The organism is Rhizobium sp. P2_G2 (assembly GCF_056403555.1).
This window is the reverse complement of the sequence record NZ_JBFUFF010000046.1, coordinates 1-48738: the sequence shown is the minus strand read 5'-3', so window position 1 is coordinate 48738 and position 48738 is coordinate 1. Positions and strand designations below refer to the sequence as shown.

Sequence of the window (48738 nt, the reverse complement as noted above, 5' to 3'; positions counted from 1 at the left end):
TCTGGCGCATGCCGGCAAGAGCGGCCGGCGGGTCGTTTCCGCCTTCATTGCCACGGCCTTTGCACAAGACACGCCGGAAGCTGCCAGCACCCAATGGCGCAGTGTTGCCGACCAGATCAGGCCGAAAGTCCCAAAGCTCGCAAACCTCATGGACAGCGCTGAGGAAGACGTGCTCGCCTACATGACCTTTCCCCGGCAGCACTGGACAAAGTTGCATTCGACAAATCCCATCGAGCGCCTCAACGGCGAGATCAAGCGCCGCACAGACGTCGTCGGCATCTTTCCCAACGATGAAGCCATCGTCAGGCTCGTGGGGGCATTGCTGCTCGAACAGAACGACGAGTGGGCCGTTCAGCGATCCCGTTACATGACCCTTGAGACCATCGCACAAATGAGCGATGATCCGTTAATCAGCCTGCCCGCTGCGGCTCGCTGACCCATTCCCGGCTCAGCCGGAAAGCACGGCGATCACAAAGCCGAGCTACACCACTCCCAGAGACGCGATCTGCCGAGTGAATTTCGTATGCTTGGAACGGCGTAAACGATACCTTCTTTCAACAACAAAGCAGCGCCTGACATTTTCCTCTCTTAAGTCGCTAGATGCCAATGCTGTACGTCGGCAAGAAATTCTTTCCATTCGTTTGTAGAGGTAAAAGCACGTCGTGGCACGATGAGCGCACTGCCGTTTTTTACTTGGATCGTGATAGTGTTGCCTGACTCACGAACCGAGTGCACTTCCGACCATAATCGCGCTCCCGAGATTTTCCCTATATGTGTCGCGTAACCATCGGGACCGATTTTAAGGATACGCTCCTGACTTTTGAACCTAAGTTGTGGCCAAGCTGCGGAAAGAATAACGAAAATGGGCAACATCAGCGACAGAGTAAGAACGTTTTTGAACGTTGTATCAAGCGAGAACAGCTCTACTACGAAAAACAATATTAGTGCCGTCGTAATCACATGAATAAACCAGAGTTGTTTCCGCCAAAGCCTCCAATACCATCGCCACACCTCAAGCCGTGAAGAATGGTAACGAAGAGAATAGAGTGACGTTGATTCGATTTTGTTCAAATCCGCTTTGCTTGGCAATCCGCATCCTCGCTTAGGCCGTCAAAGATACCTTTAACGCAAATACATCCGGTATGAAGCTATCTAAAAAACACCACAATTGTCCAACGCCATGCAAGCATGAAACATGTGACCACAATCTTTTCCATTGCCATCTTTGGCTTGCTATCGGCCACCGCCGCTCATGCAGCCGAACCAAAACCAGAATGTTCCGGGCGGCTCTATCCGGCAAAGCCAGAGCTGGCTCGGTTTGTCTGAACAGTTCGGAGCATTTTCCTAAGTGGATTTCCGCCTCGATTATGCCGCTGCCGCGATTGGCATCAGCGTGTTGAAGTAAGCCTGATCCGGTGTTTGCCGGTCAAGCGATGAATGTGGGCGTCGGGTATTGTACAACACGACGACAGAACACCCACGGGACCGAGGTTCGCGAACTTTTGTATCCGTGGCATCCTTGGTCTGGGTGGCTCGTTTACGTCCATGAGGCGCTGTCCAAAGGGTCGGATATTTTCCGCTGCAGCATTTCGGGTTCTTCTTCTGATCGTCTTCTTGAAGTCCCGGCCTGGATGTTCGACCGATCTATGAGTGGCTACTGGCGCAGCCTGCCGGTCCCACACGTCGACCTTGCCAGCCTGCATGCTTTATCAAGATTGCTGGAAGACGCTGATACCTCATCGCAATCTGCAGGGATGGGCGCAGCATCGGTTTCTCACGAAACGAGTCGGAGAGATGTCCATGCCCCGCCAATCCATGACATATCAGTTCGATCTGTTCTCGATCCCGCAACGGGGGAAGACAGCAGGGACGCCGCAATGGCAGGAGTTGCCGGAGGAGACCCGCCAAGCGCTGACGGCGCTCATCGTGCGGCTGTTCGTCGATCACGCAAACTGCGCGCGCGCCTCCCAGCAGAAGGAGGCCGGTCATGATGCATGAGAAGATCGGGCCGCACCATCTTGAGCGGAAGGCTATCCTCTATGTTCGGCAGTCTTCAGCTCATCAGGTCCTGCACAATCGCGAAAGCAGCGTCCTGCAATATGCCATGCGCGATCGGCTGGTAGCGCTTGGATGGTCGCATATTGAGACCGTAGATGAGGACCTCGGTCGCTCGGCTGCCGGCGGCGTTACCCGAGCCGGCTTTGACCGGATGGTGGCAGAAGTCTGTCTTGGCAAGGTTGGCGCCGTGGCCGCGCGCGAGGTCTCGCGTTTCGCCCGCAATAGTCGTGATTGGCAGCAACTCATCGAGATGTGCCGCGTTGTCGATACCGTGCTGATCGACCAGGAAGCCGTCTATGCGCCGCGTCAGAGCAATGACCGTCTGCTTTTGGGTCTAAAGGGCAGCCTCAATGAGTATGAGCTTGATCTCTTGCGTCAGCGTTCCCTTTCCGCTCGCTATGAGAAGGCTCGCCGCGGTGAGCTCGTCGTCGCTGTTCCGGTCGGCTTTGTAAAAGCCGGGGACAGGATCGAGAAGGACCCCGACCGACGTATCCAGGAGGCGGTTGTACTCGTCTTCAAAAAAGTTGCCGAACTCGGTAGTGCCCGGCAGGCCTTGCTATGGTTCCTTGAGCAAGGCCTGGACCTGCCGGTCAAGTACGCCAACGGCGACGTTATCTGGCGCAGGCCAAATTATGCGACCATCCACCGGATGATTGCGAACCCGATCTACGGTGGCACCTACGCTTATGGTAAGAGTCGCTCCGTGCCCAGATACGATGGCCAGTCTGGAATTCGACGCAAAACGCGTGATGAATGGCTGGCTCTGATCCCGGATGCACATGAAGGTTACATCAGTTGGGAACGGGCGGAGGAGATCCGCAAGATGATCAGCGATAATGTGCCGGCCAGCCGCCATCACGGAGCGCCGAAGCACGGCGACGCTCTGCTTGCCGGCCTTTTCCGTTGTAAGAGGTGCGGTCGGAAGCTGACAGTCCGGTACACCGGAAACAAGCATAACATTCCGCGCTATTCCTGTTGGCGTGGTCTGCTCGACAATGGCGAGCCCCGCTGCATTGCATTTGGTGGGCTGCGGGTCGATGACGCGATTGAAGAGGCGCTGCTCGGCGTGGTCGAACCGGGAGCCATTGCCGCCGCCGTCGAAGCGGAACGCAATGTGGCCAGCCAACGCGACCAGGTTCACGACGCACTGCTGCGGGATCTGGAGGCAGCGCGCTATACCGCCGACCGGGCATTCCGGCAATACGACGCGGCTGATCCGGAGAACAGGTTGGTGACGTCGGAGCTGGAAGAACGCTGGAACAAGGCCCTCTCTCGTGTTGGCGAGATCGAGGACAGGATTGCCAAACACCAGGCATCAACGCCGCAGCCAATTCCCATTTCCGCATCCCAGATAGCGGCACTTGCCGGGAACCTTCGCGCCGTCTGGACAGCGCCGTCAACCGATGCGAGGCTGAAGAAGCGCATCGTTCGCACGCTCATTCATGAAGTGGTCGCCGATCTCGATGATGGAACGTCTGAGATCGTTCTGATCATTCATTGGGTTGGTGGTGTCCACACAGAACTGCGCCTGCCAAAGCGGCGGCGGGGGCAACGAAACGCGACCGCGGACGACATCGTGGAAGCTGTGAGGCAATTCGTTCTTATTGCCAATGACGACGTGATTGCTGGCGTCCTCAATCGCAATGGGCTGGCGACCGGCAATGGCAATCGATGGACACGGGAACGGGTCACCGCGCTAAGATCATATCGCAAGATTCCGGTCTTCCGTCCCCAACCCGACGGGCTCGAGCCGTGGCTTAATTTGGGAGGAGCGGCGAAGTTGCTCGGGATCACGCCAAAGACGCTGCGTATGGCGGCTGAGGCCGGAGAGATTGAGGCCACTCACCCGCTGCCCGATGGCCCATGGATCTTCAGCCGTTCAAAACTCGCAACACCGCAAGCACATCAAATCCTCCAGCGCGCCCGGCAGAATCCGAGACACCCCGCAGGATCGTGTCCAGATCAAGAAAGCCTATTCCCTTCAATAACATAGAAAGATGGGCGTGATGAAACAGGATTGTAGAAGGTCAAGTATCGGCCAATGCCCGCCCTGGCCTCCGGCACGCTTTCGTAGGCATGCAGATAAACCTCTTCGTATTTGATCGACCGCCAGAGCCGCTCGACAAAGACGTTGTCCCGCCATGCGCCCCTGCCATCCATCGAGATTTCGATCTCGGCCTTCTTCAGCACCGCCGTGAAGTCGATGGATGTGAACTGGCTACCCTGATCGGTGTTGAAGATATCAGGCTTGCCGTATCGCGCCAGCGCCTCCTCGACGGCCGCGATGCAGAAAGCCGTCTCCAGCGTGATCGACAGCCGCCACGCGAGAACCCTGCGGCTGAACCAGTCGATGACGGCACAGAGATAGACGAAGCCGCGTGCCATCGGAATGTAGGTGATGTCCATCGCCCAGACCTGGTTGGGCCGGGTGACGGCTATCTTGCGCAGCAGATAGGGGTATATCTTGTGTCCTAGCGCAGGTTTCGAGGTGTTGGGCCGGCGGTAGATCGCCTCGATGCCCATCTTCTTCATCAGCGTGGCGACGTGCAAGCGCCCGGTTTGCAGCCCTTCTGCCTTCAAAAGCCCTTGCAACATCCGACTTCCGGCAAACGGGTAATCGAGGTGCAGTTCGTCAATCCGCCGCATCAGGGCCAGATCGCCGTCCGACACAGGACGCGGCGAATAATAGACGCTGCCTCGGCTGAAGCCGAGAAGCTTCGCCTGACGCACGACGGATAGCTTGTGCGAGCGGTCGATCATTTCTTTCCGCCCAGCAATCCCGCCTTGCCGAGCGCACCGGACAAAAAATCGTTCTCCAGTGTCAGTTCCCCGATCTTGGCGTGCAATGTTTTGACATCGACTGTGGGGGCCGCCGGCTCCGCTTTCYCATCACCGAAAACGCCCGTCGCTCCCTCAAGGAGCTGGTCTTTCCATTGCTTGATCTGATTAGCGTGCACATCGAACTGCTGGGATAATTCCACCAGCGTCTGTTCGCCCCTGATGGCGGCAAGCGCCACCTTCGCCTTGAAAGCCGGACTGTGATTCCGGCGCGGTCGTCTCGACATGCTCTCTCCTGTTTCCGGCATTTAAGCCAAAGTCAGGCAGAAATTCCACTTATACCCGCTGCGCAGTTTTCCCGAGCCACCTCTCAATTCGAATGTACGGAATACTCGCATCGAGAAATATATCTGTTGACGCAAGAAGTGCCACTTCTTTTGGACCGCATCCGGTGTGTTTTGCGATGATCATCATTGCCTTAAGTTCATCGTTAACCTGACTGTCGGCCAATGTAGCATCGATCGTTTTTATATCGGCTTCAAGAAACGATAACCGCTTTTCAACTTCTTCGTTTTTCAATGCTTTGATCGCAAAAGGGTTTTCAAGTTCTGGATAGAGGTTTTCTCTAACGGGTTCGAAAGTCTTCCTTAGATGCATTACCTTCTTATTTGCGGTCGCGGCTGTTATTTTTCCGGAAATAACGTCGCTGATTAGCTTGTCTCTAAAGCCGAGAACAACCTTTTTCTTAAGTTTTAATATGTCAACATCGCCAGCGAATTCCTTAAATTCCTTGATCGCAAGTTTTATCGGCGCTAGAAACTTCTTCTTTTCGCGGTTGGTCTTCTTGCGCAATCGATCCCGTTCAATACGTTGATACTCTTCAAAAACCTCATCAATTGTGAACGTTGAATTGACAGTTTGCGCCAATGCCGCAAGCGCGGCATCGCGTTTAGGAACTCTCGAAAAGATATCCAAATTTTGAGCGGTGATCTGGATCAGTTCCGCGATCGCCATATGTTCAACCTTATCCGGAATCTGGAGAAATCCAAGATTTTGCGCGACTTCCCGAACCTTTAAGATTAACAGAATCGCCAATCGATTCCGCAAGTATTTGATTCTATTAGTGTAATTTGAAAATAGTGGCGGACAGAGAGGGATTCGAACCCTCGGTACGCTTTCACGTACACACGCGTTCCAGGCGTGCGCCTTCAACCACTCGGCCACCTGTCCAGGAGATTCTGGCTGTTTCAAAAAGTCGAGGACTAACCCCGTCTTGTCGTTCGGCCTGCATCCGGGCGCGGATATATACCGAGGACCGCGCCGGGATCAACCCTCCGTGACAGATTTTTGATGGTGTTTTTGCGCTGGTCGCAACGATGCCATTGAATTGATGCCGCCAGATGCTACCTTTGCCTCTACAAGGGCCGATGGCGCGGCGGCATTCCGTTCGTCGTTTCCGTCGGTCGCAAGATAGCCCCGTAGGCCAAGCCTGCGAGAAGGCCGTCGCCGGGAGGAATGGAATGCGTTTCGTGCTGCGTTTCCTGAGCCTGCTCAGCCTCGCCGCCGCGGTCATCGCCGGCGTGGTCGATTCGATCCAGTCGGTGGCCGGAGAGACGGCGGCGTTCACGCCGTTCGGCGCGGCATTGTTCAGCATCAACCCTCAGATTCTGGCGACGGCCGAGACCTATTTCCGGGCGCATGTCTCGGCCTATGTCTGGGATACCGTGGTCGAATGGCTGTTGCTGCAGCCGGCTTTTGCCGTGTTTCTCTCCCTGTCGCTGATCCTTTATCTCATCGCCTATAAGCGCGAGCCGGCGGGCAGCCTAGCGCCACGGCTGCGCTGAGAAGCCGGCAAAGCCGCTGAATTTGCGTGAGAATTGGCGACAACCGGTTTTTTTTACCAATTGAAAAATATTTGGTGAATTTTTCCCGTAGCCGTGCAAGGATGCCGCCATCCTGTCTCAAGAGGAATGAGGCGGGTGTCGAGTTGCGAGCCGCATTCGAGGGGTCTCTGCCAACCCGCAAAACTGTCTGACAAAAACAGGGCTATAAAAAATGAAAAAAGTTTTTCTGACACTCATGGCGACCGCGTCCATGACCGCTTCCGCATGGGCTGCCGATGTCAAGCCGGCAATCATCTTCGACCTCGGCGGCAAGTTCGACAAGTCGTTCAACGAAGCGGCCTTCAACGGCGCCGAGAAGTTCAAGAAAGAAACCGGTATCAAATATCGCGATTTCGAAATCGCCAATGAGGCGCAGCGCGAGCAGGCGCTCCGCAAGTTCGCCAAGGACGGCAACAACCCGATCGTCGTGGTCGGCTTCTCCTGGGCAGCGGCGCTGGAAAAGATCGCGCCCAAGTACAAGAAGACCAATTTCGCTATCATCGACATGGTCGTGACCGGCCAGCCGAACGTCAAGTCAATCGTCTTCAAGGAACAGGAAGGCTCCTATCTCGCCGGCGTCATGGCCGCGATCGCTGCCAAGTCGCATAAAGTCGGCTTCGTCGGCGGCATGGATATCCCGCTGATCCACAAATTCGCCTGCGGCTATGTCGGTGGCGTCAAGTCGATCGACAAGAATGCGGAAGTCCTGCAGGCCTATACGGGTTCCGATCCGAGCGCCTGGAACGACCCGGTCAAGGGTGGCGAAATCACCAAGTCGCAGATCGCCCAGGGCGCTGATGTCGTCTATCATGCGGCCGGCGGCACCGGCGTCGGCGTGCTTCAGGCGGCTGCTGAAGCCGGCAAGCTCGGCATCGGCGTCGATTCCGACCAGAACTACCTGCAGCCCGGCAAGGTCCTGACCTCGATGATGAAGCGTGTCGACGTCGCCGTCTACAATGTCTTCGAAGATTCGAAGGCCGGCAAGTTCAAGGCCGACATCCAAAATCTCGGTCTCAAGGAACTTGGCGTCGATGTCGCCATGGATGAGTATAACAAGCCGCTCGTGACCCCCGATATGGCCAAGGCCGTGGAAAAGGCCCGCGCCGACATCATCTCGGGCGCCGTCACGGTGCACGACTATATGTCGGACGAGAAGTGCCCCTATTAAGATCATAGGATGAGAACGCCCGCTTCCCCGGAAGCGGGCGTTTCCTGTCCGGGGATGGGGCGGAAGATTTGAACCTGAGATCGCGGAATCAGTAATGCGGCGGCCGGGCGACCGGTGGCGCCTCGAGCGTTGCATCCTCGAGCGCGCGGAACTGCTCAACCAGCCGGTCGAGCTTCACCTGCATCTGGTCGATGGTCTTCCATTGCGTGGCGATCTCGGACGACATTTCCTCGATCGTCAGGCTCTGATGGGCAATGGTCTCTTCGAGACGCGTGATGCGGTCGCGAAGCGCTGTCTCATCGGCGGCCATCAGGCATCTCCCTTCCCTGGCAAAACGAAAAAGGCGCTGGACAAGAGGTCCGGAACCTTCAACATTGATTCTTCATGCGTCGCGCCTTTCGACATCGGGTCCGGGCCGGCCGCCTACGATATGGGCCGTCATGAGCGAACTTGCAATTGAACTCAAGGGCATCGACAAGAGTTTCGGTCCCGTTCACGCCAACAGGAATATCGACCTCAGGGTCCGCAAGGGCACGATCCACGGCATTATCGGCGAAAACGGCGCCGGCAAATCGACGTTGATGTCGATCCTCTATGGCTTCTATCAGGCCGATCGCGGCGAGATCGAGGTTGACGGCAGGAAGGTCGACATCCACACGCCAAGCGCCGCGATCCGGGCCGGCATCGGCATGGTGCACCAGCACTTCATGCTGGTCGAGAATTTCACGGTGCTTGAGAATGTCATGCTCGGCGCCGAGGACAGCGCGGTGCTCAACAAGGGCATCGCCAAGGCGCGGCGAGAATTGAAGCGGCTTGAAGACGAATATGAGATGGAGGTCAATCCGGACGCCGTCATCCAGGAATTGCCTGTTGGCATCCAGCAGCGCGTCGAAATCCTCAAAGCGCTGTTCCGCGGCGCCGATATCCTGATCCTCGACGAGCCGACCGGCGTGCTCACCCCGGCGGAAGCCGACCATCTGTTCCGCATCCTCCGGCAGCTCAAGGAACAGGGCAAGACGGTGATCCTCATCACCCACAAGCTGCGCGAGATCATGGCGATCACCGACGAGGTCTCCGTCATGCGCCGCGGCGAGATGGTAGCGACGCGCACGACCAGCGAGACCTCGCCCGGCGAGCTTGCCGAACTGATGGTCGGCCGGCGCGTGCTGCTCCGGGTCGAGAAAGGCGAGGCCAATCCGGCCGGCGTGCAGCTCTCCGTCCGCAACCTGACGATCAAGGATTCTCGCGGCGTCACCATGGTCGACGACGTTTCCTTCGATGTCCGGGCCGGCGAGATCGTCGGCATTGCCGGCGTCGCCGGCAACGGCCAGTCGGAACTGCTCGAGACCATTGCCGGGATGCGCCGCGCCGAGAGGGGTGCGGTCCAGCTCAAGGGCCAGGCCGTCGACGTCACCGGCCATCGTGATCCGGCGGGCTTGCGCAAACGTGGGCTCGCACATGTGCCGGAGGACCGCCACCATGTCGGCCTGGTGCTGAAATTCGAGGAGAGCGAAAACCACATCCTCGGCTATCACAATGACGAGCGCTATGGCCGCGGCGCGTTCCTCAACGTCAATGCGGTGCGCGCCGATGCCCAGCAGAAGATGGAGCAATATGATATCCGGCCGCCCAATCCGCGGCTGAAGACGGCCAATTTCTCCGGCGGCAACCAGCAGAAGATCGTGCTCGCGCGCGAGATGGAACGAGACCCGGACGTTCTCATCATCGGCCAGCCGACGCGCGGCGTCGATGTCGGCGCCATCGAATTCATTCATAGGCGCATCATCCAGATGCGCGATGCCGGCAAGGCGATCCTGCTCGTCTCGGTCGAGCTCGACGAGATCCGCTCGCTGTCGGACCGGGTCCTGGTCATGTTTGCCGGCAAGATCGTCGGCGAGCGCTCGCCGGATACGCCGGAAGGGGAAATCGGCCTGCTGATGGCCGGTGTCGAAGGAAAGATGGAGGCAGCCGAATGAGTGCGCCCTTTGCCAAGCTGCCGAACTGGGCGGAATATGGGCTTATCCCGCTCGTCAATCTCGTGGTCGCTTTTGCCATAGCCGGGCTCGTCGTCCTGTTTGCCGGCGAAAATCCGCTCGAGGCGGCCTATCTCATGGTGTCCGGCGCCTTCGGCTCCGGCGAGGGCATCGGCTACACCTTGTTCTATGCCACCAATTTCATTTTCGCCGGCCTCGCCATGTCGCTCGCGGCCTATGGGGCGCTGTTCAATATCGGCGTCGAAGGCCAGGCCTATCTCGGCGGTGTCGGCGTCGCGGTGGTCTGTCTGATGTTCGACCATACGCTGCCCTGGTACATGGTGTTTCCGATGGCGATCGTCGGCAGCATCATCACCGGCGCGCTCTGGGCGCTGATCCCGGCCTGGCTGCAGGCCTATCGCGGCTCGCACATCGTCATCACCACGATCATGTTCAACTATATCGCCAACAACCTGATGCTCTGGCTGCTGATCAATGTGTTCAAGCCGGCGGGCGACATGGCGGCAGAGTCGCGCACCTTCGAAGCGGGCGGGCAATTGCCGCGGCTCGACTGGCTGCTGGCGATCTTCGGGCTCGACAACGGCAATTCGCCGCTCAATGTCGCCTTCCTCTTGGCGCTGGTCGCTGCCCTGTTCTTCTGGGTGGTGATGTGGCGCTCGAAGCTCGGCTATGAGATCCGCACCTTCGGTCAGTCGGCAGGTGCTGCGCGCTATGCCGGCATTTCGGAAAAGCGCATCACCATTATCACGCTTCTGATCTCGGGCGGGCTGGCCGGCATGCTATCGATCAATTCGATCATGGGCGACCAGTTCCGGATCGAGCAGGATTTCGTCGGCGGCGCCGGCTTCGTCGGCATCGCCGTGGCGCTGATGGGCCGCTCGCATCCGGTTGGCATCGTGCTCGCCTCGATCCTGTTCGGCATGCTCTATCAGGGCGGCGCCGAGATTTCTTTCGAGATGCCCAATATTTCGCGCGACATGATCGTCGTCATCCAGGGTCTCGTCATCCTGTTCGCCGGCGCGCTGGAGCACATGTTCCGGCCGGCGATCGTTTCGCTTCTGGTGCGAAGGCCTAGGGTCGAAGCACCGGCCATCAAAGCTGCGGGAGGCTGACCATGGATTGGGACCTGATCATTTCGATCCTGCAATCGACGATCCGCACCTCGGTGCCGCTGATCTTGACGGCTTTGGCTGGCCTCTATGCCGAGCGCTCCGGCGTCGTCGATATCGGCCTTGAGGGCAAGCTGCTGGCCTCGGCATTCTGCGGCGCGTCCGCCGCGGCGGTCACGGGCTCGGCGCCGCTCGGGCTGGTCGCGGCAATCGCCACGGGAATGTTCTTTTCGGCCGTGCACGGCTATGCCTCGATTTCCCAGCGCGGCGACCAGGTCGTTTCCGGTACGGCGATCAACTTTATCGCCCTGGGCGCAACCGTGATCATCGGCCAGGCCTGGTTCAACATGGCCGGACGAACGCCGTCGCTTCCGCCCAGCGCGAAGTTCAGTGCCGACTGGGGCCTGCCGTTCGCAAGTTCCATCGCGCATGTCCCGGTTTTGGGAGATATCTATTCGAGGCTGTTGTCGGGACATTACTGGCTGACCTATTTTGCCTATGCGATGGTACCGATCACATGGTGGGTCCTCTACCGCACCCGCTTCGGCCTGCGGCTTCGCGCCGTCGGCGAGAATCCCGGCGCGGTGGATACCGCGGGCATATCGGTCGTGCGCCTGCGCTATATGGCCGTGCTGCTGGGCGGCGTGCTCGTCGGGCTGGCGGGCGCGTTCCTGTCGATGGCCCTGAGCGAGGGCTTCACCAAAGGCATGTCGGCCGGCAAGGGCTTTATCGCGCTCGCAGCCTTGGTTTTTGCCAACTGGAAACCGAAGAACATCCTGTTCACCTGCCTGCTGTTCGGCTTCCTCGATGCGCTGTCGATCGCCATGCAGGGCAAGCAGATCCCGCTGATCGGCACCATTCCGGTGCAGCTCTGGCAGGCGCTGCCCTATATCCTGACCGTCGTGCTGCTCGCCGGCTTCATCGGCAAGGCCATTCCGCCGAAAGCCTCCGGCACGCCCTATGTGAAGGAACGCTGACCTATGTCGCATGACCTGTTCGAAGCGGCCCGCGAGGCCATGGCGCGCTGCTATGCGCCCTATTCAAAATTCCCCGTCGGCGCGGCCATCCGCGCCGAGGATGGCAAGGTCTACAAGGGCGCCAATATCGAGAACCTTGCTTTCCCGCAGGGTTGGTGCGCCGAATGCACGGCCATCGGCGCGATGATCATGGGCGGCGCCAAGAAGATCGTCGAGATCGCCGTCATCGCCGAGAAACTGCCGCTCTGCCCGCCCTGCGGCGGCTGCCGGCAGAAGATCGCCGAATTCGCCGATCGCGACACGCGCATCTATCTCTGCGACGAGGTCGGCGTGAAGAAGACGATGAGCATGGACGAGCTCCTGCCGTTCAGCTTCGACACCGAAGTGATCGGCTGACGCCATGCTGCCGCAGGAAGTCATCTACGCCAAGCGCAACGGCGCGACACTGCCGCCGGCCGAGATCTACGATTTCATCACGGCACTCGCGCAAAACCGCATCTCCGAGGGCCAGGTGGCGGCCTTCGCCATGGCGGTCTGGTTCAACGGCATGAGCGCCGAGGAGACGGTGGCGCTGACGCGCGCCATGCGCGATTCCGGCGACGTGCTGTCCTGGCCGGACATGGACCGGCCGGTCGGCGACAAGCATTCGACCGGTGGCGTCGGCGACAATGTCTCGCTGATGCTGGCGCCGATCGCGGCGGCCTGCGGTCTCGCCGTGCCGATGATTTCCGGACGCGGGCTCGGCCATACCGGCGGCACGCTCGACAAGCTCGAAGCCATTCCCGGCTACGATCCGTTTCCGGCGCCCGAGCGCTTCCAGGAAATCGTGCGCCAGACCGGCTGCGCCATTGTCGGCCAGACGAGCCGCATCGCGCCGGCCGACAAGCGGCTCTATGCCATTCGTGACGTCACTGCGACCGTCGATTCCGTGCCGCTGATCACCGCCTCGATCCTGTCGAAAAAGCTCGCGGCCGGGCTGCAATCCCTGGTCATGGACGTCAAGACCGGCAACGGCGCCTTCATGCAGAGCATGGAAGATGCCGAAATCCTCGCCCGCTCGATCGTCGATGTCGCCAATGGCGCCGGCGTCAAGACCACGGCCCTGATCACCGACATGAGCGAGCCGCTGGCAGACTGCGCCGGCAACGCCGTCGAAGTCGCGCATGCGATGGAATTTTTGGAAGGCCGCAAGGCGGGCACGCGCATCCATGAGATCGTGCTGACATTTGCGGCGCAGATGCTTGTCAATGCCGGGCTGGAGAGTGATCTTGCCGCCGCCGAGGCGCGCGCCAATGATGCCCTGGTCAGCGGCCGGGCTTTGGACATGTTCGGCCGCATGGTGTTGGAGATGGGCGGACCGGCGGATTTCTGCGAGAACTGGAAGACATATCTGCCGCAGGCGCCGGTGATCCGGCCGGTCGCGGCGCCGCAATCCGGCACGATCGCAGGTTTTATGACGCGCGAGGTGGGGTTGACCGTGATCGGGCTGGGCGGTGGCCGGTTGCGGCCGGAGGATTCAATCGATCACACCACGGGCTTCAGTGGCATCCGGCCGGTCGGCACCGCCGTTGAGGCGGGGGAACCGGTCGCCTTCGTGCATGCCGCAGACGAAGACGCCGCCCAATGGGCGGCGGCGGAATATCTCAGCTTTGTCGCGCTCTCGGAGGCTCCCGTCGAACGCAGGCCGGCGGTACTAAAGCGTATCACGTGATACGCTTTAGCTCTTTGTTTGCGCATGTCTTCTTCACGAAACCGCTGCACACTTTCGCGAGACATGCTTGAAAGCTCGTCAGTTAATCAGCTTCATCTCGTCGCCGTCGGCGGTGTAGGACGACAGCTTTTTCATGAAGCTCATGCCGATCAGCGGGAAGGACAGTTCCTTGCCGCGGACGACGAGCGCATCGACATTGCGCACCGCCACCGTGCCGATCTCGATCGACCTCAGCAGGACATGCGCAGCCTTGACCTTGCCGTTGGCGGTCATGATCTCGTATTTGAAGGTCAGGTCGTTGCCGCCATAGCCGAGGCTGCGGGCATCGGATTCGTTCATCGTCACGTAAGTGGCGCCGGTATCGATCATCGCCTGCAGCGGCTTGCCGTTGAAGCGGAACTTGCCCTCGAAATGGCCGGCATCATTGGACTTCAGCACGTAGAGGCGGCCGTCCTGGTAGGACGCGTCCGTCACCTCGGCCTTGTCGCCATGCGCATCCGTGACCATGCCGGCCTTCGACACCATGCTCGGAACGTTGATCGCAATGACGATCACCGACGTCCAGATGAGAATTGCTTTGCCGATCATGCTTCGCGTTCCCAGTTTTTCTCGTTTTGCGCATGTCTTTATCCCGAAACCGGCGGCCACTTTCGGGAGACATGCGCCGAATTACGAGAAACGTTAGACTGGAATCCTGATCGAAGTGTAAAAAAATGGCGGGACAAACCCGGTTTGCCCCGCCTTCTGTTAATACCGGTTAATAAAGATTTACTTCGTACCGTACATCCTGTCGCCGGCATCGCCGAGACCGGGAACGATATAGCCTTTCTCATTGAGATGACTATCGATGGCGGCAGTATAGATATGCACGTCGGGGTGGTAAGCATGGAAGTTCTTTATCCCTTCCGGTGCGGCAAGCAGACAAAGGAAGCGGATATTCTTGGCGTTGCGTTCCTTGAGCTTGTCGATCGCCGCGATCGACGAATTGCCGGTCGCCAGCATCGGGTCGACGACGATCACCAGGCGTTCGGCGATATCTTCCGGCGCCTTGAAGTAATATTCCACCGGCTTGAGCGTCTCGTGATCGCGATAGACGCCGATATGGGAGACGCGTGCCGAGGGCACGAGATCGAGCATGCCTTCCAGCAGACCGTTGCCGGCGCGCAGGATCGAGGCGAAGACCAGCTTCTTGCCTTCGAGGATCGGCGACTTCATCGTTGTCAGCGGGGTCTCGATTTCTTCATAGGTGACTTCGAGGTCGCGGGTGACCTCATAGCACATCAGCAGCGAGATTTCGCGCAGCAGGCGCCGGAAGCCGGCCGTGGACGTCTCCTTCTTGCGCATGATCGTCAGCTTATGCTGCACCAGCGGGTGGTTGATGACCGTGACGCCTTCCATGGGACCCTCTCGAACTACCGTACCATCAGGTCGTTTTTCCATGATGGATGCGGCGCTGCAAGCGCGCATTTCAGATTCGGCGTATCATCCCCATCAAAGCAGGCCCATCAAAGCAGGCTTCTGCCGTATTTGCCTTGGGCGATACCGAGATGCGTGGCGACCGCCTCGCCGATATCGGCGAAGCTCCGGCGGTTGCCGCGTTCGCCCGGCGCGATCAGCGGCCCGAAGGCGAGCACAGGAACCTGTTCGCGGGTGTGGTCGGTACCGCGCCAGGTGGGGTCGCAGCCATGGTCGGCCGTGAGGATGACGAGGTCGTCGAGCCTGAGCCGAGCGGCGATTTCCGGCAGCCGGCGGTCGAAGGCTTCGAGTGCTGCGGCATAGCCTGGCACGTCGCGGCGATGGCCGTAGACCATGTCGAAATCGACGAAATTGGTGAACACCAGATCGCCGTCCTCGGCTCGCTCCATGACATCGAGCGTGGCATCGAACAGCGCCATATTGCCGTTTGCCTTGGTCAGCGTCGACACGCCCTGATGGGCGAAGATGTCGCCGATCTTGCCGACGGCATGCACCTGGCGTCCGGCCTCGACCAGCCGGTCGAGCAGGGTCGGCTCCGGTGGCGGCACGGAAAAATCGCGGCGGTTGCCGGTGCGGACGAAATTGGCGCGATCGGTGCCGACAAACGGCCGGGCGATGACGCGGCCGATATTGAGCGGATCGAGGATGGTCCGCACCGTCTTGCACATCTCGATCAGCCGGTCGAGGCCGAAAGCCAGCTCATGGGCGGCGATCTGGAAGACGGAATCCGAGGACGTGTAGCAGATCGGCTTGCCGGTGCGCATATGCTCTTCGCCGAGCCGGGCGATAATCTCCGTGCCCGAGGCATGTCCATTGCCAAGAATGCCGGGCAGGTGGCAGGCTTCGCAGATCTGCGCCACCAGTTCAGGCGAAAAGGCATCGCCTTCCGATGGGAAATAGCCCCAGTCGAACATGACGGGCGTGCCGGCGATTTCCCAGTGGCCCGACGGCGTGTCCTTGCCGCGCGACGTCTCGGCGGCGGCGGCATAGGCGCCGATCACCTTCTGAGGCAGGATCATGCCATCCGGCACGCTGCCCGCGGCGAGACGATGCGCATGCAGCAGGCCGAGGCTCGCCATGTTCGGCAGCGTCAGCGGCCCCTCGCGCAGACCGTCGCGGTCGGCAGCACCTGCGGCGCAGAATTCGGCGATATGGCCAAGCGTATTGGAGCCGAGGTCACCATAGGTCTCGGCATCCGGCGCGCCGCCGATGCCGAAGGAATCAAGCACGAAAAGCAAGGCACGCGCCATCAATGGACCCCAGACTTGGACGAGATGAAAGCTCCCATCCGTCCAAGTAAGCCGGTCATGACGGTTTTGCAATCGCTCAAGAACAGTCGGTGCAGCTGATGTCGTTGTTGAGCCGCTGGCGATAGAAGAATTCGCGCGACAGTGTGATCGTGCGCATGTCCTGGCCGAGGCTGGCGCCCTTGGCCATGAACAGCAGCAATGTATGCGGCACCGAGACTTCCGCGTGGATCAGGAAGGAAGATGGCGTGCGCATGTCGTCCGGAACGCTGACGGCGCTGCCTGCGGTATAAGGCTTGCCGCCTGACTGGTTCCACGACCAGAGCACCTTGGCATTGCCGGCGCTGTCGATGGTGACGCCGGTGATCTTCAGCGTCAGGCCATCGGACGCATGCGGCGCGATGGTCGCCTCTGCCGTGTCGACCATCTCGCTGAGGAAAGACTTATTGACGTCGGACTGGCGCGCGACGATGTCGGAGACCGTGGCTGCCGCCTTCAAAACCTTGCCGGCGGCATTATAGGCCTCGGTGACTTCGAAGGAACCGACATAGAGCGCGATCAGCACCGGCGCGAGGAAGGCGAATTCGATGGCGCTGGCGCCTTTGCAGTCTCGCGCAAAGCGGCTCGATATCTTCTGGATGGAGGTTGCGAGATGTTTCAGCATGCCGCCCCCCTAATATTTCTCGTTCTGAATTGCCGTGGTCGAAACGATGAGGAATTGCGTCGGCATGACCTGGCCGGCGGGGCGGAGATTGCTGATATAGGGCCGCACCAGATCGGTCATCACCTGCCATTTATAATAAGCGCGCACCATGTTCTTGCTTTCCGATCCGCCGGGCGAGAAGGCGAATTCGGATGTGTCGAGATCGGAAAACTGATCGCTTGTCACGCGGGGCACGTCCTTGGGCATGTCGGAGAAGCTCGCGAACTGCCGGATGTCGAGATAGAGTTTCGACGGCGTGGCCGCTTCGGTGCTGGAACACATCCTGAGAACGGCGATCTCGGCGCAGAAGGCCTCCCGGAACTCCGATTCCGTCATGTCCGTCGACTTGCCCTGGCCGAAGGTGATCTCGCCGGTGCGGATCTTGCGCGCCATGTCGTCGACGGCATTGTTCATCAGCTGCTCGCCGGCGAAGGCGAGGAAGGTTTCGAACGTGGCGAAGATCAGCATCAGGAAGGGGAGGGCGAGGATCGCGAATTCCAATGCCGCGGCACCATCGCGGTTGTCATTCAACCGCTTGAGCAAACTCCATCGCTCTGTCTTACGGGCGGCATCGCCGGTCATTAGATCTGCCTATCACTTGGATATCCAGATGTTTCTAACGCACAGGAATTAAGCCCGGGTATGAGGCAGCGGCCGGATTAGAGCAGTTCCGTCAACCAATTGTTAAGAGTTCACTTGTCGCCGCCATCGAGCGCCTGGTGTTCCTCGCAGGCGGGCGTGCAGGAATAGACGGTGCGGACGGTCTGGCGGAACAGTCTCAGCGTGTTGCTCTCGTCGATCGACACCAGCACGCGCTCGTCGAGCAGCGCATTGCCGTCGGCGTCGAGCAGAACCAGATTGGTGGTGCCGAAGGCCTTGCCGGTCAGCACGATCGTCTGCGAATCGGCGACCGTGGCATCGGCCACCTTGGCATTGCCGACGATGACCTTCGAAACCGGCCTGTCCAGCTTCAGCACTTTGGCGTGGTTGAGGAACACGCGCATCAGGCCGTCCTCATCGGCGGAGGCCGAGGCAGCAGTGCAGAAGCCCGCCGCGAGGCAGGTTGCGATTGCACAGGCTAAGCGAAGAAGGTTCGACGCACGCATGAAGGGGCCCAGACTCGATTTGCTGAATGAACAATGGACAAGATTGATGAACGAATGCTTAAGCCGCATGCGGGTTAACGGACCTGAGCGACGGCAAAGAGAGAAATGAAAGGTTTTTTGCAAGGCGGCTTCGCCCTGTCGTCGCAATTTTCATCCCGCGCAACCGAACGGAACTGACAAAACCAAATTAGAGTATCGATGAAGGCGTCCGCGACAGCGACCTCGGCTCACCGAGGGTGTTGAAAACACATGCGATTCTCGTTCAAGTAAAATTTGATCAAAGACATTGAACCATGGTTTACTACGTTATTCTCTTCTCGGCCGTTAAGCTGATCTTAACCGTTTTTCTTAAGGTGGCCGCAACACCCCCCCTATAGTCTCAGCCCATCCGATCCAACGGCAACAGTTGGCGGAAGTGCTGATGTACCTAACAGGAGACAACGATGTCCGCGATTTTCGCACGTTTTATGAAGGATGAGTCCGGCGCGACCGCCATTGAATACGGCCTCATTGCAGCTCTGATCTCGATCGCTCTGATCACCGGCGCCTCGGCGCTCGGCACGGCGCTCAACAAGCAGTTCGAGACCCTCGCCGGCAAGCTGAACGCCACCTGATATGGTGAGGCCTAAGGCCATTCGCTCATAGTGTCAGAAGGGTCCGTCTCCATCGGGACGGACCCTTTCATATATGCTTTATCAGCCTGTTCGACATTAACGGCGTATCAACCATAGATATTTTTTCGAAGCTTCAACGTCCATTAAGGGTTTATGATGCATCGATTATAGCGTGGTTGGGGCTCATAGCTAAAGGCGACGATATGCTGTTCAGGATGATACTGAAGGACAAGAGCGGGGCAACTGCTGTCGAATACGGCGTCCTCACTGCAATCATCTCCATCGCCTTGCTGACGGGCCTTGGCGCCTTCGCCAACAATCTCAACGCCCAATTCTTCTATCTCGCCAACCTCATCAATTACTGAGTCCAAGAACATGGTTACGGCCGCGATCCTGGTGATCTTTCCGCTTTGCATGGCAATGGCAGCCGTCAGCGACCTCCTGACCATGACCATACCCAACCGGCTCTCGGTGGTCCTGATCGTCAGCTTCGTCGCCATCGCGCCGTTCGTCGGCCTGAGTCTGACCGATTTCCTCGGCCATATCGCCGCCGGTGCCGCGGTCTTCGCCTTCTGCTTCGCCTTGTTCGCGTTCAACAAAATGGGTGGCGGCGATGCCAAAATCCTGACGGCCAGTGCGATCTGGTTCGGGCTCGGCCAGTCGCTGGTCACCTATCTCGTCTACGTGTCGGCTCTGGGCGGCGTGCTCGCCATGCTGATCCTGACGCTCAGGGCGCATCACGACATCATCATGGCCTCGCGCATCCCGTTGCCCGCGACCATATTGCAGCCGACGAAACTACCCTATGGCCTGGCGATCGGCGCCGCGGCCTTCCTTGCCTTCCCGGCCTCGCCGCTGGTCGAACATGCGCTTCATGGGATCGGGTAAGCCGGGTCGCGCCAGGTTTTATGTTTAATTAACTATAGATGTAATCATTCCGTTAACCATAATTACACCAATTCCTGACCATTCTGCGCTGTGAATTCGTCACATGCAGGGATCAAGGAATGAAGCCCGCCCGACTCATCATACTGTCCGTCGCACTTGTCGCCGCGGGTGCAGCAGCCTTCCTTGCGATGAATCTCGCGGGCAAGAAGACCATCGTGCAGATTCCGGCGGAAACGCTGATCAAGAAGGAGCCGGTGATCAACGTGCTGGTGGCGGCCGCCAACCTGCCGGTCGGATCGCGGCTCAACGACGATTCGATGCGCTGGGCCGGCTGGCCGCAGGGATCGATCGTCGACGGCTTCATCACCTCCGAAGCCCGGCCGGACGCGATCAAGGAACTCAAGAACGCCATCGTCCGCCTGCCGATGTTCGAGGGCGAGCCGGTACGGGCCGAAAAGATCGCCGATCCCGGCAGTGCCATCATGTCGTCGCTGCTGCCTTCCGGCAAGCGGGCCGTGGCGACCGAAATATCGGTCTCGACCAGTGCCGGCGGCTTCATCCTGCCCAATGACCGGGTCGACGTGATCATGGTGCGCAAGGGCGATGACGGCCAGTTCACCACCGAGACCATCCTCACCAACATCCGCGTGCTCGCCATTGACCAGCAGATCCAGGAAAAGGACGAGGGCCAGAAGACGGTGGTCGGCACCACGGCAACGCTGGAGCTCTCCCCCGAACAGGCGAAAGTCATCGTCGTCGCCCAGCAGATGGCCGAGAAGCTGACGCTGGCGCTGCGCTCGGTCGCCGATGCCCAGGAGCCGGATTCGATCGTCGCCAAGCATCTTCTGTCGGGCGATTCCGGCCAGCCGACGATCCAGGTGATCAAATCAGGCGTGATCCAGAAATTGAACGACACCGCTTCCAAAGACAACAGCCAGGAAAGCCATTGACGTGAGCAAGGACAAGACCATGGCAAACCGCAGAACTCTGGCTCCGCTCATCGCTTTCCTGAGCCTCGTGCTCACGGCCGCCGGCGTGCCGAATTTCCACAATTACACGCTGATCGGCCCATCGGTCGCCCATGCCGAGCAATCGATCTACCGGATCTCGAAGGTTGGCCCCGGCGCCAGCAAGACGCTGAAGCTCGGCCTTAACAAGGCGCTGGTGATCGATCTGCCTGTTGACGCGCATGACGTCATGGTCGCCGATCCCGAAGTCGCCGATGCCGTGACCCGCACCTCGACCCGGCTCTACCTGTTCGGCAAGGCCGTCGGCCAGACCAATGTGTTCATCTTCGGCGCCAATGGCGAGGAACTGGTGACGCTCGACCTTGTGATCGAACGCGACATTTCCACCCTGCAGGCGCAGCTCAAGCGCTTCATCCCCGACTCCGACATCAATGTCGAAATCATCTCCGACAATATCGTGCTGACCGGCTCGGTGCGCACGCCGCAGGATGCCGCCCAGGCCGAGCGTCTGGCGCAGATCTTCGTCACCGGCGGTGAAGCGACGACGCGCAACATCTCCGCAAGTTCGACCACTGCCACCGGCGATGCCACCGTGGCGCTGTTCAACGAACAGCGGCAGACCTCACAGATCGTCGACATGCTGACGATCGAGGCCGAGGATCAGGTGACGCTGAAGGTCACGGTGGCCGAAGTCAGCCGCCAGATCGTCAAGCAGCTCGGCTTCTCGGGCACGATTTCCGGCCAGAGCGGCGCCATCAGCTTCCAGAACCCGACCAATCTCGGCGCTTCGACGGACTGGGTGAGCGGCAATACGCTCGCAGGCAAGCTCGGCGGTTTCGACATCTCCACTTTCGTCAACGCCATGGAACAGGCCGGCGTGATGCGCACGCTTGCAGAACCGTCACTGACGGCGATCTCGGGCCAGCAGGCCAACTTCTATGTCGGCGGCGAATTCCGCGTGCCCTCGAAACAGAACATCAGCAAGGACGGCGAAATCGTCCGTAACGTCGACTCCGTCGAATATGGCATCAAGCTGAACTTCAAGCCGGTCGTGCTCTCTCCCGGCCGCATCTCGCTGGTGATCGACACGGAAGTGTCGGAGCCGACCTTCGAGGGATCGTTCGCCTGGGGCGGGACCAGCAGCGTGCCGGGCGTGACCTATCTCGGCATCCGCAAGCGCACGGCCTCGACCACGGTCGAACTGCCGTCGGGCGGCTCGATCGTCATCGGCGGCCTTGTCCGCGACGACATTCGCCAGGCGACCAGCGGTCTGCCGGGGCTGATGAAGCTGCCGATCCTCGGCACGCTGTTCCGCTCGAAGGATTTCCAGCGCAACGAGAGCGAACTGGTGATCATCGCCACGCCCTATCTCGTGCGGCCCGTCGAACGCTCCAAGCTCGCTCGCCCCGACGACAATTTCAATCCGGAAGGCGATGTAGCGACCTTCTTCATGAACCGCGTCAACAAGGTCTATGGCCGGCGCGACAACAACCAGCAGCCGGGCCAATACAATGGCACCATCGGCTTCATCTATAAGTGAGGGGACGACATGTTGAACAACCAGGCACCGCTCCTCCCCCGCGCCAGGCATAAAGACCTGCTGAGGCTCGCTGGCATGGCGACCGTCATCGCCGCCGCCACGCTCCTGAGTTCCTGCGGCACGACCCGGCCCGACCATACGACGACGGGCTCGATCCCCGATGATTATCGCAGAAGCCATCCGATCACGCTTGCCGAAGCCGAGCACAATCTCGACATACCGCTCGCCGCCGGCGAGCATGGCCTGACACCGTCGACGCGCGACCTGATCAAGGGCTTCGCACAGGATTATGCGGCGCTGAGCAAGAGCACCATCCGCATTGCGCTGCCGCTGAATGCCGCCAATTCTCCCACGGCCCTGCGGCTGCGCGGCGAGATCCGCAAAGCGCTGACCGACAACGAAGTGCCGGCCTCGCGCATCGTCTTCACCAATTATGACGCTCCCGGCGGCAACGTCTCGGCACCGGTCAGGCTCGGCTTCGTCGCCGTCACCGCGATGACCAACGAATGCGGGCAATGGCCGAGCGACCTGGTGACCGGGCCGTCGGTGATCGAAAACCGCAATTACGAGAATTTCGGCTGCGCCAGCCAGCAGAACCTTGCCGCCCAGATCGCCAACCCGAACGATCTCGTCGGCCCGCGCGGCATGTCGGCGATCGACGCACAGAACCGCGCGACGATCATCGAGACATACCGCTCCGGTACGACGTCGGATACGTCGAGCAGCTCAAGCGGCCAGTGAGAAAGAACAGGGGTCGAAGACCATGAACGCTGTGGAATACGGCATCAACAGTGGCGAGGAGCCGGCCGCCGAAGTCCTGACCCGCCCCGGCGATCTCGACCAGCTCCGGCCGTTGCCGCGCATTTCCGTGCATGCCTTCTGCGAAACGGAAAGCATGTATGCGCTGATGGAGAAACTCGCCGAAGACCGGCGCATGGCCAAAGTCAGTTTCCGCATCAACCAGGGCAGTATCCAGGCCGCGGCCAACATGTTCGCCTCGACGCCGACGCCCAATCTGATCCTGCTCGAAACCAGCGCGGCGCCAAACGAGATCATGGACGAGCTCGCGCCGCTGGCCGAAGTCTGCGACCCCTCCACCAAGGTGGTGATCATCGGCCGCCACAATGACATCCCGCTCTACCGCGATCTGATCCGCAACGGCGTGTCGGAATATATGGTGGCGCCGATCTCGCTCGGGGACATCCTTGCGGCGATCTCTTCGATCTTCGTCGACCCGGAAGCCGAGCCGCTCGGCCGCTCCGTCGCCTTCATCGGCGCCAAGGGCGGTGTCGGGTCCTCGACCATCGCCCACAACATCGCCTGGGGCATCTCGTCGCTGTTCACCCAGGAGGTCATCCTCGCCGATCTCGACCTGCCTTACGGCACCGCCAATATCGATTTCGACCAGGATCCGAGCCAGGGCATGGCCGAGGCGGTCTATTCGCCTGATCGCCTGGACGAAGTGTTCCTCGACCGCCTGCTGACCAAATGTTCGGAACATCTGTCGCTGCTCGCCGCACCGTCGCTGCTCGACCGCACTTACGACTTCGAGCGCATGGCGTTCCAGCCGGTGCTGGAAGTGTTGCAGCGCGCCGCCCCTGTCAGCGTGCTCGACGTGCCGCATGCCTGGAATGAATGGACGCGCTCGCTTCTCGCCGATGTCGACGAGGTGGTGATCGTCGCCGCACCCGATCTCGCCAATCTGCGCAATGCCAAGAACATGTTCGACCAGCTGAGGAAGCTCCGGCCCAACGACAAGGTCGCGCATCTGATACTCAACCAGGTCGGCCTGCCGAAACGGCCCGAAATCCTGCCCAACGATTTCTGCGAGCCGCTGGAAGTGCAGCCGACGGCGATCATTCCGTTCGATGCGCAATTGTTCGGCAATGCCGCCAATTCCGGCCGGATGATCGCCGAGATGGACGCCAAGGCGCCGACGGCGGAGGTGATGAGCCAGATTGCCCATATCGTCACCGGCAGGGCCACGCTGAAGAAGGCCCGCAAGGGCGGCAGCGCGCTGGGCAGTATTCTCGGCAGGCTCGGCAGCAAGAAGAAGTAAACTTGGAACGCGTATGGAGCGGTAGAACCAATGTTCGGTAAACGTGGAAACGAGGGTCCTGTCAGCCGGCCGGCTGCTCCGACGGTCACCGCGCCGCAGCCTGCCGCAGCCGTGATGACGGCACCGCCGCCGCTGGCGCCGCAGCAGGTGCCGGTCTTGCAGGAACCCGCGCGCGACAGCCAATCCGTCCGCACGCCGGCCGCCCCGCAGCCGGCGCGCCGCAAGACCACGCGCTCGGAGGATTACTACCACACCAAGACCGAGGTGTTCTCGGCGCTGATCGACACGATCGACCTGTCGCAGCTCGCCAAGCTCGACGCCGAGAGCGCGCGCGAGGAAATCCGCGATATCGTCAACGATATCATCACCATCAAGAGCTATGCGATGTCGATTTCCGAGCAGGAAGAACTGCTCGAGGACATCTGCAACGACGTGCTCGGCTACGGCCCTCTGGAGCCGCTGCTTGCCCGCGACGACATCGCCGACATCATGGTCAACGGCGCCGGCAAGACCTTCATCGAAGTCAACGGCAAGATCGAGGAAAGCGAGATCCGCTTTCGCGACAATCAGCAACTGCTGTCGATCTGCCAGCGCATCGTCAGCCAGGTCGGCCGCCGCGTCGATGAATCCTCGCCGATCTGCGACGCTCGCCTGCCGGACGGTTCGCGCGTCAACGTCATCGCCCCGCCGCTCGCCATCGACGGTGCGGCACTGACGATCCGCAAGTTCAAGAAGGACAAGCTGACGCTCGACCAGCTCGTCCGCTTCGGCTCGATCACGCCGGAAGGCTCGACATTGCTGCAGATCATCGGCCGCGTCCGCTGCAACATTGTCGTCTCCGGCGGCACCGGCTCGGGCAAGACGACACTGCTCAACTGCCTGACGCGCTATATCGACACGCATGAGCGCATCATCACCTGCGAAGACTCGGCGGAACTGCAATTGCAGCAGCCGCATGTCGTGCGCCTCGAAACCCGTCCGCCGAACATCGAAGGCGAAGGCGAGGTGACCATGCGCGAACTGGTCAAGAACTGCCTGCGTATGCGGCCGGAACGCATCATCGTCGGCGAAGTGCGCGGACCGGAGGTTTTCGACCTGTTGCAGGCGATGAACACCGGCCACGACGGTTCGATGGGCACGATCCACTCCAATACGCCGCGCGAATGCCTGAGCCGCATGGAGTCGATGATCGCCATGGGCGGTTTCTCGCTGCCGGCCAAGACGGTGCGCGAGATCATCTCCGGCTCGGTCGACGTGATCATCCAGGCCGCGCGCCTGCGCGACGGTTCGCGCCGCATCACCCACATCACCGAAGTGCTCGGCATGGAAGGCGACGTCATCATCACCCAGGACCTGATGCGCTTTGAGATCGAAGGTGAAGACAACAATGGCCGCATCATCGGCCGGCACAAGTCGACCGGCATCGGCAAGCCCTATTTCTGGGATCGCGCCCGCTATTTCGGCGAGGACAAGCGGCTGGCCCAGGCACTCGACGAGATGGAAGCCAAGTCGAAATGATGTGTGCTCGACTGGCGGAATAAGGGAATGAACCGCTGGTTGCGTGGATGCGGCGCGGCGGAAGAAAGGTTTTGGGAATGTTTGGCCTCGATCCGACAGTGATTGCAATCATCGCGCTTGCGGCGATCGCCGCAGGCGCCGTGAGCTATGGCGTGCTGTTCTCGCGCATCGAGACCGACAAGCGGACACAGAGCCGCGTCAGCAAGGTCGCCACGGCCGAGACCGATCGCGTCAAGGTCAAGGCCTCGCGCGACCGCCTGTCGGAAATGACCAAGCGGCGCAAATCCGTGCAGGATTCGCTCAAGGAACTCGAAAAGAAGCAGGCCGAAGCCAACAAGAAGAAGCAGGTGACGTTGAAGGCGAAGATTGCCCAGGCGGGCCTCGGCTTCACCGAAACGCAGTTCTATATCGTCAACGCAGTGCTCGGGTCGGCGATTTTCGTCGTCGGCTTCATCTTCGGCATGCCGCTTTTCCTGACGCTGGGCATCGCCTTCGTCGTCGGCGTCGGCCTGCCGCGATTCTTCGTCTCCTTCATGTTCAAGCGGCGGATGAAGAAGTTCATCGAGGAACTGCCCAACGCGCTCGAAGTCATGGTGCGTTCGATCAAGTCGGGCCTGCCGCTCAACGACGCGATCCGTCTCATCGCCGGTGAGGCGAGAGAACCCGTCAAGGGCGAGTTCCGCAAGGTCGTCGAAGCCCAGCAGCTTGGGCTCTCCGTGCCGGAAGCCATCAGCCGCATGAATTTGAGCGTGCCGCTGCAGGAGGTCAACTTCTTCTCGGTGGTCATCACGATCCAGGCACAAGCCGGCGGCAATCTTTCCGAAGCGCTTGGCAACCTCGCGCGCGTGCTGCGCGAGCGCAAGAAGATGAAGGCCAAGGTCTCGGCGCTGTCCATGGAAGCCAAGGCGTCGGCGGCGATCATCGGCGCGCTGCCCTTTATCGTCATGGTCCTCGTCTACCTGACCTCGCCGCAATATATGATGATCCTGTTCACCGATCCGCGCGGTCACCTGATCCTTGGCGCTTCGGGCATCTGGATGTCGATCGGCATCTTCGTCATGCGCAACATGATCAATTTCGATATTTGACGGGGACGGCACGATGCATAACGAACTGGTAAGCACGCTGACGAACCCGACGATCATCATCGCCGGCCTGGTGGCGATCGCGGTGTTCGCGACCATCTACAGCCTGATCTTGCCCTATTTCGACCAGGGCGGGCTGGACAAGCGCATGCGCGCCGTCACCACCGAGCGCGAACAGATCCGCGGCCGCGAGCGCGCCCGGCTGAACGCCGAGGCGTCGAGCCAGAAGGCCAGCCTGCGCGTCCAGAACAATTCCTCGGTCCGACAGATCGTCGACCGGCTCAATCTGCGCGAGGCGCTGGTCGATACCAGCACGGTCGACAAGCTGCGCGCTGCGGGCTACCGTTCGCAGAACGCGCTGAACATGTTCCTGTTCGCCCGTTTCTTCCTGCCCTTCGTGTTTCTCGCCGCCGCGGCGTTCTACATCTTCGTGCTCGGTTACCTGGCCAACCAGACCTTCATGGTGCGGCTCCTGACCGTGGTGGGCGTCAGCTATCTCGGCTTCTATTCGCCCAATATCTTCATCTCCAACAAGATCGGCAAGCGACAGAAATCGATCCGCCGCGCCTGGCCGGATGCGCTCGACCTGATGCTGATCTGCGTTGAATCCGGTGTCTCGATCGAAGCCGCGATCCGCCGCGTCGCCGACGAACTGGCCCAGGCCTCGCCGGAACTGGCCGAGGAAATGATCCTCACCAATGCCGAACTCTCCTTCCTGCAGGAACGGCGGCAGGCTTATGAAAACCTTGCCAAGCGCACCCAGCTCGACATCGTCCAGGCCGTGACCCAGGCGCTGATCCAGGCCGAACGCTACGGCACGCCGGTGGCCCAGGCACTGCGCGTGCTCGCCCAGGAAAGCCGCGACCAGCGCATGAACGAGGCCGAGAAAAAGGCCGCGGCACTGCCGCCCAAGCTGACCGTGCCGATGATCCTGTTCTTCCTGCCGGTGCTGATCGCGGTTATTCTCGGGCCGGCGGGTATTCAGGTGTCGGACAAGTTCTGAGACAGAACAGAGGGGGTACCACAGGCTCTGACGCTACCCCTTCACCCGCGCATTCTCCGGATCATAGAACGGCGTCAGCGACACATTCGCCTTGACCCGCTCCGTCGCCACTTCGAGCTCATATTCGCCGGACAGGACATAATCCTCCGTCACGCCCCTGGCATCGCGGATATAGCCATAGCCGATGGACTTGCCGATCGTATAGCCGAAGCCGCCGGAGCTCAGCCAGCCGACGCGCTGGCCGTTGCGGTAGATGGTCTCGCGGCCGAGCAGCACGACATCGGGATCGTCGACCGTGAATCCGGCGAACATTTTTCTGACGCCATTTTTCAACTGCGCTTCGACGGCGGCGCGGCCGCGGAAATCGACCTTGGATTTCGTCTTCACCGCCCAGCCGAGGCCGGCCTCGACGGGCGTATGGTCGGGACCGATATCGGAGCCCCAGGCGCGGTAGCCCTTTTCCAGCCGGAGGCTTTCGATGGCGCGGTAGCCGGCATTGACGAGGCCATGCACCTTGCCCGCGTCCATCAGCAGATCGTAGATGCCCGCGGCATATTCGACCGGCAGGTGCAGCTCGTAGCCGAGTTCGCCGACATAGGTGATGCGCAGCACCCTGACCGGCGCGCCGCCGATGCCGATGGTGCGGAACTGGGCAAAGGGCAGGGCGGCGTTGGAGACATCCGCCGAGGTGACCGCCTGCAGAATGTCGCGCGCCTTTGGCCCCATCAGCGACAGCACGGTATAGGCCGAGGTCACGTCGATCAGGCTGGCATGGGCGCTGTCGGGAATGTTGCGGTTGATCCAGTCGAAATCATGCGTGGCGAAGCCGGTGCCGGTGACGATGTAATATTCGTCCTCGGCGATGCGGGCGCAGGTGAGATCGCATTCGATGCCGCCGCGATCGTTGAGCATCTGGGTATAGGTGAGCGAGCCGGGCTTGCGGCCGACATTGCCCGCGGCGATCCACTGCAGCGCGGCTTCGGCGTCGCGCCCTTTGAGCGTGAACTTGGCGAAAGATGTCTGGTCGAACAGCACGGCGGTTTCGCGCGCGGCCTTGTGCTCCCGGCCGACCGCGACGAACCAGTTCTGACGGCCGTACGTGTAAATATCTTCCGGCTTTTCGCCCTTGGCTGCATCGGCAAACCAGTTCGGCCGCTCCCAGCCGAGCTTTTCGCCGAAGGCGGCGCCCTGGGCCTTCAAGCGGTCATAAAGCGGCGATTTGCGCGCCGGCCGGCCGGAGGAATGTTCCTCGAACGGCCAGGCCATGGTGTAATGCTTGCCATAGGCTTCGTAGGTGCGGGTGCGCACCCAGTCGGTGTCGAAATGCGGCCGGCCGAAGCGGCGGATATCCACGGGCCAGAGATCATAGGGCGCCTCGCCCTTGGCGGCCCATTCAGCCAGGGCCATGCCGGCGCCGCCGCCCGAGGCGATGCCGAAGGCATTGAAACCGGCGCCGACGAAGAAATTCTTCAGTTCCGGCGCCTCGCCGAGGATGAAATTGCCGTCGGGGGTAAAGCTTTCCGGACCGTTCAGCAATTGCTTGATGCCGATCTCCTGCAATTTCGGCACCCGGCCAAGCGCGAACTCCATGATCGGCTCGAAATGATCGAAATCGCTGTCGAGCAGGGTATAGTGAAAGCCCTCGGGAATGCCCTTTTCGGCCCAGCCGATCGGGTTCGGCTCATAGCCGCCCATGACCAGGCCGCCGACCTCTTCCTTGTAATACGTCAGCCGGTCCGGGTCGCGCAGCGTCGGCAGGTTGGAGGGCACGCCAAAGGCCTCGGTGATCACATATTGATGTTGCACCGAGACGAGCGGCACATTGACGCCGAAGCGGGCGGCGAAGGCGCGCGTCCATTGCCCGGCGCAGACCACGACCTTCTCGCATTCGATCCGGCCGCGTTCGGTGACGACGGCCTTGATCCGGCCATTGGCGATTTCGAGATCGGTGACTTCGATATCCTCGAAGATCGACACCCCGGCCATGCGCGCGCCCTTGGCGAGCGCCTGGGTGATGTCGGATGGATTGGCCTGGCCGTCGGTGGGCAGGAAGGCTGCGCCGACGACGTCGTCGACCTGCATCAGCGGCCAGAAGTCCTGCGCTTCCTTGGGCGACAAAAGGTGCATTTCCAGGCCGAAGGAATGGGCGGTGGTCGCCTGGCGCTTCACCTCGGTCCAGCGCTCTTCGTTGCAGGCGAGCCGCATGCCGCCATTCATCTTCCAGCCGGTGGCGAGTCCGGTTTCGGCCTCGAGCGTCTTGTAGAGTGCCACCGAATGGCCGAGCAATTGGGTGATATTGGCGCTGGTCCGCAGCTGTCCGACAAGGCCGGCGGCATGGAAAGTCGAGCCGGAGGTCAGCTTCTTGCGTTCGAGCAGCACGGTGTCGGTGAGGCCGAGTTTGCCGAGATGGTAGGCCGTCGAGCAGCCGACAATGCCGCCGCCGATCACCACGATCTTTGCCGTTGAGGGGAGCTCTTTCATGCCGGTGGATCCTCAGATTTCCTGGAAGGCGGCATAGGCCGCATCGAAGCGTGCACGGTTTTCGGCCGTATAGGTCTTGTAATCGAAGCCGATGGTGGAGTGGATTTCCGACACCATGCTCCACATCGTTTCGCGCAGCAACGAAGCGCATTTCATCGCCTTGTAGCGGCGCCAGAGCGGCTCGCTCAGCATGGTCTCGAAATAGGCTTCCAGCAGCGACGCCTCGCGCTCCTCCGAAAGCTGGTTGTTGGAGGCAAGGCCGCCGAGATCGAAAAGCGGCGAATTGAACCCCGCATAGTCCCAGTCGATCAGCCAGAGCCGCTTGCCGTCATCGAGAAAATTGGCCGCCAGCAGGTCGTTGTGGCCGAAGACGACAGAATAGGGACCGGCCGCCGCTTCGAGTTTCTGCGATTTCTGCAGCAGAATCTTGACTTCGGGCAGGTATTCGCTGTCGCCGTCCTTCAGCGTATTTGCATAGTCACGGATCACCTGGAACACCCAGAAGATCATGGCCGGGCCGCGGAAATATTTCGGAATGTCCTCATGGCATTTGCGCAGGAGCGGAATGATCCGCTTGATCATTGCCGGATTGTCGATGTCGGCGGAGGAGAGCGTCTTCGCCTCGACATAGTCCATCACCAGCACGCCCGGCGCATGATGCAGGATGGCGGGCGAAATGCCGGCGGCCTCGGCTGCGCGAGACGCGGCGAGTTCATTGGCGCGGCTGATCATGTGCACGGCGATGTCGTCGCCCAGCCGCACGGCGACCGTTCTGCCTCCGTCTTTCACGCGGTAGTTGCGATTGGTCATCCCGCCTGAGAGTGGCTCGATTTCGATCTTCCCCCGCCAGAAGTCGAGATTTCGGATGCGGTCCTCCGGACTTTCCACCATGCATTGCTTCCCGAAGGTAAGAGATAGAAACGATGGGCGGCACCATAGAATAGCGGCGGGACGATTGTAAATTGCCTCGCGGAAATGTGTCTTGTTTTCCGTCAATTACGCCGCAAAGCGGACCACCGGCCGTCGCATGACGGCGCACGTCTTGCCGAAAATCCGGAAATCATGTTCAACACATGCTCTATTGGAGCTTGGTTCGACCTTGGGGGCCGGAATGAAGACACTCGTGATTGGCGGCAGCCATGCCGCACTGGCGCTCGCCGCGGAACTGCGCAAGCTTTCGCCTGAGGCGGAAATCACCCTGGTCAGCGCCGATCCGGAACTGCCCTACCAGCGGCCGCCGCTCTCCAAGGCCTATATGTCGCAGAAGGTGAGTTTCGACCAGATCCTGTTCCGGCCGGCCGATTGGTACGAGACCAATCGCATCGCGCTGAAAAACGGCATGCGGGTCGAGACGATCGACCGCGAGAAGAAGACGGCGACGCTTTCGGATGGCGAGACGCTGTCCTACGATCATCTGGTCTTCGCCACCGGCGCCCGGCCGCGGCGCCTGCCCGCCGCAATCGGCGGCACGCTGCCGAATGTTTTCGTCATGCGCGATCTCTCCGATGCCCATGATCTGATGGCGCGGATGCAGGACGGCGCGCGGCTGGTCGTGATCGGCGGCGGTTATATCGGCCTCGAAGCAGCCTCCGAGGCTGCCAAGAAGGGCGTTTCCGTCACCGTCATCGAGGCGGCTGACCGTATTCTCAAGCGTGTTGCCAGCGAAGAGACGGCCGACGATGTCCGCACGCTGCACCATGAGCATGGTGTGCGCATCTTCGAAAATGCCAGCCTGGTGAAGATCGTCGAGAAAGACGGCCAGGCGAGCGGCGTCGAACTGACCGACGGTTCGATCATCGCGGCCGATTTCGTCATTACCGGCATCGGCGTCGTGCCGGACACGGCGCTGGCCGAGGCCTGCGGGCTCATTGTCGCCAATGGCATCGTCATCGACAAGCATTTGCGCACCTCCGACCCGTCGATCTTCGCCATCGGCGACTGCGTCTCCTTCCCTTACCGGCACATGATGATCCGGCTGGAATCGGTGCAGAACGCCAATGACATGGGCATTGTCGCGGCGCAAAACATCATGCATGCCAATGTCGAATACAGGCCCGTGCCGTGGTTCTGGTCCGATCAGTTTGAACTCAAGCTGCAGATTGCCGGCCTGAACATCGGCTATGACCACGTGATCACCCGCCCCGGCGCGCGCGAAGGGGCGAAGTCGCACTTCTATTTCCGCGGCGACGAATTCCTCGCCGCAGACTGCCTCAATGACGGCGCCACCTATATGGTCGCCCGGCGCATTCTCGAAGGCGGCAAGACCTTGACGCGGGCGCAGGTGCAGGATCATTCTTTCGTGCTGAAATCCCTCCTCTGATCCGCCCACGGAGTTGCCATGCCCGCCCCTGAAAATCTGCTCAAGGCCCGCCTGAAACGCGGCGAGGCCACCACCGGACTCTGGCTGTCGCTGGCCAACAGCTATACGGCCGAACTGGCGGGCACGATCGGCTTCGACTGGGTGATGATCGACGGCGAACATTCGCCGAACGATCTGCGCACCATCATGGAGCAGCTGCAGGTGTTGAAAAGTTCGGCTTCATCCGTGTGCGTGCGGCCGCCGATCGGCGAAACCTACCTGATCAAGCAGCTTCTCGACATGGGAGCGCAATCGCTGCTGATCCCGATGGTGGAAAGCCGTGAACAGGCCGAGATGCTGGTCAGGGCAGTGCGCTATCCGCCGCGCGGCGTGCGTGGCGTCGGCGCCGGCTCGGCCCGCGCCGCCGCTTTTGGCACCGTCGACAATTATCTGGCCACGGCCGATGACCAGATTTGCCTGATGCTGCAGCTCGAAAGCCGCGCGGCAATCGCAGCCCTCGACGAAATCGCCACGGTGGACGGCGTCGATTGCCTGTTCATCGGCCCGTCCGATCTCTCGGCCGACATGGGCCATCTCGGCAATCCCTTCGCGCCGGAGGTGCAGTCGGTGATCGAGGATACGATCAAGCGTATCCGCGCCCATGGCAAGGCAGCCGGCATCTATATGCTCGACCCAAAGCATGCCAAGCACTACCAGGACCTCGGCGCCAACATGATTACGGTCGCCTCCGATGTCGGCACGTTGGTCAACGGGCTCAAGCAGATCAAGCAGATCTACGCATAGCGGCTCGGTCAATTTTGTTAAAAAGATAACAAGACCGGTTGACGGTTCACAGATTAGCCGGCATTTTCTGGTCGAACCGTGAATGGGGACAAAGCTGATGGTACGCAACAGGGAACGGCTCGACAGGCTCGGAGCGTTGATCCTTGAGCGCGGCGTCATCCATCTCAGAGACGCCGCCCAGGCGCTCGGCGTCTCCGAAATGACCATCCGCCGCGACATTGCCGGCGAATCGAGCCGCTTCGTCTATCTCGGCGGCCATATCATGCCGGCCCAGGCGGTCGAGCCGGAACAGCCATACGAACTTGCCATTGCCGCCGACAAGCATGCATCGGCGAAGCGCAAGGCTTGCCAGTTCGCCGTCGAGCATCTGCGCGCCGAGGACACGGTGTTCATGGACTGTGGCACGACGCTGATCCATCTGGTCGACCTGCTGCCGAACGACATGCCGCTGACCGTGGTCTGTTACGCGCTCAACATTGCCGAGCGGCTAGCCTCCAAGCCGCATGTGCGGCTGATCATGATGGGCGGCTTCTATCACCCCGCCTCCGCTTCCTTCTCCGGCGAGGCGGGTCTGACGCTGCTCGACCAGCTTGGCGTCAACACCGCCTTCCTCTCCGCCGCCGGCCTCGACGCGGCGCGCGGCGCCACCGCCATCCACTTCCATGAGGCGGAGATCAAGCGCAAGGCGATGAACATTTCGGCGCGCAATATCCTGGTGCTCGACAATTCCAAGCTCGGAAGAATCCGACCGGCCTTCTTCGCCAAGGCCGACGATTTCGATGCGATCTATACGGAAGAGGGGGCATGGGAGCCGGAAGGCGAGGAATGATATATTGCCGCATTCCAGCCGCCGTTTCAGCCCATAGTCCCTTGACGATTTGCCGATTTGATGTAAATAGAACAGCATCTGTTAGAATTATAACAAATCTGCCGCTGGCAGGGTCGGGAGGCCGACATGGACAAATCTACGATCGATAAACCGCTTGGGCTCGTCAATCACGGCTGGCCGCGCAATCCGGGCATGGAGCTCGACCTCGGCTGGGTCATGGACCAGCGCGTCAATCTCTCCGCCGGCGAGCGCCGCGTTGCCACGCTGCCGGGCCGCCGCACGGTGAAGAAGGATGCACAGGCCGCCTGGCTGCTGAAGGCCGTCACCTGTATCGACCTGACGACGCTCAACGGCGACGACACCGCCGGCCGCGTCAAGCGCCTCTGCGCCAAGGCCGCGAGCCCGGTGCGGCAGGACCTGCTCGACGCTCTCGGCATGGGTGACCGCAAGATCACCACTGGCGCCATCTGCGTCTACCACCGCTTCGTTTCGACCGCCGTCGAGGCGCTGGATGGCACCGGCATTCCGGTGGCTGCCGTTTCCACCGGCTTTCCCGCCGGCCTGTCGCCACACGACACCAAGCTGAAGGAGATCGAGGCTTCCGTCGCCGATGGCGCTCGGGAAATCGACATCGTCATCACCCGCGAACATGTGCTGACCGGCAATTGGGAAGCGCTCTATCGCGAAATGCAGGATTATCGTGCCGCTTGCGGTGACGCGCATGTCAAGGCGATCCTCGCCACCGGCGACCTGAAGACGCTGCGCAATGTCGCGCGCGCCTCGCTGGTCTGCATGATGGCCGGCGCCGACTTCATCAAGACCTCGACCGGCAAGGAAGGCGTCAATGCGACGCTGCTCGTGACGCTGGTCATGCTCAGGATGATCAGGGAATATGAGGAGCGCACCGGCTTCAAGGTCGGCTACAAGCCGGCCGGCGGCATTTCCACCGCCAAGGACGTGCTGAACTACCAGTTCCTGATGAAGGACGAGCTGGGCCGCGAATGGCTGGAGCCGGATCTGTTCCGCATCGGTGCTTCGAGCCTGCTGGCCGATATCGAGCGCCAGCTCGAGCATCACCTTACCGGCGCTTACTCGTCGTTCGTGCGCCATCCGATCGGCTGATCGCCCGGAGCGGTTTTTCGGAACCGCTCCCGCCCGTTTTAGCGCGTTTCAAGGGCAGTCTACCCTGCCCGCGAAATGCTTGAGGAGCCCAAAATGTCCGTTGCAACCTATTTCGACGAAATGTCCTACGGTCCCGCCCCCGAAGCCGATACCGAAGCCCGCGCCTGGCTGAAGCGGCACAATTCCACCTTCGGCCATTTCATCAATGGCGAATTCCGCCCCTCTGCCGGCGGTGAAACCTTTACCACGCATGAACCGGCCACCAACGCCGATCTAGCCAAGCTCGCCATTGGCACGGCTGCAGATGTCGACGCCGCCGTTGCCGCCGCCCGCAAGGCCCAGGCGCAGTGGGCAAAGCTTTCCGGCCATCAGCGCGCCCGCCATCTCTATGCACTGGCCCGCATGATCCAACGGCACGGCCGCCTGCTCGCCGTGATCGAGGCGATCGACAACGGCAAGCCGATCCGCGAGACGCGCGATATCGACGTACCGCTCGCCGCCCGGCATTTCTATCACCATGCCGGCTGGGCGCAGCTGACGGAAACCGAATTCGCCGATCACAATCCGGTCGGCGTCGTCGGCCAGATCATTCCCTGGAATTTTCCGCTGCTGATGCTTGCCTGGAAGGTCGCGCCGGCGCTGGCGCTCGGCAATACCGTGGTGCTGAAGCCGGCTGAATTTACCTCGCTGACGGCGCTGCTGTTCGCCGAACTGGCGGCTGCCGCCGGATTGCCGGCGGGCGTGCTCAACGTCATTACCGGCGAAGGCGAGACCGGCGCGCTGGTTGTTGACCATGCCGGGATCGACAAGATCGCCTTTACCGGCTCGACCGAGGTCGGCCGCATCATCCGCGAGAAAACCGCCGGCTCCGGCAAGTCGCTGACGCTGGAACTTGGCGGCAAGTCACCGTTCATCGTCTTCGACGATGCCGATATCGACGGCGCGGTCGAGGGCGTGGTCGATGCCATCTGGTTCAACCAGGGCCAGGTCTGCTGCGCCGGCTCGCGCATTCTGGTGCAGGAAGGCGTGGCGCCGAAATTCCATGCCCGGCTGCGTCGCCGGATGCAGACGCTGCGTGTCGGCCATCCGCTCGACAAGGCGATCGACATGGGCGCGATCATCGACCCGGTGCAGCTCCGCCGCATCGAAAAACTGGTCAACCAGGGCGTCGAGGAAGGCGCCGAACTCTTCCAGAGCGAAATCGACCTGCCGAAGACTGGCTCTTTCTATCGCCCCACTTTGCTTGCCAACGTCCAACCGACCTCGATCGTCGCCACCGAGGAAATCTTCGGGCCGGTCGCCGTCTCCATGACCTTCCGCACGCCGGAAGAGGCGGTGCAGCTTGCCAATCACACCCGCTACGGCCTCGCGGCATCCGTCTGGAGCGAGACGATCGGCCTAGCCTTGCATGTCGCGGCAAAGCTCGCAGCGGGCGTCGTCTGGGTCAATGCCACCAATCTCTTCGATGCCTCGGCCGGTTTCGGCGGCAAGAAGGAGTCCGGCTTTGGCCGCGAGGGCGGCAAGGAAGGCGCATACGAATATCTGAAGCCGAAGGCCTGGGCCAATGCCAAGCCACGTGCGGAAATCGCCGTGCCGCAGCTCAAGACCACGCCCGGCGATTTCGCAGCCCCGGTGGTCGACCGTACGGCAAAGCTTTTCGTCGGCGGCAAGCAGGCGCGGCCGGACGGCAATTATTCGCGGCCGATCCTGTCGCCCAAGGGCAAGGTGGTCGGCGAAGTCGGCGAGGGCAATCGCAAGGACATCCGCAATGCCGTTGCCGCGGCGCAATCCGCCTCCGGCTGGGCCTCCGCCACAGCGCATAACCGGGCGCAGATCCTTTATTACATCGCCGAGAACCTGGCGTCCCGCGAGGATGAATTCGCCGCCCGCATCGCCGCCCAGACCGGCCGCAGCCCGGCCTCGGCCAAAGCGGAAGTCGAGGCTGCCGTCTCGCGTCTCTTCACCTATGGCGCCTGGGCCGACAAATATGAGGGCCTGATCCACACGCCGCCGCTGCGGGGCGTGGCACTGGCGCTGCCGGAACCGCAGGGCGTGGTCGGCGTGATCTGCCCGCCGGAAATGCCGCTGCTCGGCTTCATCTCGCTGGTCGCCCCGCTGGTCGCCGTCGGCAATCGCGTTGTCACCGTGCCTAGCGAACCCTATCCGCTGTCGGCCACGGATTTCTACACCGTGCTCGAAACCTCCGATGTCCCGGCCGGCGTGATCAACATCGTCACCGGTTCGGCGATGGAGCTCGGCAAGTCGCTCGCCAGCCACAACGATGTCGACGCACTCTGGGCTTTCGGCTCGCAGGCGCTGTCGGCGATGGCGGAAAAGGCCTCGATCGGCAATCTGAAGCGTGTGTTTACCGATTACGGCAAGGGCTTCGACTGGATGGACCCCGCCCAGGGCGAGGGCCCGCTTTTCCTGCGCCGCGCGACGGACGTGAAGAACGTCTGGATTCCCTACGGGGAATGAGGGTTTCCTCCGCTCGACGGGCAGGTCAATCACCGATGCACTGAACACTCCTCTCGATAGGGAGGAGTGTCTTCTTCACCGAAGCATTGCCGCAGCAAGGAGAACTTGGGGCGCCAGCGGCGATGCACATTCCACCTCGCCCCGGGGCAGTTTTCGGCGCAGCCGGAAAAGCCTCGAAGGGTCCATATCGCGGCATATCCCCCCATTCTTCGACAGTCCCAAAAATGGTCGGACAACCGATGGCGAGAATCTGCCAAGGTCTCACCGCCGGGATCATGCTTTGTGGGGAAGCCGGCATTCAAGGGGTGAGAGACGTGATGAAATTTCTGAGACTTTCCGTCGTCGCGATGGCTTTGATCGGMATTCTCGGCGGCGCGGTGGCATCCGCCGAAACGCTGACTTTCCAGCTCAGCAATGATTATGGCGCGGTGGATATGGAGTTCTACAGCCAGGACCGCGACCATGTCTGGCCGGGCAATGGCCAGATCTATCCGCTGCTCGAGGGCCGCCAGCACATCACCTTGTCCTGCCAGGACGACGAGAATATCTGCTACGGCGCCTGGGTCTCGGGCGACAAGAACGGCATCTACTGGGGCGTCGGCCCAGGCCAGCGCGGATCGTGCCCGAACTGCTGCTATCATTGCAACGGCGGCAGCACGCGGCTGATCTCGATCCAGGAATAATCAGGCAAGCAAGGCGGTCATGGCGATCCATGGCCGTGCGCCTTCCGATGGCTCCAACCACGCTTGACCATCGCGGTCCGACCTTCTATTTAGAATTATTCTAAAAAGGTGCCGCGATGTTCACCAATCCTTTCAGCCCGTCAAAGCGGCCGCTGTCTTCTCTCTCCGAGCAGGAGATCTTGGCGCTTGCCATTTCCAATGAGGAAGACGACGGCCGCATCTATCTCGCCTATGCCGATGCGCTACGCACGGACTACCCGCATTCGGCGAAAGTGTTCGAGGACATGGCGGAGGAGGAGAGCCATCACCGCCAGATCCTGATCGATGAGCATAAGGTGCGCTTCGGCAACCGCATTCCACTGGTCCGCCGCGAGCACGTGCGCGAATTCCCCGAACGCAAGCCCGATTGGCTGATCCGCACGCTGTCGGTGGCCGAAGCCCGCAAGCAGGCCGAACTGATGGAGGAAGCCGCCCATCGCTTCTACCTCAAGGCCGCACAGCAGTCGACGGATGCCTCGACGCGCAAGCTGCTGGGCGACTTGGCCATTGCCGAGAAGCAGCATGAAGGGCTGGCGCATCAACTGGGCGAAAAATATCTGCCGGACGATGCCCGCGAGGAAGAGGACGAGACCGCGCGGCGGCAATTGGTGCTTACCTGGGTGCAGCCCGGTCTTGCCGGGCTGATGGACGGATCGGTGTCGACGCTGGCGCCGATCTTCGCCGCCGCCTTCGCCACCGGCGACACGACAAAAACCTTCCTGGTTGGCCTGTCGGCTGCAGTCGGCGCCGGCATTTCCATGGGCTTCACCGAGGCGGCGCATGACGATGGCGTGATTTCCGGGCGCGGCTCRCCGATCAAGCGCGGCGTCGCTTCGGGCGTCATGACCGCCATTGGCGGGCTGGGGCATGCGCTGCCCTATCTGATCCCGAATTTCCGGCTGGCGACGACGATCGCGGTGATCGTGGTGTTCGTCGAACTCTGGGCGATCGCCTTCATCCAGAACCGCTATATGGAGACGCCGTTCTTCAAGGCGGTGCTGCAAGTGGTGCTGGGCGGGGCACTGGTGCTGGCGGCCGGCATATTGATAGGAAACGCCTGACGGAGACCGTCAGGCGTTTGTAAAAACTCAGCAAATCGTCGATCAGTTGTTGACGGCGCCGACCACGACTTCGTCGGAATTCTCGATCGTCACCCAGCGGCCCGTGTTGAACGAGGCCTGCCGCTTCAGATAGCGGTAGGGCGTGTCGGACCAGAGCTTGACCTCGCTGGTCAGGTTGTCGAGGATATAGTCACCATCGGAGGTCCGGAGCGTCAGCACCGCATGGCCTTCGCCATCGGGCTTGCGCACCACGGTCATCAGCAGGTCGGCCGGCGAGAAACCCGCCTGCAGCAGCATGCGGCGCTTGAGCAGCGCGAAATCCTCGCAATCGCCGGCATAGGTCGGATAGGCCCAGACCTCATCCTTGCCGTAGAGTTCCTGGTCGGTCATCGGAATGATGTCGTGATTGACCTTGAGGTTGACGTCCTGGACGATATCCCAGCCATGCTCGGTAACGCGCGGCGCCACGGTGTTGGCCGACTTGATATTGCACTCGTCCTCATGGATCTGGCAGAATTCGTAATGGCCGATCGGCTGCGAGGTGATCGCGCCCACCTGCATGAAGCGGGAAGCCGCATCTGCATTGGAGCTCAGAAGAAGCCCTGCCAACACGGACGCAATCGTCCAGCCAGCCTTTGTGATGATCCCGGTCATTGCCCGCCCCATTCATCCGTTAACAAAGAGTAAACAGGATCAGGGGCGAAATTGTCAACGCGTTAAGGAACCGTTAACCATAATGTTCGTTTAACATGGTTAAGAGCGGGGCGGTATTTAAGCATCTTGTGACATTGCGAGCACAGCCGAACAGATTCGCTCAAGGTCCTCCGGCCGCGACAGGCGATGGTCGCCTTCTCGAATCAAGGTCAGGATCGCGTCGTCGCCGACGATTTTCTCCATGACCGTCATCGCGTGCTTATAAGGGACGTCGGGGTCCTTCATGCCCTGCAGGATATGCACCGGGCAGCCGGTTTCGATCAGCCCGTCCATCACCCGGTTGGCGCGGCCGTCCTCGATCAGCGCTTTGGTGTAGCGATAGGGTTCCGGGGAATATTGCGACGGCTTTTCGAAATAGCCCTTCTGGTCGAGCTCGCCGCGCTCCTTGTCGGTCAGCCGCGGCTCGATCAGTTCGGCGGTGAAATCCGGCGCCGGCGCGATCAGCACGATGCCGGCCAGCCGCTTGCCCTGCTTGGCTTTGCGCAGTTCTTGCGTGATCCTGAGTGCAATCCAGCCGCCCATCGACGAGCCGACCAGGATCAGGCGCCGCTTGCCGGTAAAGGCCTTGAGCACGGCCATGGCGTCTTCGAGCCAGATGGAGATCGTGCCACCGGTATAGTGTCCGCTCGACCGTCCGTGCCCGCTATAGTCGAATCGCACGAAGCCAAGCCCGTGCGCCAGCGAAAATTCCTCGAGCGCCACGGCTTTCGTGCCGGTCATGTCGGAGAGAAAGCCGCCGCACCAGACGACCACCGTTTTCGCCTTCTTGCCCGCAGGCTCGCAGGCGATAACGGCGATATCGCGCGGGCTGTCACCGGCGCCCGCGGCAATGAATGTCGGCGATTGTGTGGAAGCAGTCATCGAAAGTCCTTGTCGGCTCTTGCAAACCGGTGAAATTGCACCATTTTCAGGGATGATTTTTGTCAGAAGTCATGCTACGAAGTCTTCTCTCAGCCGGATCGCCATTGCATTCGAATGCCGCTGATGGCAGAGGAAACCGCTATTGTAAACAATCCAGGAGAATACGACCATTCGCAGACCTTTCAAGGCGGAAGGCCCTACCAAAGACGGACCGCGTTCGAATAGGGAAATCCGCGTCCCCCGCATTCAGCTCATTGACGCAGAAGGCGCCAATCAAGGCATTGTGCCGACCGACCAGGCACTGGCCATGGCGGAAGCCGCCGGCCTCGATCTCGTCGAGATCTCGCCCAACACCGAACCGCCGGTGTGCAAGATTCTCGACCTGGGCAAACTGAAGTATCAGACCCAGAAGAAGACGGCCGAAGCCCGCAAGAAACAGAAGATCATTGAAATCAAAGAAATCAAGATGCGTCCCAACATCGACACGCACGATTACGACGTGAAGATGAAGGCCATCCAGCGTTTCTTCGACGACGGCGACAAGGTCAAGGTGACCTTGAAATTCCGTGGCCGTGAAATGGCTCACATGGAGCTCGGCATGAAGCTCCTGCACCAGGTTCGCGACGACACTCAGGCCATTGCCAAGGTCGAGGCCGAGCCGAAGCTCGAGGGACGTCAGATGATGATGGTCCTGGCGCCGAAATAAGCGCCATCCGGCAGATTCCCAGAAAAAGCCGTCCGGCGCGCGCCCCGGACGGCTTTTTGCTGACAGGACGCTGACAGGCGGACTCAGCAAGCTGTCAGCATGGATGCGGCATCATCCTCTCATGGAATCGATACGGCGATTCCAGCGAAAGCGGGTCGGACCCGCGATCTAGGAGAGGTCAACATGCAATTGAAATCCCTGGGAGTAAAAGGGCGTCGGGCAATCCTCGCGTCCACGGTCGCGTTGTCATGGCTCGTGACCAACCCGCTACTGCCGAACCTCGAAGGCGCCGCCTTCGCCAAAGGCAATCACGGCCAGCACGATCAAGGCGTCGGCGGCAAGCACGGCACCCACCATGGCAAGACCGAGACGCATCACAACCACCGTGGTGGCAAAAGCAATTCGACGACCCAGACGACCACCGATGATGACGACGATAGTTCGGACGATGACAGTTCCGACGACGACGGCACGGATGACGACAGCACCGACGACGATAGCGGCGGCACCGACGACAATGGCACCGATGACGATGCCGGCGGCGTCGACGACTGATCCTGCTTGAATTTTCCAAACGGTTCGCCGCCCCCGCCGCCCAGCACCGGCGAACCTGCCCGCCACTCCCCCGGTGGCGGGCCTCACTGCCGATTCGATTTGATTGACCGTCGCCCGGGCTGCGTCCATGATTGGTTTTCCGAGTTGAGGCGGTCCGCATGATCGAAAGGCGCTCATTTATCGTGCTTGTGGCGCTGACAACGCTGCTTCTGCCGGCGCCAGGCCCGCTCAGGCCTGCGCATGCGGACGACGGCGGTCATGATGATGGCGGTCACGACGATGGAGGCCATGATGACGGTGGGCATGACGATGGCGGGCACAACAACGATGACGGCGGCGGCGACAACAACAATGACAACGGCGCCAATACCAGCAATCATCCTGGCACCGACCAGGACCAGGCCCTGCGTGCGGTCAGGAACGGCAGTATCATTTCGTTGAAGAAGGCGCTCGGGATCGTCGACACGCGCTTTCGCGGCAAGGTCATTGACGTCAAGCTGGTCTCGATCCTCGGCCGGGCACAATACCGGATCAAGATGCGGCATTCGGACGGCGTGATCTCGACCATCCGGCTGGACGCCAAGACCGGCGCCTTCGTGGGAATTCTGGGATTCTGAGGATAAAATGCGCATTCTGCTTGCCGAAGACGATGGCGCGATTGCTGCCCTGGTAGCCGGCCAGCTCGACGCCGCCGGCTACCTGACGGAGCGCGCCACGCATGGGCCGGAGATCTGGGAACGTGGCGAGACGGGTGACTATGCCGCCATCATTCTCGACCTTGGCCTGCCGGGCATGGATGGCCTTTCCATCCTTCGCCGCTGGCGCCAGGCAGGCGTCGTCACCCCCGTCCTGGTGCTGACGGCGCGCGGTTCGTGGATGGAGCGCGTCGACGGTTTCGACGCCGGCGCAGATGATTATCTGCCAAAACCGTTTCGCGCCGAGGAACTGCTGGCACGGCTGCGCGCGCTCTTGCGCCGCTCGCAGCTACGCGCCCAGGTTCTCGTCACCGCCGGCCGTTTCGGTCTCGATGAGATCGCCAAACGCATCAGTTTCGACAACCAGCCGATCGAAGTCAGCCCGATGGAATACCGGCTGCTCTCCTATCTCGTCAGTCGGCCGGGCCAGGCGGTATCGGCGATGGAACTGGCGACGCATGTGCAGGGGCGCGACGACGACGCGGCCAAGAACGCCATCGAGGCGATGGTGACGCGGCTCAGGAAGAAGACGGCGCCCGATTCGATCCAGAACCGGCGCGGCTTCGGCTACCTCATCACAGGCGATGCGGAATGATCCGCTCCCTGCGGTTCCGGCTGGCAGTCGGCGCCGCGGTGGCGATCGCGGTGGCCTTGCTGCTCGTCTGGTGGACCCTCAGTCGTGTCTTCACAGACTATGTTGTCGACCAATATCGCACGGAGATGACCGTGCTTTCAGACAGTCTGACGGCGGCGGTGACGATCGAGAACGGCCGGCCCCGGCTTTCCAGCACCCCATCCGATCCGCGGCTCAACCTTCCCGCTGGAGGGCGCTATTGGGAGCTTGAAGTTGGCGAAAAGGTCGTTGAGCGCTCCCGCTCGCTCTGGGACACGGTGATCGCCGACGAAAGCCTTAAGGCATCAAAATACCGCGACTTCAAGATCGGCACCGGGCCGGACGGCAATGATATCCTGGTCATGGCGCAGAAATCTCGGATCGGGGAGGGGCAGAATGCCCAGATTTTCTGCATCTACACCGCTTTCCCCAAATCCGAGCTGAACGTGGCTCTCACCGGCTTTCATGGCCAGTTGCAATTGATGCTGCTGATCACCGCCGCCCTGCTGGCCACCGGCGCCACGATCCAGGCGGCAGCCGGCCTCGCACCGCTCGATCGCCTCAGGCGCAAGATAGCCGAGATCCGCGCCGGCACGCTGACCGAACTCGGCAATGAAGGACCAAGCGAGGTGCTGCCGCTGGTGCGCGAGATCGACCTTCTGCTCAAGGAGCGCGAAACCGCCGTCGAGCGGGCGCGCAGCCGTGCCTCCGATCTCGCCCATGGCCTCAAGACGCCGCTGACGGTGCTGGCGCAACTCGCTGCATCGATGGACCCGGAATCGGCGGCGATGGCGCTCAAGCAGGTCGATGCCATCCGCCAGCGCGCCGACCGGCAATTGCAGGCCGCCCGCCTGGGTGTCGAGCGCATGGCGACGGCCGATGTCGGGGACCTGACGCACAGGCTGATCCAGGTCCTGAAGCCGTTGACCGACCAGCGTGCATTGCGCTGGAAGGTCGACATGACCGGCGACCTGAAGGTGACGATCGATCCGGCCGACCTCGCCGAAGCCATCGGCAATGTGCTGGACAATGCGACGAAATGGGCCAATGCCGTGATCGCGGTGACGGCTGAGAGACGCGGCGAGCGGGTGATCCTCGTCGTTGCCGACGATGGCCCCGGCGTCGAAGAAAGCCAGTATGACGACATCCTCAAACGCGGCCAGCACGCCGATGACGAGACAGGCGGGTCCGGCCTCGGACTGGCGATCACCCGCGATATCGCCGAGGCCTATGGCGCAAGTATCGTGCCCGGCCGCTCGGACCTAGGAGGGCTGGAAATCACGCTCGACATGCCGGTCAATCCGCCCCGCCATACGGTGGCAAGGCCGGTGTGACCTCTATTTTGCCGTGGGAGAAATCCAGGCGTAGCCGAACGCGTAGCTGTCCTGATTATGCGCAAAATGATAGGGCAGTGCGAGTGAGCGCGCATCGATCCTGGCGTCTGCATATCCGTTGGCCGCCAGCCACTGGCGAAGCGCTTCCGGCATCTCGCCATCTCCAGGCATCGACCAGGCAAGCAGCAGCGGTCGCGTGGCGCTGGCGGAAAAGGACAGCGTAAAATCGGGATGTTGGGGTGTCATCGCCGGCACACCTGGAAGCAGCAGGGCGATATTGCCGGCGAGGCGCCGGTCGCCGGCAATCACCACGGCGGGAGCGATTTTGGGCTCCGACACGACGCTTTCGACAAAGCGGTCTGTCGGAATGTTGAGCCGCGTATAGCCCCCTGAAGGCGCCATCAGGACGCGGAGCGCGATGCTGGCCGGCACCGCGATCAGGATGATCAGCGGTATCGCCAGCAGGCCGGGATGCTTCAGGCGGTTGGCAGCGTCCACCGCTTCGATCTTCAGGCAGAGATAAAGCGGCAGGATCAGCAGGAAGGGATCGAGCCAGCGTTCGCGCACCATGACCGTCCCCGTGCCGATGATGACGAGCAGCAAGGCGGCCAGCAGGATCAGCAGCATCCGCTCGATGATGCGGATCGTCGGCGACGATGCCGTCAGCACGGTCCACGCCTGCCGACGATAGACGCCGGTAAAAATCACCAGCGTCAGCGCCGAAAATGCGAGAAAAGCCACGGCCAGCGACGCCACACCCCTGATCGACGAGACCAGCCCGGGTGAGGTCTTGTGGTGATCCTTCATCTTGCCGAGTGTCTCGGCGGTCGCGAAATCCAGATGCCGGATCAACCAGATTGCATGCGGCAGGACAAGCACGAAGGCCAGAAGCAGGGCGATAAGAAGCCGCCAGTTCCATATCCGGTCGCGCAAATCCCGCTCCGGCAACACGGCAAGCAGGGCGGCCACCGGCAGGAGCACGAAATTATACTTCGCCAGCACCCCCAATGCGACCGCAAGGCCGGCGATCAGATATGCAAAAATGTCCGGCCGGACCAGGATGCGGCACAAGGCATAAAGGAAGAGAGCGGTTGCCGCGATCAGGGCCACGGTATGGGCGAGATCCTGTTCGGCCATGAACGAGACCTGCGGCAGGGTGAGCAGGCCGAGGACGGCAATGATCTGAAGACTGCGATCCCTGAGCACCTGGCGCGCCGCCAGCCAGGAAAGCAGATAGGTCGAGAACAGCAGCGCATTCTTGAGCAGGCTCAGCCCGAGCAAGGATCTGCCGACCAGAGCGAAGGTGCCGATCTGCAGCCAGTTATAGAGTGGCGGCTGCGGTCCGTAGCCGAGCGCCAGCCATTGCGAGAAGAACACCTGCTCGGCTTCGTCGAGCTCCAGCGATGCCGGCAGGCTCAGGCGAACGATGATGTTGACGGCGAAATAGAGCGCCAGAACCAGGAAGAGCAGGCTGACGGGCCGCGCGATCCGGGACGCCACATCAATCCTCGCCGTAGGTCTTGCGGATCACATAGCTGATCGTGCCGGTATGCGAGCGGGCGAGCATTTCGGCGAGAATGCCGGTGGTGATCATCTGCACAGAGCCGATGAACAGCATCATGGCAATGGTCAGCATGGGCCGCGTGCCGATGCTTTCGCCGAAACCGAATTTCAGGATGAAGAGATAGAGGAACATCAAGGCGCTGATGCCGCCGAAGGAGAGCCCGATCATGCCGAAGAAATGGCCGGGCCTCGCCCGGAACCGCATGAAGAACAGCACGGCGAGCAGATCGAGGATCACCCGGAAGGTGCGGGAAATGCCGTATTTCGAGGTGCCGAACTGGCGGGCATGGTGGTTGACCACCACCTCACCGATGCGTGTCGACGGCACGACGCTCGCCACCCAGGCCGGAATGAAGCGATGCATGCCGCCCATGATCCGGACCTGCTTGACGATCTCGCCGCGATAGAGTTTCAGCCCGCAGCCATAGTCATGAATCTTGATGCCGGTAATATTGCCGATCAGCCGGTTGGCGATCCAGGAGGGAATGAGCCGCAGCCAAAGCCCATCCTGCCGGCTCTTGCGCCAGCCGCAGAGCATGTCGAGCTCGCGCTCTTCGAGTTCAACGATCATCCGCGGAATGTCGAAGGGATCATTCTGCAGATCGCCGTCGAGCGTGGCGATCAGCCGGCCACGTGCCGCATCGAAACCGGCCTGCAGGCCGGCTGCCTGGCCGAAATTGCGCTGGAATTCGATGATCCTGAGATCGAAGCCGGGCTTGCCGAGCTCCTTGCGGGCGCGCGCGAGCGTTGCATCGGTCGAGCCGTCGTCGATGATGATGAGTTCCCACGGCTTGCCGAAATCCTTGAGCGCCTCGGCGACCCGCTCGATCATCAAGGTGACGTTCTCTTCCTCATTGTGCAGGGGAATGAGGACGGAGAGCTCAATCGCATATGCCGGCTCGGTGTCGGCCTGCAAGGCGGATGGTGACTGTAACAACGCGGGTTGCTCCGGAATGGGCTGGTTTTGCAAGCGCCTTCTGTTATAGCAGGCGCCGCAGCAAAGCAATCGATAGGGAAGGCCCACAGTTCCATGCAGGATTGGTTTCGCCGAAACCGCATAGCACTTCTGGCGGTTCTGGTGATCGCCGCCTATGCCGGCTTCGTGCAATGGATCTGGGGCTGGGGCGTCATCCTGGAAGGCTGGCGCGCTGTCGGCGTCTGGACCATTCTCGCGGCCTTGGCGCTGCTGGTTGGCACCTATGTCATCCGGACGCATCGCATGCAGGATTATTTTCCGCGCGAGACGGCCGGCCGCTTCCTCTGGCTGTTCCGGGTGACGCAGATCCACAATCTGCTCAACATCATGCTGCCTTTTCGTGCCGGCGAGACCAGCTTTCCGCTGCTGATGCGCTCGGAATTCGGCGTGCCGCTGGCGCATGGCACGGCCGCGCTGCTGGTTTTGCGCCTGCTCGACCTACATGCGCTGCTGGCGGCGGCGGGGGTGGGGCTGGTGGCGGATACAGGATATAAGGTGTGGGCGTGCGTGGTCTGGCTGATTTTTCTTGTTCTGCCGCTGCTGCTCTTTCCGTTGAAAGAGCCGGCCGTCGGGCTGGCCCGGCGGAAGCTGCCGGAAAAGATCGTCAAATTTGCCGATCAGATCGAGGATGGCATTCCGCGCGACGTCGCAGCTTTTTTGCGCGCCTGGTTTCTCACCGTGCTGAATTGGGGCGTCAAAGTCATCGTGCTGGCCTGGGTGCTGCGCCTGATGGGCATTGACCCGATCGCGGCCTGTTTTGGCGGGGCGCTGGGTGGAGAATTGTCGTCTGTGCTGCCGGTGCATGCGCCGGGTGGCGTCGGGACATATCCGGCTGGCATTGCGGCGGGGGCGGCGGCGTTTGGGATTAGCAAGGCGTCGCTGTCACTGCTGGCGAAGGCGAGCATCAATGCGCATTTGTTGGTGATCGTTTCTGCCGTCGTGGGAACGGGAATCTCTCTCCTGCTGCCAGCACCCCCCTCTGTCCTGCCGGACATCTCCCCCTCAAGGGGGGAGATTGGCAAGCGGCACGCTTCCCGCCC

48 protein-coding genes, 1 tRNA gene and 1 pseudogene are annotated in these 48738 nt (G+C 61.1%); 33 read left to right on the top strand and 17 right to left on the bottom strand.

What is annotated here, in order from left to right; all coding sequences use genetic code 11:
- Nucleotides 1-436, top strand: a 436-nt coding sequence (locus AC1D06_RS25835; RefSeq protein ID WP_477988661.1) for a transposase, incomplete at its 5' end; no start/stop codon positions are given.
- Nucleotides 437-588: 152 nt separating this feature from the next.
- On the opposite strand, the gene AC1D06_RS25830 is transcribed toward AC1D06_RS25835, so the two are convergent.
- A complete protein-coding gene (locus AC1D06_RS25830; protein WP_477988660.1) occupies nt 589-1089 on the bottom strand; it encodes a YcxB family protein in 501 nt (166 codons plus the stop codon).
- A 711-nt stretch (nt 1090-1800) separates the two neighbouring features.
- On the opposite strand from AC1D06_RS25830, the gene AC1D06_RS25825 reads away from it, so the two are divergent.
- Together AC1D06_RS25825 and AC1D06_RS25820 are read left to right on the top strand one after the other, a co-directional pair.
- Nucleotides 1801-1998, top strand: a complete 198-nt coding sequence (locus AC1D06_RS25825; protein WP_477988658.1) for a hypothetical protein — start codon at nt 1801-1803, stop codon at nt 1996-1998.
- Entirely contained in the window at nt 1988-4051 is a 2064-nt protein-coding gene (locus AC1D06_RS25820; RefSeq protein ID WP_477988657.1) for a recombinase family protein, read from the top strand. The genes AC1D06_RS25825 and AC1D06_RS25820 overlap by 11 nt, the downstream gene beginning before the upstream one ends.
- Before the next feature lie 23 nt (nt 4052-4074).
- On the opposite strand, the pseudogene AC1D06_RS25815 reads toward AC1D06_RS25820, so the two are convergent.
- The 3 genes and pseudogenes from AC1D06_RS25815 to AC1D06_RS25805 all read right to left on the bottom strand — a co-directional run.
- Nucleotides 4075-5123 (bottom strand): annotated as a pseudogene (locus tag AC1D06_RS25815) (IS3 family transposase); the annotation flags it as partial.
- A gap of 49 nt (nt 5124-5172) precedes the next feature.
- Nucleotides 5173-5931 carry a hypothetical protein gene (locus tag AC1D06_RS25810; RefSeq protein WP_477988656.1) on the bottom strand — a complete coding sequence of 253 codons (759 nt, stop codon included), beginning with the start codon at nt 5929-5931 and terminating at the stop codon, nt 5173-5175.
- A 45-nt stretch (nt 5932-5976) separates the two neighbouring features.
- Nucleotides 5977-6066: transfer RNA gene (locus tag AC1D06_RS25805), tRNA-Ser, on the bottom strand.
- A 290-nt stretch (nt 6067-6356) separates the two neighbouring features.
- Here AC1D06_RS25805 and AC1D06_RS25800 point away from each other — a divergent pair.
- Nucleotides 6357-6680 (top strand): hypothetical protein, encoded by a 324-nt coding sequence (locus AC1D06_RS25800; protein WP_477876232.1) that lies wholly within the window; start codon nt 6357-6359, stop codon nt 6678-6680.
- A gap of 211 nt (nt 6681-6891) precedes the next feature.
- The gene (locus AC1D06_RS25795) at nt 6892-7887 is read left to right on the top strand and encodes a BMP family lipoprotein (protein WP_477876231.1); all 996 of its coding nucleotides are present in this window, start codon (nt 6892-6894) and stop codon (nt 7885-7887) included.
- Between the two features lie 88 nt (nt 7888-7975).
- On the opposite strand, the gene AC1D06_RS25790 is transcribed toward AC1D06_RS25795, so the two are convergent.
- On the bottom strand, nt 7976-8197 hold the full coding sequence (locus tag AC1D06_RS25790; protein WP_477876230.1) for a SlyX family protein: 222 nt from the start codon (nt 8195-8197) through the stop codon (nt 7976-7978).
- A gap of 130 nt (nt 8198-8327) precedes the next feature.
- Here AC1D06_RS25790 and AC1D06_RS25785 point away from each other — a divergent pair, with 130 nt between their 5' ends.
- Genes AC1D06_RS25785 through deoA form a run of 5 tightly spaced genes read left to right on the top strand, consistent with a single transcriptional unit; the run spans nt 8328 to nt 13678 of the window.
- Nucleotides 8328-9863 carry an ABC transporter ATP-binding protein gene (locus tag AC1D06_RS25785; protein WP_477988655.1) on the top strand — a complete coding sequence of 512 codons (1536 nt, stop codon included), beginning with the start codon at nt 8328-8330 and terminating at the stop codon, nt 9861-9863.
- Nucleotides 9860-10993 (top strand): ABC transporter permease, encoded by a 1134-nt coding sequence (locus AC1D06_RS25780; RefSeq protein WP_477988654.1) that lies wholly within the window; start codon nt 9860-9862, stop codon nt 10991-10993. Before AC1D06_RS25785 ends, AC1D06_RS25780 begins: the two co-directional genes overlap by 4 nt.
- A 2-nt stretch (nt 10994-10995) precedes the next feature.
- Nucleotides 10996-11967 carry an ABC transporter permease gene (locus tag AC1D06_RS25775; protein ID WP_477988653.1) on the top strand — a complete coding sequence of 324 codons (972 nt, stop codon included), beginning with the start codon at nt 10996-10998 and terminating at the stop codon, nt 11965-11967.
- Nucleotides 11968-11970: 3 nt separating this feature from the next.
- Nucleotides 11971-12363, top strand: coding sequence for a cytidine deaminase (locus AC1D06_RS25770; RefSeq protein ID WP_477988652.1), 393 nt, complete (start codon nt 11971-11973; stop codon nt 12361-12363).
- A gap of 4 nt (nt 12364-12367) precedes the next feature.
- Complete coding sequence (gene deoA, locus AC1D06_RS25765) at nt 12368-13678, top strand: thymidine phosphorylase (protein ID WP_477988650.1); 1311 nt, start codon at nt 12368-12370, stop codon at nt 13676-13678.
- A 78-nt stretch (nt 13679-13756) separates the two neighbouring features.
- On the opposite strand, the gene AC1D06_RS25760 is transcribed toward deoA, so the two are convergent.
- From AC1D06_RS25760 to AC1D06_RS25735, 6 genes are all read right to left on the bottom strand, one after another.
- Nucleotides 13757-14266 carry a retropepsin-like aspartic protease family protein gene (locus AC1D06_RS25760; RefSeq protein ID WP_477876224.1) on the bottom strand — a complete coding sequence of 170 codons (510 nt, stop codon included), beginning with the start codon at nt 14264-14266 and terminating at the stop codon, nt 13757-13759.
- Nucleotides 14267-14446: 180 nt separating this feature from the next.
- Nucleotides 14447-15076, bottom strand: coding sequence for a uracil phosphoribosyltransferase (upp, locus tag AC1D06_RS25755; RefSeq protein ID WP_477988648.1), 630 nt, complete (start codon nt 15074-15076; stop codon nt 14447-14449).
- A 107-nt stretch (nt 15077-15183) separates the two neighbouring features.
- Nucleotides 15184-16404 carry a phosphopentomutase gene (locus AC1D06_RS25750; RefSeq protein WP_477988647.1) on the bottom strand — a complete coding sequence of 407 codons (1221 nt, stop codon included), beginning with the start codon at nt 16402-16404 and terminating at the stop codon, nt 15184-15186.
- A gap of 76 nt (nt 16405-16480) precedes the next feature.
- The gene (locus AC1D06_RS25745; RefSeq protein ID WP_477988646.1) at nt 16481-17065 is read right to left on the bottom strand and encodes a TadE/TadG family type IV pilus assembly protein; all 585 of its coding nucleotides are present in this window, start codon (nt 17063-17065) and stop codon (nt 16481-16483) included.
- Nucleotides 17066-17074: 9 nt separating this feature from the next.
- The gene (locus AC1D06_RS25740) at nt 17075-17686 is read right to left on the bottom strand and encodes a TadE/TadG family type IV pilus assembly protein (protein ID WP_477876220.1); all 612 of its coding nucleotides are present in this window, start codon (nt 17684-17686) and stop codon (nt 17075-17077) included.
- Nucleotides 17687-17796: 110 nt separating this feature from the next.
- Nucleotides 17797-18210 (bottom strand): pilus assembly protein N-terminal domain-containing protein, encoded by a 414-nt coding sequence (locus tag AC1D06_RS25735; RefSeq protein WP_477876219.1) that lies wholly within the window; start codon nt 18208-18210, stop codon nt 17797-17799.
- 443 nt (nt 18211-18653) lie between these two features.
- Between AC1D06_RS25735 and AC1D06_RS25730 the strand changes: the two genes are divergently transcribed.
- From AC1D06_RS25730 to AC1D06_RS25685, 10 genes are all read left to right on the top strand, one after another.
- Complete coding sequence (locus AC1D06_RS25730; protein ID WP_477876218.1) at nt 18654-18824, top strand: Flp family type IVb pilin; 171 nt, start codon at nt 18654-18656, stop codon at nt 18822-18824.
- Between the two features lie 203 nt (nt 18825-19027).
- Entirely contained in the window at nt 19028-19189 is a 162-nt protein-coding gene (locus AC1D06_RS25725) for a Flp family type IVb pilin (RefSeq protein WP_477876217.1), read from the top strand.
- Nucleotides 19190-19199: 10 nt separating this feature from the next.
- Nucleotides 19200-19712, top strand: a complete 513-nt coding sequence (locus AC1D06_RS25720; protein WP_477876216.1) for an A24 family peptidase — start codon at nt 19200-19202, stop codon at nt 19710-19712.
- A gap of 119 nt (nt 19713-19831) precedes the next feature.
- A complete protein-coding gene (gene cpaB, locus AC1D06_RS25715) occupies nt 19832-20662 on the top strand; it encodes a Flp pilus assembly protein CpaB (protein WP_477876215.1) in 831 nt (276 codons plus the stop codon).
- Between the two features lie 19 nt (nt 20663-20681).
- The gene (locus AC1D06_RS25710; protein ID WP_477988644.1) at nt 20682-22220 is read left to right on the top strand and encodes a type II and III secretion system protein family protein; all 1539 of its coding nucleotides are present in this window, start codon (nt 20682-20684) and stop codon (nt 22218-22220) included.
- Between the two features lie 9 nt (nt 22221-22229).
- Nucleotides 22230-22961, top strand: coding sequence for a CpaD family pilus assembly protein (locus tag AC1D06_RS25705; protein ID WP_477988642.1), 732 nt, complete (start codon nt 22230-22232; stop codon nt 22959-22961).
- 22 nt (nt 22962-22983) lie between these two features.
- Complete coding sequence (locus AC1D06_RS25700; RefSeq protein WP_477876212.1) at nt 22984-24279, top strand: CpaE/TadZ family protein; 1296 nt, start codon at nt 22984-22986, stop codon at nt 24277-24279.
- 30 nt (nt 24280-24309) lie between these two features.
- Nucleotides 24310-25797: a CpaF family protein gene (locus AC1D06_RS25695; RefSeq protein ID WP_477988639.1), complete on the top strand. Its 1488-nt coding sequence runs from the start codon at nt 24310-24312 to the stop codon at nt 25795-25797.
- Nucleotides 25798-25874: 77 nt separating this feature from the next.
- On the top strand, nt 25875-26885 hold the full coding sequence (locus AC1D06_RS25690) for a type II secretion system F family protein (RefSeq protein WP_477988637.1): 1011 nt from the start codon (nt 25875-25877) through the stop codon (nt 26883-26885).
- Nucleotides 26886-26898: 13 nt separating this feature from the next.
- Nucleotides 26899-27885 (top strand): type II secretion system F family protein, encoded by a 987-nt coding sequence (locus tag AC1D06_RS25685; protein ID WP_477876209.1) that lies wholly within the window; start codon nt 26899-26901, stop codon nt 27883-27885.
- Between the two features lie 33 nt (nt 27886-27918).
- Here the strand turns inward: AC1D06_RS25685 and AC1D06_RS25680 are convergent, their stop codons facing one another.
- A complete protein-coding gene (locus AC1D06_RS25680; protein WP_477988635.1) occupies nt 27919-30366 on the bottom strand; it encodes a GcvT family protein in 2448 nt (815 codons plus the stop codon).
- Nucleotides 30367-30378: 12 nt separating this feature from the next.
- Nucleotides 30379-31257 carry a phosphotransferase gene (locus AC1D06_RS25675; RefSeq protein ID WP_477876207.1) on the bottom strand — a complete coding sequence of 293 codons (879 nt, stop codon included), beginning with the start codon at nt 31255-31257 and terminating at the stop codon, nt 30379-30381.
- Nucleotides 31258-31477: 220 nt separating this feature from the next.
- Here AC1D06_RS25675 and AC1D06_RS25670 point away from each other — a divergent pair, with 220 nt between their 5' ends.
- The 7 genes from AC1D06_RS25670 (at nt 31478) to mbfA (ending at nt 39681) form a co-directional block, all read left to right on the top strand.
- Nucleotides 31478-32686 carry an NAD(P)/FAD-dependent oxidoreductase gene (locus AC1D06_RS25670; RefSeq protein ID WP_477988633.1) on the top strand — a complete coding sequence of 403 codons (1209 nt, stop codon included), beginning with the start codon at nt 31478-31480 and terminating at the stop codon, nt 32684-32686.
- Nucleotides 32687-32704: 18 nt separating this feature from the next.
- On the top strand, nt 32705-33469 hold the full coding sequence (locus AC1D06_RS25665; RefSeq protein ID WP_477988632.1) for an HpcH/HpaI aldolase family protein: 765 nt from the start codon (nt 32705-32707) through the stop codon (nt 33467-33469).
- 97 nt (nt 33470-33566) lie between these two features.
- Nucleotides 33567-34298 (top strand): DeoR/GlpR family DNA-binding transcription regulator, encoded by a 732-nt coding sequence (locus AC1D06_RS25660; protein WP_477876204.1) that lies wholly within the window; start codon nt 33567-33569, stop codon nt 34296-34298.
- 126 nt (nt 34299-34424) lie between these two features.
- A complete protein-coding gene (gene deoC, locus AC1D06_RS25655; RefSeq protein WP_477988631.1) occupies nt 34425-35420 on the top strand; it encodes a deoxyribose-phosphate aldolase in 996 nt (331 codons plus the stop codon).
- Nucleotides 35421-35513: 93 nt separating this feature from the next.
- On the top strand, nt 35514-37898 hold the full coding sequence (locus tag AC1D06_RS25650; protein ID WP_477988630.1) for an aldehyde dehydrogenase family protein: 2385 nt from the start codon (nt 35514-35516) through the stop codon (nt 37896-37898).
- Between the two features lie 317 nt (nt 37899-38215).
- Nucleotides 38216-38581 (top strand): hypothetical protein, encoded by a 366-nt coding sequence (locus tag AC1D06_RS25645; RefSeq protein ID WP_477876201.1) that lies wholly within the window; start codon nt 38216-38218, stop codon nt 38579-38581.
- Nucleotides 38582-38697: 116 nt separating this feature from the next.
- On the top strand, nt 38698-39681 hold the full coding sequence (gene mbfA / locus AC1D06_RS25640) for an iron exporter MbfA (protein WP_477988628.1): 984 nt from the start codon (nt 38698-38700) through the stop codon (nt 39679-39681).
- A 42-nt stretch (nt 39682-39723) separates the two neighbouring features.
- Here mbfA and AC1D06_RS25635 read toward each other — a convergent pair whose 3' ends face one another.
- Nucleotides 39724-40335 (bottom strand): transglutaminase-like cysteine peptidase, encoded by a 612-nt coding sequence (locus AC1D06_RS25635; RefSeq protein WP_477876199.1) that lies wholly within the window; start codon nt 40333-40335, stop codon nt 39724-39726.
- Nucleotides 40336-40452: 117 nt separating this feature from the next.
- A complete protein-coding gene (locus AC1D06_RS25630) occupies nt 40453-41256 on the bottom strand; it encodes an alpha/beta hydrolase (RefSeq protein WP_477876198.1) in 804 nt (267 codons plus the stop codon).
- Nucleotides 41257-41425: 169 nt separating this feature from the next.
- Between AC1D06_RS25630 and infC the strand changes: the two genes are divergently transcribed.
- The 5 genes from infC (at nt 41426) to AC1D06_RS25605 (ending at nt 45159) form a co-directional block, all read left to right on the top strand.
- Nucleotides 41426-41962 (top strand): translation initiation factor IF-3, encoded by a 537-nt coding sequence (gene infC, locus AC1D06_RS25625; protein ID WP_477876242.1) that lies wholly within the window; start codon nt 41426-41428, stop codon nt 41960-41962.
- A gap of 183 nt (nt 41963-42145) precedes the next feature.
- Complete coding sequence (locus tag AC1D06_RS25620) at nt 42146-42517, top strand: hypothetical protein (RefSeq protein WP_477988626.1); 372 nt, start codon at nt 42146-42148, stop codon at nt 42515-42517.
- A gap of 158 nt (nt 42518-42675) precedes the next feature.
- Nucleotides 42676-43134 (top strand): PepSY domain-containing protein, encoded by a 459-nt coding sequence (locus tag AC1D06_RS25615; protein ID WP_477988624.1) that lies wholly within the window; start codon nt 42676-42678, stop codon nt 43132-43134.
- A 7-nt stretch (nt 43135-43141) separates the two neighbouring features.
- Nucleotides 43142-43807 (top strand): response regulator transcription factor, encoded by a 666-nt coding sequence (locus AC1D06_RS25610; RefSeq protein WP_477988623.1) that lies wholly within the window; start codon nt 43142-43144, stop codon nt 43805-43807.
- Complete coding sequence (locus AC1D06_RS25605) at nt 43804-45159, top strand: ATP-binding protein (protein WP_477988621.1); 1356 nt, start codon at nt 43804-43806, stop codon at nt 45157-45159. Before AC1D06_RS25610 ends, AC1D06_RS25605 begins: the two co-directional genes overlap by 4 nt.
- A 3-nt stretch (nt 45160-45162) precedes the next feature.
- Here AC1D06_RS25605 and AC1D06_RS25600 read toward each other — a convergent pair whose 3' ends face one another.
- Nucleotides 45163-46659 (bottom strand): ArnT family glycosyltransferase, encoded by a 1497-nt coding sequence (locus AC1D06_RS25600; protein WP_477988620.1) that lies wholly within the window; start codon nt 46657-46659, stop codon nt 45163-45165.
- Between the two features lies 1 nt (nt 46660).
- Nucleotides 46661-47659 (bottom strand): glycosyltransferase family 2 protein, encoded by a 999-nt coding sequence (locus AC1D06_RS25595; RefSeq protein WP_477988619.1) that lies wholly within the window; start codon nt 47657-47659, stop codon nt 46661-46663.
- Nucleotides 47660-47752: 93 nt separating this feature from the next.
- Here AC1D06_RS25595 and AC1D06_RS25590 point away from each other — a divergent pair.
- On the top strand, nt 47753-48738 hold a 986-nt coding region (locus AC1D06_RS25590), incomplete at its 3' end, for a lysylphosphatidylglycerol synthase domain-containing protein (protein WP_477988618.1).

Coding starts and splice junctions, on each gene's coding strand:
- AC1D06_RS25825 (WP_477988658.1), top strand. CDS start 1,801: ATGCCCCGCCAATCCATGACATATCAGTTCGATCTGTTCTCGATCCCG.
- AC1D06_RS25820 (WP_477988657.1), top strand. CDS start 1,988: ATGATGCATGAGAAGATCGGGCCGCACCATCTTGAGCGGAAGGCTATC.
- AC1D06_RS25800 (WP_477876232.1), top strand. CDS start 6,357: ATGCGTTTCGTGCTGCGTTTCCTGAGCCTGCTCAGCCTCGCCGCCGCG.
- AC1D06_RS25795 (WP_477876231.1), top strand. CDS start 6,892: ATGAAAAAAGTTTTTCTGACACTCATGGCGACCGCGTCCATGACCGCT.
- AC1D06_RS25790 (WP_477876230.1), bottom strand. CDS start 8,197: ATGGCCGCCGATGAGACAGCGCTTCGCGACCGCATCACGCGTCTCGAA.
- AC1D06_RS25785 (WP_477988655.1), top strand. CDS start 8,328: ATGAGCGAACTTGCAATTGAACTCAAGGGCATCGACAAGAGTTTCGGT.
- AC1D06_RS25780 (WP_477988654.1), top strand. CDS start 9,860: ATGAGTGCGCCCTTTGCCAAGCTGCCGAACTGGGCGGAATATGGGCTT.
- AC1D06_RS25775 (WP_477988653.1), top strand. CDS start 10,996: ATGGATTGGGACCTGATCATTTCGATCCTGCAATCGACGATCCGCACC.
- AC1D06_RS25770 (WP_477988652.1), top strand. CDS start 11,971: ATGTCGCATGACCTGTTCGAAGCGGCCCGCGAGGCCATGGCGCGCTGC.
- deoA (WP_477988650.1), top strand. CDS start 12,368: ATGCTGCCGCAGGAAGTCATCTACGCCAAGCGCAACGGCGCGACACTG.
- AC1D06_RS25760 (WP_477876224.1), bottom strand. CDS start 14,266: ATGATCGGCAAAGCAATTCTCATCTGGACGTCGGTGATCGTCATTGCG.
- upp (WP_477988648.1), bottom strand. CDS start 15,076: ATGGAAGGCGTCACGGTCATCAACCACCCGCTGGTGCAGCATAAGCTG.
- AC1D06_RS25750 (WP_477988647.1), bottom strand. CDS start 16,404: ATGGCGCGTGCCTTGCTTTTCGTGCTTGATTCCTTCGGCATCGGCGGC.
- AC1D06_RS25745 (WP_477988646.1), bottom strand. CDS start 17,065: ATGCTGAAACATCTCGCAACCTCCATCCAGAAGATATCGAGCCGCTTT.
- AC1D06_RS25740 (WP_477876220.1), bottom strand. CDS start 17,686: ATGACCGGCGATGCCGCCCGTAAGACAGAGCGATGGAGTTTGCTCAAG.
- AC1D06_RS25735 (WP_477876219.1), bottom strand. CDS start 18,210: ATGCGTGCGTCGAACCTTCTTCGCTTAGCCTGTGCAATCGCAACCTGC.
- AC1D06_RS25730 (WP_477876218.1), top strand. CDS start 18,654: ATGTCCGCGATTTTCGCACGTTTTATGAAGGATGAGTCCGGCGCGACC.
- AC1D06_RS25725 (WP_477876217.1), top strand. CDS start 19,028: ATGCTGTTCAGGATGATACTGAAGGACAAGAGCGGGGCAACTGCTGTC.
- AC1D06_RS25720 (WP_477876216.1), top strand. CDS start 19,200: ATGGTTACGGCCGCGATCCTGGTGATCTTTCCGCTTTGCATGGCAATG.
- cpaB (WP_477876215.1), top strand. CDS start 19,832: ATGAAGCCCGCCCGACTCATCATACTGTCCGTCGCACTTGTCGCCGCG.
- AC1D06_RS25710 (WP_477988644.1), top strand. CDS start 20,682: ATGGCAAACCGCAGAACTCTGGCTCCGCTCATCGCTTTCCTGAGCCTC.
- AC1D06_RS25705 (WP_477988642.1), top strand. CDS start 22,230: ATGTTGAACAACCAGGCACCGCTCCTCCCCCGCGCCAGGCATAAAGAC.
- AC1D06_RS25700 (WP_477876212.1), top strand. CDS start 22,984: ATGAACGCTGTGGAATACGGCATCAACAGTGGCGAGGAGCCGGCCGCC.
- AC1D06_RS25695 (WP_477988639.1), top strand. CDS start 24,310: ATGTTCGGTAAACGTGGAAACGAGGGTCCTGTCAGCCGGCCGGCTGCT.
- AC1D06_RS25690 (WP_477988637.1), top strand. CDS start 25,875: ATGTTTGGCCTCGATCCGACAGTGATTGCAATCATCGCGCTTGCGGCG.
- AC1D06_RS25685 (WP_477876209.1), top strand. CDS start 26,899: ATGCATAACGAACTGGTAAGCACGCTGACGAACCCGACGATCATCATC.
- AC1D06_RS25680 (WP_477988635.1), bottom strand. CDS start 30,366: ATGAAAGAGCTCCCCTCAACGGCAAAGATCGTGGTGATCGGCGGCGGC.
- AC1D06_RS25675 (WP_477876207.1), bottom strand. CDS start 31,257: ATGGTGGAAAGTCCGGAGGACCGCATCCGAAATCTCGACTTCTGGCGG.
- AC1D06_RS25670 (WP_477988633.1), top strand. CDS start 31,478: ATGAAGACACTCGTGATTGGCGGCAGCCATGCCGCACTGGCGCTCGCC.
- AC1D06_RS25665 (WP_477988632.1), top strand. CDS start 32,705: ATGCCCGCCCCTGAAAATCTGCTCAAGGCCCGCCTGAAACGCGGCGAG.
- AC1D06_RS25660 (WP_477876204.1), top strand. CDS start 33,567: ATGGTACGCAACAGGGAACGGCTCGACAGGCTCGGAGCGTTGATCCTT.
- deoC (WP_477988631.1), top strand. CDS start 34,425: ATGGACAAATCTACGATCGATAAACCGCTTGGGCTCGTCAATCACGGC.
- AC1D06_RS25650 (WP_477988630.1), top strand. CDS start 35,514: ATGTCCGTTGCAACCTATTTCGACGAAATGTCCTACGGTCCCGCCCCC.
- AC1D06_RS25635 (WP_477876199.1), bottom strand. CDS start 40,335: ATGACCGGGATCATCACAAAGGCTGGCTGGACGATTGCGTCCGTGTTG.
- AC1D06_RS25630 (WP_477876198.1), bottom strand. CDS start 41,256: ATGACTGCTTCCACACAATCGCCGACATTCATTGCCGCGGGCGCCGGT.
- AC1D06_RS25620 (WP_477988626.1), top strand. CDS start 42,146: ATGCAATTGAAATCCCTGGGAGTAAAAGGGCGTCGGGCAATCCTCGCG.
- AC1D06_RS25615 (WP_477988624.1), top strand. CDS start 42,676: ATGATCGAAAGGCGCTCATTTATCGTGCTTGTGGCGCTGACAACGCTG.
- AC1D06_RS25610 (WP_477988623.1), top strand. CDS start 43,142: ATGCGCATTCTGCTTGCCGAAGACGATGGCGCGATTGCTGCCCTGGTA.
- AC1D06_RS25605 (WP_477988621.1), top strand. CDS start 43,804: ATGATCCGCTCCCTGCGGTTCCGGCTGGCAGTCGGCGCCGCGGTGGCG.